Below are 55,162 nucleotides of genomic sequence, written 5' to 3'. Positions count from 1 at the left end.
GCCCGCCAGGCCGCCGTCTACGTGCTGGCGCTGCGCACGATGCTGGCGGAGCTGGGGCACGACCCGCTCACCGTCTCCCACGACGTGGTGCTGGTGTGCCCCGAGAACTTCGCCAACCGGCCGGTGGCGACCCTGGTCGACGTGCGCAGGCAGCTGGCCGTGCTGCGCCGTCAGCTCACCCGGATGACCGGCCTGGACCGGCTGCTCGCCGCGCTGCCCGAGGACCTCAGCTTCGACCTGCGGCCCGGCGAGGACGGCCGGCCCACCCGTCCGGCGGCCGAGCTGGCCGACGCGCTGCGCAGGACCACCGCCCGCTACGCGCCCGACTGCCTGTCGGCGTGCGACCTGTGCTTCTTCTGCCGCGACGAGGCCCGCCAGGAGGGCGCCTCCGACCTGCTCGGCCGCCAGGTGCGCGACGAGCTGGGCGGGGTCGCCTCGGTCGCCGAGGCGCTGGGCCTGGCCGACGGCCTGCGCGACCCGGCCGACGGCCAGGAGGAGATCGCCGGCCTGCTCCGCAACGCCGAACGCCTGCGCAGGGAGTGCCTCAGTTGAGCCTGCTCACCTCGCTCGCCCGGCTGCGCGCCCTGCGGGAGGGCATCGCCCAGCCCGTCGCCACGGTCCGCCACTGCCACGTGGGCGCGCGGCCGATGGTGTTCATCCCGCTCAAGCTGTCGGGCGAGGCCGCCGCGCCGCTGGCCGCCATGCTCGGCACCGACCGCGACCGGCCGCGCCTGCTCGTCGTCACCCAGCCGCGCAACCGCGAGCTGCGCTTCGCCTGGGCCGCCGAGCTGGCCGGGGTGCTGCTGCCGTACGTCGAGGGGTTCACCGCCGACACCGAGACGGTGGAGCGCAAGAACGCAGACCCCTACGAGCGGGCGCTCGACGCGCCGCAGCTCGTCCTGCCGAACCAGGCGGGCGTCGGCTTCACCAGGCTGCTCGGCCGCTCCACGCGCTTCCGCAGGCCCGACGGGCCCTACCCGGTGCCGCCCGAGGTGCCGCTGCTGGGGCGGTGGCTGACGTACTTCGCGGAGAGGGCGGCCTACCCGGGATCGTCGCTGACGCTGGCCGCCACGGAGGAGCTGGGCCGCCACTGGGCCAGCGGGCAGAGCGCGCTGGAGGACGCCAACCTGGCCGCGCTGCTGTCCTGGATCACCCAGGGACCTTCCGACGACGCCGAGGACCCGCTGATCTGGCCGCCCGCCGGGCCCGCGACCGATCCGGGCTTCGACGCCGAGGTGCTCGCACCGGCCATCGACAGCGAGTCGCCCGAGCGGGTCGCCGAGGCGCTGCGCACCCAGCTCGAACCCACCTGGCGGCTGATGTGGCAGGCGCTCGACCTGCTGGCCGGGCTGGAGCCGGGCGCGAGCGTGGCCCAGCGCTGGGAGCAGGACCGCGGCTCGTTCAGCGCCATGGCCGCCCACATCGCCGAGGGCGCGCCGCCGCAGGCCAGGCGCGACGGCGCGGTGGCGGCCGCGGCCAAGCTGGCCCGCATGGAACGTGCCCAGGCCGCCTACGACGTGCAGCGCGCCTACGACGACCCGCTGGTGATGGCCGAGTACCGGCTGACCGGCGAGGCGTTCGCCGGCGAGGTGGTCGAGACCGTCCCCGACAACGTCGAGGGCGAGGGCCGCTCGCGCAAGCTGCGTCCGCTGGTGGTGCTGAAGACCGACGACCCGGTACGCCTGCCGCCCGGGGCCGCGCTCGGCACCCCGCAGCGCCGCGGCCAGGGCGCCGAGCTGGTGGAGGCGCACGGCGGGCTGATCACCCTGAAGATCACCAAGGGCATGGGCCGGGGGAAGACGCCCGCCCCCGGCGCCGTGCCGGAGATCGGCGAGCGGGTCTGCTACACCTCGCTGACCGACGACTTCCAGGGCTCGCCGGCGCTGCCCGAGGCCGAGGCCACGCCTTGGACGCACGGCGGGCCGCCGCAGGAGTACATCCCCGACGACGAGGACGCCCAGGAGGAATGGTCGTGAGCGAGAGCCCGGAGCAGGTGATCGCGAACGTCCTGGCCGACCTGCCCAGGAACCGCGGCGTCGTGGTCGACTCCCCGCCGGGCGCCGGCAAGTCCACGCTGGTCGTGCGGGCCGCCGCGCACATCGCCGCCACCGGCGAGCCGCTGATGATCGTCGCCCAGACGAACGAGCAGGTCGACGACCTGGTGGCCCGCATCTCCGACAAACACCCGCACCTGAAGGTCGGACGGCTGTCGGCCGGCGGGTACGTGCCCCACCCGCGCATGCTGGAGCTGGCCGGCGTCACGATCGGCACCAGGATCCAGGACCTCGGCGACCCCGACATCGTCATCGCCACGGCCGACAAGTGGGCGTGGATCTCCGGCCGGGTGTGGCCGTGGGCGATCGTGGACGAGGCGTACCAGATGCGCTCGGACAAGCTGCTGCGCATCGCGGGGCTGTTCGAGCGGGCGCTGTTCGTCGGCGACCCCGGGCAGCTCGACCCCTTCTCGATCGTCGACGGCGACCGCTGGTCGGGGTTGTCGTGGGACCCGTTGCAGAGCGCGGTGGCGGTGCTGCTGCGGCACAACCCGGAGCTGCCGGTCCATCGGCTGCCGGTGTCCTGGCGGCTGCCCGCCTCGGCCGCGCCGGTGGTGTCGAAGGCGTTCTACCCGTTCACCGGGTTCCGGTCGGGCACCTCGGCGGGCGACCGGCGGCTCGAACTGACCGCGGGCGGCATGGGCACCGTGCACGACCGCGCGCTGGAGGAGGCCGCCCGGTCGGGGTGGGCGCTGCTGGAGCTGCCCGAACGGCACACCGTGCGCACCGACGGCGAGGCCGTGCAGGCCGTGGCGCTGCTGGCGGCGCGGCTGCTGCAGCGCGGCGCCGTGGCCGCCTCCGAGCAGGGCGAGCGGCCGGTGACCGCCGACCGGATCGCGGTCGGGGCGGCCCACCGCGACCAGGTGGCCGCGATCAGGAACGCCGGGCTGCCGCCGGAGATCACCGTGGACACCGCCAACCGCCTCCAGGGCCGCGAGTACGACGTGACGATCGTGCTGCACCCGCTGTCGGGCCGCCGCGACGCCACCGCCTTCCACCTGGAGTCGGGGCGGCTGTGCGTGCTGGCCTCCCGCCACCGGCACGCCTGCGTGATGGTGGCGCGGGCGGGCATCGCCGAGCTGCTGGACGCCCACCCGTCGGCCGAGCCGGTGCAGCTCGGGGTGCCGGTGAAGTTCCCCGACGGCTGGGAGGCCAACCAGTCGGTGCTGGAGCACCTGGCCCGCCACCGGGTCTAGCGGGAGCCGGTGACGGGACGGCGTCAGAGGCGGCGCCGCCAGACGTCGATGGCCAGCACGCGGCGCATGCCCGCCGACTCGTACAGGCCCAGGGCGGGGGTGGTGTTGTTGCTGTCCACGTGCAGGATCGTGCCCTTGCGGCCTCTGGAGGCGTCGGCGGCGAAGGCGTGCCGGAGCAGGAAGCGGCCCAGGCCCCGGCCGCGGAAGCGCGGGTGCACGGCGAGCGTGGCGACGTAGCCGCAGTCTTCGTCGGGGACGAACTGGTTGTTGCCGATCAGCACGCCGGCGGGCTCCCCGTCGATCCTGGCCAGGGTGAGCTGGCTCCAGTCGGTGACGCTCATGGCCTGGCGGCGCTCGTACCAGTGGTCGTAGTCGACCGAGATGAAGCCGAAGTGCTCGGCGAAGCCGATCTGGTGCACCTCGTGCGCGGCGCGGCGGGTCTCCTCGTCCTCGCCCGTGTGCAGGGTGAGGCCGGGCAGCGGGGCGGGCGCCTCGACGGGGGCCGTGTGGTCGGCGCGCATGCGGTGGAAGCTGGTGCCGGGCTCGAAGCCCTGCTCCTTGGCGTAGGACTGCTTGTCCTGGTCGGCGCGGTAGATGCCGATGTCGAGGGTGACGCCGTCGTGGCCGCGCTCGGCGCCGAGCTCGCGGGCGCGGGCGGTGACCGTGCGCCACAGCTCCTGCCGCAGGTCGTCCAGGCCGGGCAGGCCGGGGCGGGTGATGACCTCGATGTTGACCAGGTCGCTGTCGCCCACGCGGCAGGCCCAGGCCCAACCGGTCAGGCGGCCGGTCTCGTCGTGGGCCAGCCAGCCGTCCCTGTCGAGGTCGAAGCCCGGCTCGGCCAGCTCGTCGGCGATGTCGTCGAGCGTCATGTCGGGCGAGCCGATGACGTCGGTGTCGTAGGCCGCGACCAGCTCGTGGATGGCCGCGGCGTCGTCGACCCGGGGGCGGCGCAAGATGTGCATGGGGAGGATTGTGCACACTTCGCCCACCCCGGCGCCTCCCAATTTTCCCGGGGTGGCTAGGCTGGCCGGGTGGTCGACAGGAAGCCGCTACACATCGAGGTCGCCACCCCCGGCGCGACGACCGTCGCGCTCGCCCTGTCCGGCGACCTCGACTACGAGTCCGTCAGCCGGCTGGGCGACCTCCCCGTCCCCGCGGGCTGCACCGCGATCGACGTCGACCTGTCCCGGCTGACCTTCGTCGACTCCTCCGGCCTGGCCGGGCTCGTCCGCCTCCAGCTGCGGGCCGCGGACGCCGGCGCCGTGGTGCGGGTGGTGGCGCTGACGCCCTATCTGCGCAGCCTGTTCCAGCTGACGGCGATCGACCGGCTGTTCAGCCTGCCGCCGGGCTGACCGCCTCCTGCGGGGCCGCCTCCGCGGGAGCGCCGCCGCGCAGCGGGATCTCCTTGATGAAGGCCGCCAGCAGCGGCACCACGACGGCGAAGGCGATGGCCCACCAGAACACGCCGGAGATCGAGGTCGCCAGCGACTCCAGGATCCCGGTGCGCATCTGCACGGGGAGCTGTTCGAGCTGCTTGGGGTCCATCCTGGCGCCGCCGCCCGAGGTCATGCGCTCGGCCGCCTGGGCGCCGAACCGGCCGGTCAGCTCCGACAGGTAGTGGTTGTTGAAGATCGCGCCGAACAGCGAGACGCCGAACGAGCCGCCGATCGACCGGAAGAACGTGGTGGCGCTGCTGGAGACGCCGAGGTCCTTCTGCTCGACGCTGTTCTGCGCGATGAGCATGGTGGTCTGCATGAGGAAGCCCATGCCGAGGCCGAGCACGGCGATGTAGAGGCCGGTCTGCCAGGAGGCCGTGTCGACGCCCATCGTGGACAGCAGCCACATGCCGGCGGCCATGCCGACGCCGCCGACGATCGGGTAGATCTTGTACTTGCCGGTGCTGGTGATGGCCTTGCCGACGAACAGCGACACGACCATGGCCGCGGCCATCATGGGCAGCAGCAGCAGGCCGGAGTTCGTCGCCGTGGCGCCCTGGACGGTCTGCTGGAACAGCGGCAGGAAGTTGATCGCGCCGAACATGGCGAAGCCGAGCAGGAAGCCGATGCCCGAGATCAGGGTGAAGTTGCGGTTGCGGAACAGCTGCAGCGGCATGATGGGCTCGGCCACGCGGCGCTCGACCACGATGAAGCCGGCCAGGAAGACCACGGCGACCGCGATCAGGGTGAGGATCTGCCAGGAGCCCCAGGTGTACTCGTTGCCGCCCCAGGTGGTGATGAGCACCATCGCGGTGATGCTGACCGACAGCAGGACCGCGCCCGCCCAGTCGATGCGCACCTTGTTGTGCGTGCGCGGCAGGTGGAGGTTGAGCACGAGCAGGACCAGCGCGACCGCGCCGACCGGCAGGTTCACGTAGAAGGCCCAGCGCCAGTCGAGGTGGTCGGTGATGAAGCCGCCGACCAGCGGGCCGGCGATCATCGCCAGCGACATGACGCCGGCCATGATGCCCTGGTACTGGCCGCGCTCGCGGGGCGGCACCAGGTCGCCGATGATGGCCATGACGTTGACCATGAGACCGCCGGCGCCGAGGCCCTGGATCGCGCGGAAGGCGATCAGCTCGGTCATGCCGTCGGCCGGGCCGCCCAGCATGGAGGAGCCGGCCATGCCGCACAGCGCGGAGCCGATCATGAAGATGACGACCGAGGTGATGAAGATGGTCTTGCGGCCGTACAGGTCGCCGATCTTGCCCCAGATCGGCGTCGAGACCGTCGTGCCCAGGACGTAGGCGGTCACCACCCACGACAGATGGGTCAGGCCCCCTAACTCGCCCACGATGCGCGGCATGGCCGTGCCCACGATCATGTTGTCCAGCATGGCCAGCACCATGGCCAGCATCAGGCCCGGCAGGACGACCATGACCTCGCGGCGCCGTCCGACTGCCTCCGCCACTGCACACCCCCAGTTGTGATCTTGCTTACTTGCCGACCGGCAAGCTTAGAATAAGCTAGATACTTACTTGCCGACCGTCAAGTCGAAATCAAGGTGCAAAGTGCGGGAAGACACGCGGGCGCGGATCCAGGAGATCGCGCTGAAACTCTTCACGGAGCAGGGTTACGAGGCGACCTCGCTGCGCGAGATCGCGGAAGAGCTGGGCGTGACCAAGGCCGCGCTGTACTACCACTTCAAGACCAAGGAGGACATCATCGGCAGCCTGGTCGACCTCCGGGTCGCCGAGCTGCAGGAGCTGCTGGAGTGGGCCAGGAACGCGCAGAAGACCCCCGAGACCCGCCGCGAGCTGCTCGAACGCTACGCCGAACGGCTGCGCCAGCCCCGCTACCTGGCCGTCGCCCGCTTCCTGGAGAGCAACCAGACGGCGATGCGCAACCACCCCCAGCTCGCCAAGATGCGCGACACGATGATGGAGCTCACCGCCGAGATGAGCGACCCCGGCGCCACGCCCACCGAGCGCATCAGCCGCTCGCTGGCGCTGTTCGCGCTGCACGCGGGCAAGTGGCTGTCGATGGCCGGCGAGGGGCTGACCGAGGAGGAGATCGACAAGGCGTGCATGGAGGTGGCGCTGCGGCTCGTGGAGCAGTAGCGACCTCTGTGGCGCTTCGGCGGCGCGACGGACGATTGGCGCGCGGGATCCGGGGCAGAAGGCTCGCACGCATCCAGACGGGAGGAGACGCAGTGGAGGCGACGATAGCGCTCCGACTGCCCAGGGATGCGGCGAGCGTCCCGCTGATCAGGCAGATGCTGGACGGCACGCTGCGGTCGCTCGGCGTCGAGGCCCAGATTCGCGACGACATCGAGTTGATGCTGACCGAGGCGTGCGCGAACGTGGTCAAGCACGCGACGCCCAGCGACGACTACACCGTCAGCGCCTGCGTGCACGACGACCTGTGCGTCATCAAGGTCGTCGACACGGGGGGCGGTTTCGATCCGAACAAGGTGATCGAACCCGGCCCGGGGGCCGAGCACGGCCGCGGACTGCAGATCATGCGCGCGCTCGCCGACGACATCCGGTTCACCAACGTGCGCGAGAACGGGGCGATGGTCTGCCTGGAGAAGAAGCTGCGCTTCACCCCCGGGGCGGCGGGACAGCATCTCATCGCCAGGTGACCCGCACACCGGGGCCGGGCCGCCGCGTCAGCGGCGGCCCGGCCCTTTTCACTTCTCGTTTCTCAGTGTTCGTTGCCGGAGACGGCGGTCGTGGTGAGGCCGGAATGCCTGCGTAGGCGGGCGCTCCGGCCGGGACGGCTCACGTCGGGACGCCGGTCGCCCCCGCGGATCACGGGCGCCAGCCGGAGACGGCGGCTCACCAGGGGCGTGCCGCCGCTCAGCTTGGCCCGCAGCCGCGCGGGCGCCTCGGGGGCGCTGAGTTTCAGCGTCAACCGTGCCCCTCGGCGGGTCAGCCGCCGCCACAACGTGTGCCAATCGACCATCGTTCCGGCCAGCGCGCCCATCGCCAGCATCGCGACCACCGCGATGACCAGGACGGCCAGGACGATGAGGACGAAGACGATCACCAGGGAGCCGATCGTACCGAGGACTGTCAACATTGGGCGAAAAGTGCCCGCTCACCAGCGAATTATGCCAATTTTTTGGGATATATCGGCCTTACTCGGCGATCCCGGTGGACTGGTCCAGCCGTCCGGGCAGGAGGTCGAGCCGGCGCAGTATCACGCCCTCGCGCAGCGCCCACGGGCAGACCTCCAGCCGCTCCACCTCGAACAGGTCCATGGCCGCGTCGGCCACCAGCGCCCCGGCGGCCAGTTGCGCGGCCCGGCCCTCGGACACCCCGGACAGCTCGGCCCGCTCGGCGGAGCTCATGCCGGTCAGCCTGGCCGCCCAGGAGGCCATGTCGGCGCGGGAGAGCGCGCGCGAGACGTACGGGCCCTCGCTGGAGGCCGGCGCGCCGGCGATCCTGGCGAGCTGCTTGAAGGTCTTGGAGGTGGCCACGGCGCGGTCGGGCTCGCCGTACCTGGCCACGTCGCCGACCGTGCGGGCGATCTCCGTACGGACGTGCTTGCGCAGCTTGCGCACCTCCTCGGCGGAGGGCGGGTCGCCGGTGAACCAGTCGCGGGTCAGCCGCCCGGCGCCGAGCGGCAGCGACACCGCGACGTCGGGCTCCTCGTCCACCCCGGCGGCGATCTCCAGCGACCCGCCGCCGATGTCGAAGGCCAGCAGCCGCCCGGACGACCACCCGAACCACCGGCGCACCGCGAGGAACGTCAGCCGGGCCTCGTCGCGCCCGGACAGCACCGCGATGTGCACGCCGCAGCGCTCGTCGATCTCGGCGAGCACCTGCTCGCCGTTGGCCGACTCGCGCACGGCCGAGGTGGCGAAGGCCAGCAGGTCCTCCACCCCCTTGTCCTCGGCCAGGCGCACCGCCTCCTCGACGAACGCGCCGAGCCGTTCGATGCCCTCGGGCGCGAGCCGGTTGTCCGCGCCCAGGTACTGGGTGAGGCGCAGCTCTTCCTTGTGGGAGTAGGCGGGCATGGGCCGCGCGCCCCGGTGGGCGTCGACGACGAGTAAATGGACGGTGTTCGAGCCGATGTCCAGCACGCCTAGTCGCATGGGAAAACGCTACCGGTCTGCGGCTTTTCGGGCGAAGCCGGCTCTGCCCCCGGCCGAGCGGGGCGGCCCGGGCGGCCGTCGCCGGGCCGCCGCGCGCGCGTCGAACACGCCCGGCGGCCGGACCGGGCACACGGGCTTCCGCCGCGCGGCCATAGTCTGATCGCATGTCACGAACCCTGCGACTGCTGATCACCGGCGGCGGCACCGGCGGTCACACCTATCCGGCCCTGACGACCCTGTCGGCCGTCCAGCGACGTCAGGTGCCGCACGACGTGCTGTGGGTGGGCACGGAGAACGGCCTGGAGGCCCGGATCACGGCCGAGCACGGCATCCCGTTCAAGGCGATCACCACGGGCAAGCTGCGCCGCCGTCCGAACCTCAAGGAGCTCGGCACCAACATCGCCGACGTGTTCCGCATCCCCGTCGGGGTGTTCCAGGCGGTGGGGCACGCCGCCCGCTACCTGCCCGACGTGGTGCTGTCCACCGGCGGGTACGTGGCGGTGCCGATCGGCGTGGCGGCCAAGCTGATCCGCCGCCCGCTGGTCATGCACGAGCAGACGACCGTGGTGGGCCTGGCCAACCGCATCCTGGCCCGGCTGGCGACCCGGATCGCGCTGTCGCACGAGTCGTCGCTGGAGTACCTGCCGCCGTCGGCGCGGGCGAAGGCCGTGGTGACCGGCAACCCGGTGCGGCCGGAGCTGCTGCAGGGCAACCGGGCGGCGGCCTACGACCTGTTCGGGCTGACGTTCGAGGTGCCGCTGATCTACGTGACGGGCGGGGCGCAGGGCAGCAAGCAGATCAACACGCTGATCGCCGAGATCCTGCCGCGGTTGTTGCCGCACGCGCAGGTCGTCCACCAGTGCGGGCCGGCCTGGATCGACCAGATGCGGGCGGTGGAGGTGCCGCCCGGCCTGGCCGACCGTTACCACCCGGTGCCGTACGTGGGGACCGAGCTGCCCGACCTGTTCGCCGCGGCCGACGTGGTGATCTCGCGCAGCGGCGCGGGCACGGTGTCGGAGCTGACCGCGATCGGCAAGCCGTCGCTGCTGATCCCGCTGATCCCGACCGGGGGCGACGAGCAGCGCAAGAACGCCGGCTACCTGGTCTCGGCGGGGGCCGCGCGGGCGCTGCTGGAGCCGCGGCCGACGGCCGAGCAGCTGCTGGCCGAGCTGATGCCGATGCTGGCCGATCCAGGGCTGCGCGCGGCGATGGGGCAGGCGGCGGGCAAGCTGGGCCGCCTCGACGCCGCCGACGCCCTGTGCGACCTGCTCCTGGAGGCCGCCCACGGCGGCACCCACCCGCCGCACGCCGCCGGCTCCCCCGCGCCGCACGGCCAGGGCGGCCAGGCCGGTCAGGCCGGTCAGGGCTTCGGGGGGCAGGGCTTCGGAGTCCAGGGCGGTCAGGGTTCCGGGGGGCCCGGCTCCAGGTAGCGGAAGGCCTCGTGGGCGGAGCTGACGCTCCGCCTCAGCGCCTGGTCCAGGCGGTCGGCGTCCTCGGTCAGGCGGGTCAGCTCGTCCATCGCGCCGTCGCCCGCGCCGGTCTCGGCGACCAGCTCCTCGTACTCGTGCAGCCGCGCGCGCAGCTCGGCGATCTGCTGCCGGGCCCGGTAGGCGCGTTCGGCCTCGGCCACGTTGGCGGCGTACCGCTCCAGCGCCTCCACCCGGGCCACGACGGCCTGCTCGCTGCTGTCCAGCGCCCTGGTGAGGGGTTCGGCCACGGCCGCGACCTCGGGCGCGCTCTCCCCCGACAGGGTCTGCCGGTGCCGGGCGCGCAGGCCGGACAGCTTGGCCAGCAGGCGGGCGATCTCCCACTCCTGGGCGGGCAGCATCACCGCGTTGCGCACGTCGTCCAGCAGCCCTTCGAGGTTGACCCGCGACTGCGAGACCGTGGCGACCGCCCGCTGGGCCCGGCGCAGCAGCCTGCGGGAGGACTCGTCGAGGTCGTCCAGGAGCACGTACCGGCCCTCGTGCCGGACGGCCTGCGCGTGCACCCGGCGTTCGTGCTCGGCCTCCTCGCCCTCCGGCGTCTCGGTGCGGACGAACGTCACGATCATGAGCGGGATGGCGAGGAGCACGAGCAACAGCGGCCCCAGGGAGCGGCCGAGCCCTCCGGCGCCCAGCAGCAGGCCGAGGCAGACGGTCGCCCCGCAGACCGCGCCGAGCCGCCAGTACGGCGCGGCGGGCAGGCCGGGGCCGTCCGGGACCCAGCCCCTGCGCGTCCTGAGCAGCAGCCGCCGGTTGTCCCTGAGCAGCCGCGCGTCGGCCGGCGGCACGCCGGGATCGACGATGACGTCGGCCATGATGTCGGATCGGATGGGGATTCACCTCCTGCGAGGGCGGTTCCGCCCGGCCACCGGCATGTCAGCTCTCCAGGTACCGGAACGCCTCGTGGGCCGACCGCACGCTGCGCCGCAACACCTGCTCCAGGTGATCGGCGTCCTCGGCGAGCCGGTCGATCTCCGGGACGGCCAGCGCGTCGGCGCCGGTCTCGGCCAGCAGCTCCTCGTAGCGCGGCAGGCGGGCGCGCAGCTCCTCGATCTGGCCGCGGGCGTGGTAGGCGCGTTCGGCCTCGGCGACGTGCCCGGCGTAACGTTCCAGGGCCTCGACGCGGGCGATCATGGCGGCCTCGCTGGTGGCCAGGGCCCTGTCCAGCGGCTCGATCACGGCGGCCACCTCGGGGGCGACGCCCCTGGACACCAGGGCGGCGTGCTCGGCGCGTAAGGCCGACAGCTTGGCCAGCAGACGGGCGATCTCCCACTCCTGGGCGGGCAGCATGAGCGCGTTGCGGGCGCCGTCGAGCAGCCCCTCGGCGTTGACGTGCGAGCGCAGCACCGAACCGATGGCCCGCTGCGCCCTGGTCAGCACGTCCGCGGCGTCCCGGTCGAAGTCCTCGGGCAGCAGGTAGCGGTCCCGGTACGGGCGGGCCCGCTCGTACACCTCGCGGTCGCGCGACACGTCGTGCTCGGGCAGCTCGCTGATCGACGCGATCTTGACCAGGACGATGAAGACGAACGTGCCCAACAACGTGAACCCGGCGGCCGGGTGGGACAGGGCCAGCAGCACGGCCATGAGCGCGACCACCCCGGGCGTGGCGGCCAGCAGGGCGACGCTGGAGACGTTCCTGAACCGGCCCGGACGCGCGTCGGCCGGCGGCACCCAGCCCGACCGGATCCTGGACAGCAGCGCGGCGTTGGCCCGCAGCATCCCCGCGACCTCCGGAGGAACCTCCGGATCGACGACCACACCCACGCTCTGTCCCGGCACCTTGGCGCCCCCAACGCTCGCGATGCAGTGGATATTACGTATTTTTTCGCAAGGATGTCAGCCTCCGAAAGGTCAGGCCCGGAAACCGCCTGGTCCGTGCCCCCGTCGCTCTTCCCGTCGCTGGTCCCGTCACTGCCCCTGCGACGGTCAGAGCAGCGGACACGCAGGCGAAGGGGATGGCGGGCAGGACGTACCGGTGGTCGAAGTCGAGGGCCGCCACCGGGGCCAGCAGCAGGAAGGCCGCCGTCGCCCACGGCAGCAGGGCGGCCCGCCGGCGTCCGGCCGAGCCGAGGCCACCGGCCAGGAGCAGCACGCCGAAGACCGTGCCGTGCAGGAACCAGGGGTAGGGGTAGGCGGCCAGGATCGAGGCGTACGGCTCGACGGAGCTCATGCCGTGGATGCCGGGGTCGTACTCCGAGCGCACCTTCGCGACGAGGGCCTGCTGCTCGGGCAGCGGCCAGGAGCCGCGGGGGAAGGTGGTGGACGGGCTCATCCGCCGGGGGTGGGGCACCGGCGACCAGGTGAAGGCGAGTGAGGTGTCGCGGGCCACCTCGCGCAGGTAGTCCAGCGGCTGGGCGGCGATGGCGCGCAGGGCGAACGACCTGGCCAGGTCGTTGTGGGCGAACCGGTCGCCCGGGAGCCGGTTGAGCGAGGCGCCGGGGGCCCAGACGTACTCCGAGGCGGCGTCGGCGACGGTGCCGTTCGGGCAGAGCCGGGCCTCGGCGGGCGGCGGCTTGATGACTGAGCAGTCGGCGAAGGTCATGGTCCTGGCCCACAGGGCGACGCCGTCGGAGCCGCTGAGGGCGAAACGGCCGTGGTGCTGGGCGTACCAGCCGGCGTAGGCCGCCAGTGGCAGGGCGCCGGCCAGCAGCAGCGCGGCCACCCGCCGCCACGGCGCGCGGCGCAGCACCAGCCAGCCGGCCGCCAGGGCGAGCAGCGGCACGGCGGCCGTCCTGGTCAGCCCGGCCAGCGCGAGCAGCAGCCCCGCCACCGCCGCAGCCCGCGCCGACGGCACCCCGGGCCAGCCGCGCGGCGCGCCCGAGGGGGCGTGCCGCCACATCAGGACCACCAGCGCGGCGGTGATCAGGAAGATGACCTGGAGGTCCGACAGCACGGCGTGCTCCAGCCGGAGGAAGGCCGGGTCGAACAGCACCGGCACGGTCGCCAGGGCGGCCCCCCGGCCGGGCAGCGAACGGCGGCGCAGCAACGCGTAGATCATCACGCCGATCCCCAGGCCCATGGCGTGCTGCAGCCCGGCGACCAGCTCCACGCTGTGGAAGGGCCGCAGGGCCCACAGGAACCAGGAGTACCCGGCGGGGTGGAAGGCCGCCTGGGGCCGCAGGTGCACGGCGGTGTCCAGGTACGTGAAGGAGTCGTACCAGTAGAGCTGCGCCGTGTCGTACCCGAGCATGACCAGCACGCGCAGCGCGGCGGCGAGCGCCAGCACGCAGGCGAACAGCCCGTGGCCGCGCGGGCGGCGCGCGGCGGGCGCGAGCGGACGCGTCCCGGCCAGGGTGGCTGCCATGACCTTCTCCCCCGTAGCCGACCGGGCCGGCCCCGGTCGTAGGGGAGGCAGTCCAGCGGGACGCCGATAACCTGAGCGTCACCGGAATTGGTTACGCCCGCGTTATGCGGTCTGGTCCAGACTTGCGGCATTTATGATCTTCTTGGGGGCTACAAGTGCGGGTTTTGATCGCCGAGGACGAGCGCATGCTCGCCGACTCGATCGCCGAGGGGTTACGGGGCGAGGCGCTCGCCGTGGACGTCGCCTATGACGGGGAGGCGGCGCTGGAACGGCTCGGCGTGCACGACTACGACGTGCTCATCCTCGACAGGGACCTGCCGGGGGTGCACGGCGACGAGGTGTGCCGGACGGTGGTGGAGCAGGACCGGCTGGTCAGGGTGCTCATGCTGACGGCGTCCGGCGACGTGCGCTCGCGGGTGTCGGGGTTGTCGCTGGGGGCCGACGACTACCTGCCCAAGCCGTTCGCGTTCGAGGAGCTGGTGGCGCGGGTGCACGCGCTCGGGCGGCGCGCCCGCCGGGCCGACCCGCCGATGCTGGAGCGGGCGGGCGTGCGGCTGGACTGGGCGCACCGGCAGGTGTTCCGCGACGGCGTGTACGTCCCGCTGGCCCGCAAGGAGTTCGGCGTGCTGGCCGAGCTGCTGCGCGCCCAGGGCGCGGTGGTCTCGGCCGAGGACCTGCTGGAGAAGGTCTGGGACGAGCACATCGACCCGTTCACCAACACCGTGCGGACCACGATGATGAAGCTGCGCAAGAAGCTCGGCGAGCCGCAGGTGATCGAGACCGTCCCCGGATCGGGGTACCGCATCCCATGACCGTGCGCATGCGTTTCGCCCTGGCCTGCGCCGGGGTGTTCCTCTTCCTCGGCGCCCTGACGGTGACCGGGGTGTACTTCGTCGTCCGGTCGCAGCTGGAGTTCCGGGCGGACCTGATCAGGCCCGACTTCCCCCGGGAGTACTCCTACGGCGACTCCTACCAGTCCGCCTACCGCAACGCGATGCGGGTGCGCGCGGCCTACCAGCGCGAGACGCTGAGCGGCGTGCGCACGGTGGGCGGGCTCATCGTGCTGGCCGCCACGGCCGGGGCGTTCGGGGTCGGCTGGCGGGCGGCGGGCTGGGTGCTGCGGCCGGTCAAGGCGGTGACCGAGACCGCCCGCCGGGTCGCCCAGAGCCACGACCTGACCGAGCGCATCGCCTACGAGGGCCCGCGCGACGAGGTCAAGGAGCTCACCGAGATCTACGACACCATGCTCGGCCGGCTGGCCCGCTCGTTCGACGGGCAGCGCCGGTTCGTCGCCAACGCCTCGCACGAGCTGCGCACCCCGCTGACGATCAACCGCACCCTGGTGGACGTCGCCGTCCGCCGCCCCGACGCCACCGACGACGTCAAGCGGCTCGGCGAGTCGCTGCTGCTGGTCAACGCCCGGCACGAGCGCCTCATCGACGGCCTGCTGGCTCTGGCCGAGGGCGAGCAGGCGGTGCTGGACCGGCGGCCCTTCGACCTGACCGACGTCGCCGAGCACGTGCTCGACCAGGCCGGCGAGGAGGCGGCCGAGCGGGACGTGACGATCCACCGGCTGCTGGACTCGGCGCCGACGACGGGCGAGGCGGTGCTGGTCGAGCGGCTGGTGCAGAACCTGGTGGAGAACGCGATCCGGCACAACCAGCCCAAGGGCGAGGTGTGGGTGACGACGCGGCGGCGGGCCGAGCAGGTCGAGCTGGTGGTGGCCAACACCGGGCTGCACGTGCCGCCGTACGAGATCGAGACGATCTTCCAGCCGTTCCGGCGGCTGCACGGCGACCGGCTGCGCTCGGAGCGGGGCAGCGGGCTCGGCCTGTCGATCGTGCGGGTCATCGCCGAGGCCCACGAGGGCACGGTCACCGCCAGGCCGCGCGACGAGGGCGGCCTGACGATCACCGTGGAGCTGCCGGTGGACCGGTCCGCGCCCTGACGGCCCTCACGGGGCCGTGGGTGGACCGGTCCGCGCCCTGACATCCGGCGTGCCGCCGACGGTGGATCAGTCGCCGCCCTGGCGGATCTGCCAGAGTTCCTCCTCCGGCACGCCCGCCTTGACCAGTTGCTCCCAGGTCGCCACGCGCTCGGTCGGGTCGGCCAGCACCAGGCCGAGCAGCGGGCGCAGCTCGGCGTGGTCCGCGCCGTCCTCGCGCCACAACGCGCCCAGCGCCCGGTGCACCGCCGGGGACCGCACGGCCGCCGTCTCCACCAGCTCCCGCAGAACGGCCACCCGGTCGTGGAAGCGCAGCGCGCGCCCCTCCCCCACGGCCAGCATCAGCAGGTCGAGCAGCCTGCGGTGGCGGGGCGCGTGCCCGGTGGCGGCGGCGACGATCGCGTCGCCCATGGCGGTGCCCTCGCCGCCGCCGAGGATCACCTCCTCCTGGCCCCGCCCGACGACGCGGTGCGCCGACAGGGCGTTGACCAGGCCCGTCCAGCCCTCGTGCCCGAGCTGGCCCTTCCACAGGTGGCCGAAGGACGCCCAGCGGCCCAGCGGGTCGGGCCCGCCCAGGAGGTGCGAGACGGGCACGGGCTCCGGCGAGGCGGCCACGATGAGCAGCGCCAGGTTGGCCGAGTAGGCGGCCAGGCGGCGGGTGACGGGATGGCGCACCGGCTCGAAGCCGGTGAAGCAGCGGCGGCGGCGCTCGTACAGGGACCGGCGCAGCAGCCCGGCCAGGTGGGTCACGCACCGGGCGCGTACGGCCGCCGGCACCTCGTCCAGCAGCTCCAGGATGAACCCGACCGTCGGGCCGCGCTCGGCCAGGCAGGAGAACGACGTGACCGCGTACAGCAGGTCGTCGTCCACGCTTTGGGCCAGGGCCAGTGGCTCGTCCCCGGCCAGGCGGCGGCGCCGGTCGAGGTCGCGCAGCGCGTACACGGTCAGCCAGGCCGTCAGGAACTCGCCGAAGGTGGAGTGGAGGAAGGAGTGGCCGTCGCGGCGGATGAAGAAGAAGCGCTCGGTGGCCCGGCGGGCCCAGTCGACGGGCGGGCGCGGCTCGTCGGGCTCGTCCTCGCCGCCTTCGCACAGGGCGGGCAGGTCGCGGGCGAGGTCCTCCTCGGTGATGACCTGCCGGCCGCGGGCGAGCATGGAAAGGGCGACCGTGCCGAGCAGGACGAGCTCGCTGTCGATCACCACCCGCTGCGGGGTGGCGGTCTCGCGCTCGGTGAAGTCGCGCAGCAGCACCTCGTACAGGCGGGCGCGGCCGATCGGGCGGTGCTCGCGCTGCAGGGCGTTGCCGCCGGCGTCGTAGAGCGCGAGCAGCAGCAGGAGCAGCGGCTGCCGGGCCATCTCGCCCTGGGCCAGCGCGGTCGCCGCGGGCAGGGGCTTCAGGTCGCGCCGGGCCAGCAGGGCACGGTTGGCCTGGTCCCAGATGTCGAGCCACTGGCGCACCTGGTCGTCCTCGAACGGCTGGAGCTGCAGCGCCAGCAGCCCGTCGGGGAACCTGATGCGGTCGGCCACCACGGTCCGACTGGTCACGATCACCACGACGGGCCGCCCCAGCGCGGCCTCGCGGCGCTGGAACTCCTGCAGGTGCCCGAGGTAGTCGTAGCGGTTGACGCCGCCCTGCAGCAGCTCGTCGAAACCGTCGAGCAGGATCACCGGCAGCGCGCCGTCGCCCGCGGCGACCAGGTCGGCGTAGGCGACCTCCTCCTCCAGCACGGCGGCGACGGCCTGCTCGATCTGCTCGGCGACCGGCGCGCGCGGCGAGACGCGCGGCAGCTCCACCCTGATCGGCAGGAACTCCGACCTGGCCAGGCGGGCGCCGAGCACCTCGGTCAGCTTGGACTTGCCCGCGCCGGGCTCGCCGAGCACCAGCAGGGGCGCCTGGGTGGCGCGCAGCGAGGTGAGGTGGCCGACGAGGAACGCCTCGGCGTCGGGCAGCAGGCGCTGGTCCCGCCACCAGCCCACGGAGGAGGGGTCGGACTCGCGGGTCAGCTCGGCGACCCGGCAGCGCGGGCTGAGGTAGCCCTCGCCGAGCAGCGGGAGCGAGACGTCCTCGGGCAGCTTGCCGGCGGCCAGCAGGGGACGGTCGAGCGCGTTCGCCGCCATCCTGACCCGGTGGATCATGGGACGGTCGCCGACCCGCGGCGGGGCCAGCTCGGCCAGCAGCCAGGCCACCCGCGACAGGCCGGTGCCCGGCGTCTGGCGGTCGGTGACCAGGCTGCGCACGCCGAACTCGTGGCTGTCCAGGGACAGCGAGCGGAAGTCCTCGTCGTAGATGCGCAGGGCGTGCGCGGGCGGGCCCTCGGCCAGCATCCGGGGTAACAGGAGCTGGTCGTCGACGGGCAGCTCGTCCCACACGCTGAGGCCGCCGACGAACCCGGCCATCGCCTCCGACATGCGCAGGTGGGCGCGTTCGACGGCCTGGCGGGTCTCGGCGAAGGGCACGTGCGGCTCGGGAGTGGGCAGGCGTTCCATGAGCAGACCGGCCACCAGGCGGGCGAAGCGCTCGGGGGTGGGCACGCCGTGCGAGATCTTGTCGGCCCGGTCGAGCCGCTCCAGGGTGAAGGGCAGCTTGGCCTCGCCCAGCGCCTCGAACCAGGCCGAGACGACGATCACGGCGTGCGCGGCGGCCAGGCGCTGGGTGCGGGTGTAACGGTCCACGCCGCCCTTCAGCTCGGGCATCCTGCGGATGACCTCCTCGCCGTAGCGCACGACGTCGGAACGCAGGTCGGCCAGGCCCATGGTGAGCAGACCGCCCCCGGCCAGCGCCCACCCCGTGCGGGCGGCGGCCGCGGCGAAGCCGACCACCTTGACGAGCCTGCCCTCCTTGCAGCCGAGCACCCTCAGGGCGTCGGCGTAACTCGGGGTCTCGATCATCAGCCTTCTCTCCGGGACCGGGAGGTCCCATCATGCGCCGGGAGGCGCCCCCGGCGCTGCCCGGACGCCCGCTCCGCTATGGGCCTTTCACCGCGTCGGCGATCTCCGGCAGCACGCCGGGGTCCTCGATGGTGGACGGCGTGGCGTACGGCCGGCCGTCGGCGATGTCGCGCATCGTGGCGCGCAGGATCTTGCCCGAGCGCGTCTTGGGCAGCCGGGCGACCACCACGGCCCGGCGGAAGGCGGCGACCGGCCCGACGCGCTCGCGCACCAGGGCGGTCAGCTCGCGCTCGACGTCGGCCGGGTCGCGGTCGGAGCCGGACTTGAGCACCACGAACCCGACCGGGAGCTGCCCCTTCAGCGCGTCGGCCACCCCGATCACCGCGCACTCGGCGACGTCGGGATGGGCGGCGATCACCTCCTCCATCGCGCCCGTGGACAGGCGGTGGCCGGCCACGTTGATCACGTCGTCGATGCGGCCCATGACGTAGAGGTAGCCGTCGGCGTCGATGTGGCCGCCGTCGCCGGTCAGGTAGTGGCCGGGGTAGCGGGACAGGTAGGAGGCCCGGAAGCGCTCCTCGTCGCGGTAGAGGGTGGGCAGGCAGCCGGGCGGCAGCGGCAGCCGGACGGTGACCGCGCCCTCCACCCCGGGTGGGCACTCGCGGCCCTCGGCGTCGAGCACGCGCACGTCGTAGCCGGGGACGGGTTTCGTCGGCGAGCCCGGCTTGATCGGCAGGGTCTCGATGCCGACGCAGTTGGCCGCGACGGGCCAGCCGGTCTCGGTCTGCCACCAGTGGTCGATGACGGGGACGCCGAGCAGGTCGCTCGCCCAGTGGTAGGTGTCGGGGTCGAGGCGCTCACCGGCGAGGAAGAGATGCCGCAGCCCGGACAGGTCCCATTTTTTCGCGAAATTGCCGGTGGGATCTTCCTTCTTGATGGCCCTGATCGCGGTGGGCGCGGTGAACAGCGTGCGCACCCCGTGCTGGGCGGTCACCCGCCAGAACGCGCCGGGGTCGGGCGTGCCGACGGGCTTGCCCTCGTACAGGACGGTCGTGCAGCCGGTCAGCAGCGGCGCGTAGACGATGTAGGAGTGGCCGACGACCCAGCCGACGTCGGAGGCGGCCCAGAAGACCTCGCCGGGGGCGGCGCCGTAGACGTTGGTCATGCTCCAGCGCAGGGCGACCGCGTGGCCGCCGTTGTCGCGCACCACGCCCTTGGGCAGGCCGGTGGTGCCGGAGGTGTAGAGCACGTAGAGCGGGTCGGTGGCGGCCACGCTGACGCACCCGGCGGGCTCGGCGGCGCGCACGGACTCGTGCCAGTCGAGGTCGCGGCCCGGCGTCAGCTCGGCGGGGCCCTGCGGGCGCTGCAGGATCACGCAGTGGGCGGGCCGGTGGGCGGCCTGGTCGAGGGCGGCGTCGAGCAGCGGCTTGTAGGCCACGACCCGGGCCGGCTCGATGCCGCAGGAGGCCGCGAGCACCACCTTGGGCTCGGCGTGCTCGATGCGCAGGGCCAGCTCCCTGGCCGCGAAGCCGCCGAACACCACCGAGTGCACCGCGCCGAGCCGCGCGCAGGCCAGCATCGCGACGACCGCCTCGGGCACCATCGGCATGTAGATCACGACGGTGTCGCCGGCCGTCACGCCGAGCGCCTTCAGCATGCCCGCCGTCCGCGCCACCTCGTCGAGCAGCTCGGCGTAGGTGATCGTGCGGACGGCGCCGGTGACCGGGCTGTCGTGGATCAGCGCCGCCTGCTCGCCGCGGCCGGCCGCGACGTGCCGGTCGAGCGCGTTGTGGCAGGTGTTGAGCCGTCCGTCGGGGAACCACCGGCTCCCGTCGCTGACGACGGCGGGCGCGACGTCCCAGTCGATGTCGCGCGCCGCCTGCGCCCAGAACTCCTCCGGGCGCTGGATGCTCCGCCGGTAAGCCTCGTCATAGCCGCCCACTTTTCGATCAGACCAGCCGCCGGCCCCCGAACGCAAGCCCCGTGGGAGGGTGTCCGGATGAATGACGATCTCATCCTGTCCGTCGTGACCGGCTCGCGGGCGTACGGGCTGGAGACCGCGGCGTCCGACACCGACCGGCGCGGCGTGTTCGTGGCCCCCACCGCGGACTTCTGGCGGCTGTCCAAGCCGCCCACGCACCGCGACGGGCCGCTGCCCGAGCAGTTCTCGTGGGAGGTGGAGCGCTTCTGCGTGCTGGCGCTGGAGGCCAACCCGACGGTGCTGGAGTGCCTGTGGTCGCCGATCGTGGAGGTGGAGACCCCGGCCGGGCGGCGGCTGCGCGAGCTGCGCGGGGCGTTCGTGTCGCGGCGGGCGCGGCAGACGTTCGCCGGGTACGCCGTCGACCAGTTCCGGCGGCTCGACCCCGCGGCGCCCAAGTGGAAGCAGGCCATGCACATGCTGCGGCTGCTGCTCAGCGGCCTGCACCTGATGCGGCACGGCGAGCCGCTGGTCGATGTCGGGACGCACCGCGAACGGCTGCTGGCGGTCCGGCGCGGCGAGGTCCCGTGGGCCGAGGTGGACGCCTGGCGGGCCGCGCTGGCGGCGGAGCTGGCCGCCGCGCCCTGTGTCCTGCCGGAGCGGCCGGACCGCGAACGCGTGGAGGACTTCCTGGTGGGCGTGCGGAAGGAGCACCTGTGAACACGCTGCCGTCCGGGCTGCCGTCCGGGCTGCCGTCCGGGCTGCCGTCGTGGCTGCCTGAGGTCCCCGGCGAGCAGCCGTACCCGGTGGCGTTCGCCACGGTGAGCGGCGCCCATCTGTACGGGTTCCCGTCCGTGGACTCCGACGTGGACCTGCGCGGCGTGCACGTGCTGCCGGTCGAGGAGGTGGCCGGGCTGCGCACCGGGCCGCAGACGCTGGACCGGACGTGGACGCGCGAGGGCGTCGAGGTGGACCTGGTCACGCACGACCTGGTCAAGTTCTGCCGCCTGCTGCTCGGCCGCAACGGCTACGTGCTCGAACAGCTCCTGTCGCCGCTGGTGGTGACGTCCTCGCCGGTGCACGAGGAGCTGGTGGCGCTGGCGGCCGGGTGCGTGACGCGGCACCACGCCCACCACTACCTGGGGTTCGCGCGTACGCAGTGGCGGTTGTTCGGGCGTACGGGCGAGCTGAAGCCGCTGCTGTACACCTTCCGCGTGCTGGCGACGGGCACCCACCTCATGCGCACCGGGGAGCTGGAGGCCGACCTGACGCGGCTGCTGCCGTACGGGCCGCCGTACCTGCCGGAGCTGGTGGCGGCCAAGCGGGAGGCCGAGCACGGCGCGGCGCCGCAGGTGGCGGGCGTGGCCGAGGACGTGGCGCGGATGACGGCCGCGCTGGAGGCGGCGCGCGAGGGCTCGGCGCTGCCCGAGCGGGCCACCGCGGACGACGCCCTGCACGACCTGGCCGTGCGGGCGCGCCTGGCGTCCCGTCCCTGACGGGGTGCGGCCGGTCAGGGACGGGACAGGGCGTCAGGCGGCGCCGGGGTCGGCCGACAGGACGAGCCGGACCGAGACGTTCTCGTACCCGGCGCGTTCGAACGCCCGCGCCATCGGGACGTTGCCCGCGTCGGTGTCGGCCATGATGCCCGGCACGCCGCGCTCGGCGTGGAAGCGGGTGATCTCGCCGAGCAGCTCGTCGACGTAGCCGCGGCCGCGGTGCGCGGGCACCACGCCGAGGTAGCCGACCACGGGCCCGGCGTCGTTGGCGGAGGGCAGCGCGACGCCGACCAGGTCGCCGCTCTTGTCGTGGGCCAGCCGCCACCAGGACCGCTCGCCCCGCATCGAGCGGTTGTCGCGGACGTCCTCGCGGGCCTGTTCCACGGGGTCCATGGTCATCAGGGCCTGGCGGGTGTGGAAGTCGAGGGTGCCCTCGGCGACCTGGCGGAAGGCGTCCACGAACACCTCGTCGTCGTCATCGCCGCGGAAGACCAGCCGGTCGGACGGCTCGGGCACCGGCGAGCCGGGCGTCCAGGCGTAGCGCAGGCGTTCCAGCTCCTCGGTCAGCCCGGCACGGCCGGCGGCCTCCCAGCGCCAGGCGATGGCCGCCGACGCCTTCGGGTCCTCGCGCCAGCCGTTGGAGACGAAGACGTGGTACTCCGGCGTCCGGCCGAACGCGGCGTGCGCGTGGCGCAGCAGCTCGGCGGCCAGCCCCACACGGTCCTCGACCGAGGGGTGGACGTAGACGCAGTCGAGGGCGAGCGGTCGCTCCTCGCCGGCGAAGCCCCACCAGACGGCGCGGGCCAGGATCTCGCCGTTCTCCTCGGCGAGCCAGATGCGGTCGTAGCGGTAGTTGCGGCTCTCCAGGAAGGAGAGCAGCCGGTCGGGATGGGCCCAGCTGATGGATTCGTCGACGACGCAGCCGAGCAGGCGGTCGAGGTCAGCCTCGGCCGCGGGACGGAAAAGCACAGTTCCTCCGAGAAATGAAAATCACACTTACACTGCCAAACATCTCAGTGCCTCCCTTCTCCCGACATTTCGCAGCACTCTAGCCCAGCTTGCCGTCGCCTGCCCGCCGTTTTCCCGGACGTGATCTTCCCCTCGTGGCCGGAGGACGACGTGAGTACGCTGGACCGCGTCCAGTTTCCGGCGTTTCGCGATCCGGCGGGACGATTCCGATCCGGCCGACGATGAGGACAGGGATGAGGACAGGATGGGCTCCGTGAGGTCCTACGACGACGACACGCTGCCGCTGCAACCGCCGATCCGGCTCCCCGACGCCGCCACCCTGGCCTCCGCGGTCCGTGCCGCGCCGCTCGCGGGCGAGCTGAAGGCCCTGCTCGACCCGCCCGACGGCCCGCAGGCCGCCCTGTCCGACGCCTCGCAGGCCGAGGAAGGAGACGAGCGTGCCGGTGACGCGCGGGTGCTGGAGGCGTGGGCGCGGGTGTGCCGGACGCGGCTGGCCGCCGACGAGCGGCTGCTGCTGGAGCTCATCCGCATGTTCCTGTCCAGGGAGCCGGTCGCCGGGCGGGTGCCCCAGGCGCTGACCGACCTGGGGCTGGTGCGGCAGGCGGAGCCGTACACGCTGAGCTGGCTCGGGCTGTGGGTGGCGCGGCTGATCATCGCCGAGACCGCCGGGCAGGAGATCCCCGTCATGGGGACGCTGGCCGGCGCCGACGCCGCCACGCTGCTGCACGGCCTGCGCTCCTACCCCGAGGCCGAGCGGAGCGAGGAGCTTGCGGGCTGGCTGGCCGGCCGCGACCGCGAGCGGGCCGCCGCCGAGATCGCCGGGGCGCTGGCGGGGGTGAGCCCGCTGAGCCGGGCGGTCGGCGTGGAGCTGCTGGAGTCGGGCCTCGGCGAGGAGGGCCGCCGGGCGCTGCGCGGCCTGCTGGAGGAGCCCCGGCTGGGCGCGGTGGTCGCGGCCAGGGCGGGCCGCGAGGAACGGCGGCCCACCCCCGACGAGATCGCCTGGGTGCTGGTGGACATGGCGGCGGCGTTGCTGGAGTTCGGCGGCGGCGAGGCGGGAGAGGTGATCGACTCGATCGCCATGGGGATGGACGCGGAGGAGCAGGCGGGCACGATCGCGATCCTCGCCTTCGGCGACCACCCGTGGACGGGACGGGTCCTGCGGGTCGTCATCGACCACCACCCGGACGAGCGCGTCACGGCCGCGGCCCGCAAGGCCCTGCGCCGCCTGCGCGGCCTCGCCGACATCCGCACCTGACGGGACACGCCTGCGGGAGGCACGGCTCTGCGGGGACGGGACTGCGAGGACACGGCTCTGCGGGTGCGGAACTGCGGGGTCACGGCTCTGCGGGGACCGGACTGCCAGGCACGGCTGCGGGGACGCAGGCCCGCGGGTGCGGCGGGCGGGGCCGCAGGCGCGGCGGGCGGGGCCGGTAAAGTCGGCTTGATGACGAAGCATACGATCTCCCCGCAGAGCGGCATCCTGGGCGACGGCTTCGGCTGCGACTGCGGCGCGGTGCTGGCCGGGCGGATGGCGGCCGAGCTGCACGCCGCCGAGAACGGCCGGTGCTCGGCGTGTCTCGGCTCGGCGGTGGAGCAGCTGGCCCCCGACCTGACGCGCGGGTGCACGGTCTGCGCGGCGACCGGAGGCCGCAAGGAGCAGATCACCTGGCAGCTCGCCCACACCGAGGCCGAGGAGCTGATCACGATGACCGTGGTGCGCGGCATCGTGGCGGGGTTCGACGGGCCGTTCCATCTGTCGGAGATCGCCGACACGGTGCGGGCCGGGTTCGGGCTGCCCGCCGGGCGGCTGCCGGTGGGGCCGCGGGTGCGCGACCTGCTGCTCCAGCTCCAGGCGGCGGGCGAGGTCGCCATGCTGTCGGCCCCCGACGAGCTGCTGGGCACCGACCAGGTGCTCTACCGCGACCCCCAGTGGCAGCGCACCCGCACCCTCGGCCTCTGACCCACACCACCCGCCCGGCAGATCAGAAGCAGCCCGCCACCCGCCCGGCGGGCGTGGAGCGCCCCGCCACCCACCCGGTAGGTCAGAAGCGGCCCGCCACCCGCCCGGCGGGTCAGGGGCGGCAGAGGATCTCGCCGTGCAGGACGGAGAGCCAGGCGTCGTCTGCGGCGGCCCATTCCCGCCAGCCGGCGGCCATGCGCTCCAGGTCGGACTCGGTGGCCGCGCCCGTGGCGAGCGCCTGCTCGGCCAGCGCCGACCGCCGGACGCGGTCGGCCCACATGCCGCCCCACCACGCGCGGTCCTCGGGGGTGGCGAAGCACCAGGTGGAGGAGGTGGCGGTGACCTCCTGGAAGCCGGCGGCGCGGGCCCAGGACAGCAGGCGCCGCCCGGCGTCCGGCTCGCCGCCGTTCGCGCGGGCGAGGCGCTGGTAGAGGGCCATCCAGTCGTCCAGCGCGGGCAGGCGCGGGTACCAGGCGAAGGCCGAGTAGTCGCTGTCCCTGGCCGCGACGTACCCGCCGGGCTTGGTCACCCGGCGCATCTCGCGCAGCGCCCGCACCGGGTCGCCCACGTGCTGGAGCACCTGGTGGGCGTGGACCAGGCAGAAGGTGTCGTCGGGGAAGTCGAGCGCGTGCGCGTCGGCGACGGCGAAGTCCACGTTGCCCAGCCCGCGCGCGCCGATCTCGGCCCTGGCCAGCGCCAGCGCGTCCTCGGTCACCTCCGACGCCGTCACGTGGGCCACCAGCGCGGCCAGGTCCGCGGTGATCGTGCCGGGCCCGCTGCCCACGTCGAGGACCTTCATCGCGGGCCGCAGGTGCGGCAGCAGGTAGGCGGCCGAGTTCGCCGCCGTGCGCCACCGGTGCGAGCGCAGGACGGACTCGTGGTGCCCATGGGTGTAGACGGCGTCCATCGAAAGACTCCTTCACGACGATGTGTGCTCCGACCCTAGCGCGAGTCTCATCTATCGAGAGGATGCGTCTTTCTATTTGAGACGGCGTCGCGCGTCCGGCGTCGCTCGTAGACTGGTCGCGGCAATGTCCCGGCAAAAGGAAGGCGTGGTCGTGGGAGAGGTCCGGCCGATCGTGCACGTGGGCGATCCGGTGCTGCACAATCCGTGCGAGCCGGTCACCCGGTTCGACGGCGAGCTGGCGGCGCTGGTCGACGACATGTTCGCGAGCATGTACGCGGCCGAGGGCGTGGGCCTGGCCGCCAACCAGATCGGCGTGCCGCTGCGCGTGTTCGTCTACGACTGCCCCGACGCCGAGGGCGTCGGCCACAAGGGCGTCGTGGTCAACCCGGCCCTGGAGCTCCCCGGCCTCGGCGAGCGCCGCCTCGACCCCGATGACGAGGGCTGCCTGTCGGTGCCCGGCCAGTTCGCCCCGCTCCCCCGGCCCGACCACGCCACCGTCCACGGCTTCGACGCCGAGGGCAGGCCGGTCACGGTCGAGGGCACCGGCCTGCTGGCCCGCTGCCTCCAGCACGAGACCGACCACCTCGACGGCTACCTGTACATCGACCGCCTGCCGGCCAAACGCCGCAAGCAGGTGTTGGCAGCCTACGAGCAGACCATGGCCGCTAAAGCGGATATTTCTCCGCTATAGTGGAGGAATGCAAGGTGAAGGCGTACTGTCCAGCGGGCTGTCCCTGGCCGAGCTGGGCGGGCGCATCCGCGCCGAGCGGCGCGGGCGCGGGTTGTCCGTCGAGCGTCTGGCCGAGCTGAGCGGCATCAGCCGGAGCATGGTCTCCGACGTCGAGCGCGGCGCGAAGTCGCCGACCGTGCTGGTGCTCGACCGGCTGGCCACGGCCCTCGGCACGTCGATCTCCCGGCTGCTCGACGAACCGGCGCGCGAGGACGTGCGCGTGCTGCGGCACGACCGGCAGCGGGTGCTGCGCGACCCGTCCGGCTGGGAACGGCGGGTGTTGTCGCCGGTGCTGGCCGACGTGGAGTTCGAGTTCATGCGGACCACGATCGGCCCCGGCGTGGACGCGGGCGAGTTCGCCCCGCACGCCCCGGGCTCGCGCGAGTACCTGGCCGTCGAGCGCGGCACGCTGCGCCTGACGATCGACGACCGGCCGTACGAGCTGGCGGCCGGCGACTCGGCCGCCTACCCCGGCGACCACCGCCACGCCTTCGCCAACGACGGGGCCGCCGACTGCGTCTTCTACCTGGCCATGGAGCTGAGTGGCGGCGGCCACCACGAGACCTGGAGGGAATCCCCGCATGGATGAGCTGCGCCGCGCCGGCGTCAGGGCGGCCGAGATCGCGGCCGCCCATCTGGAGGGCGTCCCGGCCGGGCCGGTGTGGCGGCCGGTGCCCGCCGCCGAGCGCGCCTGGCTGGGCGAGCTGCCGCTGCCCGACACCGGGCGTCCGCTCGACGCGCTGCTCGACGACGTGGGCGCCCATGTGCTGCCGTACCCGATGGGCAACGGGCATCCGCGCTTCTTCGGCTGGGTGAACTCGCCGCCCTCCCCCGCCGGCGTGCTCGTCGAGCCGCTGGCCGCCGCGCTCAACCCGAGCTGCGCGGGCGGCGACCACGCGGGCCCGCTGCTGGAGCGTACGGTGGTGCGCTGGCTGGCCGAGCTGGTCGGCTTCCCCCACCCGCCCGGCGGCGGCCTGCTGACCAGCGGCGCGTCGATGGCCACGATCGTCTGCCTGGCCACGGCCCGGCAGCACGCCGCGCTCGCCGACGGCTGGGACGCCCGCGAGGAGGGCCTGCACGGCCGCCCGCCCATGATCATGTATGTCACCGAGGAGGGCCACAGCTGCCTGCACAAGGCGGCCCAGCTGCTCGGCCTCGGCGCCCGGAACGTCCGCAAGGTGCCGGTGGACGCCTCCTTCCGCATGGACGTCGGCGCGCTGCGCACGATGATCGCCGACGACCTGGCGGCGGGCCTGCGGCCGTTCTGCGTGGCGGGCAGCGCGGGCACCGTCAACTCCGGCGCGGTCGATCCGCTCGACGCCATCGCCGACGTGGCCGCCGAGCACGGACTGTGGTTCCACGTGGACGGCGCCTACGGCGCGCTCGGCGTGCTCGACGCGCGCTCGGCGCCCGCCTACGCGGGGCTGGACCGGGCCGACTCGCTGGCCCTGGACCCGCACAAGTGGCTCGGCGTCCCGGTCGGCTGCGGCTGCGCGCTGCTGCGCGACCCGGCCGCCGCGCGGGCCGCCTTCAGCCTGGTGCCGTCGTACCTGATCGACGACAACGCCGACGACCTGGGCTGGTTCGCCGAGTACGGGCCCGAGCAGACCCGTCCGTTCCGGGCGCTGAAGACCTGGGCGACGCTGTCGTACCTGGGCAGGGAGGGCGTCACGCGCCTGGTCGAGCACACCGGCGGCCTGGCGCGCACGCTGGCCGCCATGGTCGAGCAGGCCCCGGACTTCGAGCTGCTCGCGCCGGTCGCCACCTCCATCACGGCCTTCCGCCACACGCCCGCGACGGCCGGACCCGGCGGGCTCGACGCGCTCAACCGGGCCCTGCCGGACGCGGTCCAGGCTCGCGGCAACGCCTTCCTCACCGGCACCCGCCTGGGTGGCCGGGACGCGCTGCGGGCCTGCTTCCTGCATCCCGACACCACCGAGGACGACCTGGCGATCCTGCTGGAGGAGATCCGCCTGGCGGCGAAGACGCTCTGAGGCCCGGTAAAGGGCTTCTCCGCGGACGTACCGGACACGCATGGCCGGACGCCGGGATCCGACAAAGCCCTGTGAGCTCTCCCCCGGCCCGGGTAGTAAGCGGCCGGGACGTGAGCAATCAGGAGGATCCCATGGCAGAGACCGTGGCAGACGTGATGACTTCCCACCCGGCGACGGTCGAGTGCGACCAGCCGGTGTCGGCCGCCGCGGCGCTCATGCGCGACAACGACGCGGGCGCGGTGATCGTCAACGAGAACGGGCGCATGAAGGGCATCGTCACCGACCGGGACATCACGATCCGGGTGGTGGCCGCCGAGCGGGGGCCGGAGACGCCGGTCAGGGAGGCGTGCAGCCCGTCGGTCGAGGCGGTCGGGCCCGACACGAGCATCGACCAGGCCGTGCAGATCATGCGCTCGCACGCCGTGCGCCGCCTTCCGGTCGTCGAGGACGGCCGTCCCGTCGGCATCGTGAGCCTGGGCGACCTGGCGGTGGAGCGCGACCCGGACTCCGCGCTCGCCGACATCTCGTCCGCGGAGGGCAACCGCTAACGTGGCTGTGTGATCACCGTCGAGGACGTCCGGCGCTTCGCGCGCACCCTTCCGCGCTCGTCCGAGCACCTGATCCGGGACCGCGTCAAGTTCCGCGTCGGAAAGATCGTCTACGTGGCGTTCTCGCGGGACGAGACGCTGATGGGCTTCGGGTTCCCAAAGGAGGAACGCGAGGCCCTGGTGGCGGCCGAGCCGGACAAGTTCCTCATGCCCGGCGAGTCCGATCTGCGCTTCAACTGGGTGGTCGCCCGCATGGACGCCCTCGACGCGGCGGAGATGCGGGAGCTGGTGCTGGAGGCGTGGCGCATGTGCGTCCCCAAGAAGGTCCGCCTGGAACAGCAACTCCAGACCGGCCCCTGACCCGTTCCGCCGCGGCTACGACACCGAGCGATGGAGGGCCGCGGTCAGGTCGGTGACGCGTTTGACCGAGCCGCTCCACGCGCTGCCCGCCGGATGGGCGGTGAGCACCGCCATGACCAGGCGGTCGCCGGCGCCGGCCAGGCCCGTCGTGTGCAGCACGGGCCGGCCGTAGTCGGGCACGCCCGAGCCGGTGGCGCGCTGCGCGATCCACGAGACGGGCGCGGCCAGGGCCTTGGGGTCGCACCTGCCGGGCGGCGTCGCGCCGAACCCCGACCAGCCCTGCTTGACCGCCCACGGCCTCGGCACCGCGCGCGGGATGCCGAAGGTCTGGTCGAAGCCGTCGGTGCCGCACGGCGTGGAGGCGCGCAGGTGGCCGAGGACGAGGTCGCGCACCCGGGCGTCGGCGGTGTCGAGCAGGTAGCGGTAGGTGCGGACGACGTCGTACGCGCTGAGCGAGGTGTAGCCCCAGAAGCCGGGCTTGGACGCGGGCGGCGGGGTGGTGTCGGCCAGGCCGAGCCGGCGGGCGGTCCGGACGATGATCTGCCCCTTGCCGTCGCGGTCCCAGAACGCCGAGGCGGCGTCGTCGTCGCTGGAGCGCAGCATGATCTTCAGCAGCCGGGCGTCGGCCGGGGGCACGCTCTTGCGCCGCTCCAGGTAGTCGATCGCGATGAGGATCTTGACGACCGACGCCGAGCGGAACTTGCGGTGGGCGTTCCGGACGGCGACGATCTTGCCCGCCTTCCTGTCGAACACCACCCAGGCCGCCGTGGTGCCCGGGGGCACCTGGATCGGGCGGGCGACGGCGGCGTGGACGGGCGTGGCCAGGGCGACGACGGGGACGACCGCCGCCGCGGCGGCCAGAGGCTTCATTCGCACCCGCCTATAACTACCAGATTGTGGCGTCCACCCCTTGACCGTCCAACGAAAGCGGGTATAAACACAGGAGAAACCAAACAGAAACGGCGGTGAACCAACATCATGTACGCCGAGGAGCGGCAGCAGGAGATCCTCCGCAGAGCGCGGGACGCGGGCCGCGTCGACGTGGTGCGGCTGGCCGCCGAGCTCGACGTGACCACCGAGACGATCCGCCGCGACCTGACCGCGCTGGAGCGGGCGGGCGTGCTGCGCCGGGTGCACGGCGGCGCGATCCCCGTGGAGCGCCTGGGGTTCGAGCCCGCGCTGGCCGCCCGCGACGAGGTGATGACCGCGGAGAAGGAGCGCATCGCCAAGGCGGCCCTGGCCGAGCTGCCCGAGGACGGCTCGGTCATCATCGACGCCGGCACCACCACCGGCCGCCTGGTCCAGGCACTGCCCGCCGACCGCGAGCTCACTGTGATCGTCAACTCACCGCCGCTGGCCACCGTCCTGGCCTCGCGGGCCAACCTCCAGGTGATCGTGCTGGGCGGGCGGCTGCGCGGCAAGACGCTGGCCACGGTCGACGACTGGGCGCTGCGCCCGCTGGCGCACCTCAACGTCGACGTCGCGTTCATGGGCGCCAACGGCTGCTCGCCCGCCCGGGGCCTGACCACGCCCGACCCGGCCGAGGCGGCGATCAAGCGGGCCATGGTCCGGGCCGCGCAGCGCAGCGTGCTGCTGGCCGACCACACCAAGTTCGGCAACACCTACCTGGCCACGTTCGCCGAGCTGGGCGAGATCGACGTGGTGATCACCGATGCCGGGATCGACCCGGCGCTGGCCGCCGACGTCGCCGCGGCCGGGCCGGAGGTGATCCGCGCGTGATCCTCACGTTGACGCTCAACCCGAGCCTCGACCGCACGATCGAGATCGCCGCCCTGGCCAGGGGCGCGGTGATCCGGGCCGCGCGGGCCCGGCTCGACCCGGGCGGCAAGGGCGTCAACGTCTCGCGGGCGCTGCTGGCCAACGGCGTCGCCGCCCGCGCCGTGCTGCCCTTCGCCGGGGACGAGGGCGCGCAGCTCGTCCGCCTGCTGGCCGCCGAGGGCCTGGACATGGTCACCGTCCCCGTGGCGGGCACGACCCGGTCCAACGTCACGCTCGCCGAGCCCGACGGCACGGTCACCAAGATCAACGAGCCGGGGCCCGCGTTGTCGGCGGCCGAGCTGGACACGATCGCCGAGACCGTGCTGGCCGCGGCGCGGGAGGCGGACTGGGTGGTGGCCTCGGGCAGCCTGCCGCCCGGCGTGCCCGCCGACGTCTACGCCCGGCTGTGCCGCCGCTTCGCCGCCGCGGGCCTGCACGTCGCCGTGGACACCAGCGGCCCGGCTCTCGCCCGTGCGCTGGAGGCCGGTCCGGCGCTGGTCAAGCCCAACCTCGACGAGCTGGCCGCGGTGACCGGCCGGCCGTTGCGCCGGGTCGGCGACGTGGTCGAGGCGGCGGCCGGGCTGCGCGCCGCGGGCGCCCGCACGGTGCTGGCCAGCCTCGGGGCCGACGGCGCCGTCCTCGTCCAGGACGACGGCGTCTGGTACGGCGAGGCCGCGGTCACCGGGCCGCGCAGCTCCGTCGGCGCCGGCGACGCCATGCTGGCCGGGTTCCTGGCCGCGGGCGGGCACGGCGTCCCCGCCCTGGCCGAGGCGCTGGCCTGGGGCGCGGCGGCGGTCCGGCTGCCCGGCAGCAGGATGCCCGGCCCCGCCGACATCGACCGCGCCGGGGTGCGCACGGGAGCCCCCGACCCGGCCCGCCCGCTCACCGTCCCGCACGCGCCGCCCGTCCCGGAGCCGGTCGCCCCCTCACCGCACGGCTGATCCACTGCTCATCCCCCCGAAGGAGCACGTCCATGGCCGACAGTTACACCCCTCCGGTCTACGGCACCGGAGTCAAGGCCACCATCCAGCGCCTAGGCGGCCATCTGGCCGGGATGATCATGCCGAACATCGGCGCGTTCATCGCCTGGGGCCTGATCACCGCGCTGTTCATCCCCACCGGCTGGCTGCCGGACAAGGAGCTGGCCGCGCTGGTCGACCCGGTCATCAAGGCCCTGCTGCCGATCCTCATCGCCTACACCGGCGGCCGCATGGTCCATGGGCAGCGCGGCGCGGTCGTCGGCGCGGTGGCGGCGATGGGCGTGGTCGTGGGCTCGGACATCCCGATGTTCCTGGGCGCGATGATCGTCGGCCCGCTCGCCGCCGTGATCCTGAAATATGTGGACAAGTTCACTGAGCAGCGGACCCGGGCCGGGTTCGAGATGCTGGTGGACAACTTCACCGCCGGCATCGTGGGCGCCGCGATGGCCGTGGCCGGGGTGCTGGGCATCGGGCCGGTCGTCCGGGTGGTCACCGACGCGGCGGGCCAGGCGGTCGAGTGGCTGATCACCAACAACCTGCTGCCGGTGGCCTCGGTGCTGATCGAGCCGGCCAAGGTGCTGTTCCTGAACAACGCGGTCAACCACGGCGTGCTGGGGCCGCTGGGGGTGGCCGAGGCGGTGCGGCAGGGCAAGTCGATCCTGTTCATGCTGGAGTCGAACCCCGGCCCAGGGCTCGGGCTGCTGGTGGCGTACCTGCTGTTCGGGCCGCGTCCGCTGCGGCCGAGCACGCCCGCCGCGATGATCATCCACTTCTTCGGCGGCATCCACGAGATCTACTTCCCGTACGTGCTGATGAAGCCGCGGCTCATCCTGGCCGTCATCGCGGGCGGCGCGGCCGGCGTGTTCACCTTCATGATCACCGGCGCGGGCCTGGTCGCCACGCCCTCCCCCGGCAGCATCTTCGCCTACCTCGCGGTGACGCCGCGCGGCGGCTGGCTCGGCTCGATCGCCGGGATCGCGGTGGCCACGGCCGTGTCGTTCGCCGTCGCCGCCGTGCTGCTGGGCTTCGGCCGGGGCGAGAAGGAGCCGGCGCCGGACGTCCCCGGCCCGCAGGACGCCGTCGCGGACCCGCCGGCGCCCGAACCCGCGAGCCCCGAGCCTGTCAGCACCGAACCCGCGAGCCCCGAGCCCGCGAACACCCGACCCGTCAGGACCGAACCCGTCAGCAAGGAGGCGTGAGCCGTGGCCGGCATCGACAGCAAGGACATCCACAAGATCGTCGTGGCCTGCGACGCGGGCATGGGCAGCAGCGTCATGCTCGCCTCACAGCTCCGCAAGCAGCTCAAGGAGAGCGGCGTCACCGTCGAGCACACTCCGGTGAACTCCATCCCCGCCGACGCCGACGTCGTCGTGTGCCACTCCGGGCTGGCGGCCCGGGCCAGGGCCGCCGCGCCGGGCAAGGCGCTGGTGTCCTTCCAGGTCTTCCTCGGCGACCCGGCGGTGACCGCGCTGGTGAACACCATCAGGAACGGCGGCGCCGTCGATGCGTGAGGACCTGCTCGACGCGCGGGCGATCCTGCTGCACGAGAGCGCGGCCTCGCGGGAGGAGGCCGTCCGCCGGTGCGGGCGGGTGCTGGTGGAGGTGGGAGCGGTGGCGGAGCCGTACGTCGAGGCGATGCTCGAACGCGAGCGCACGATCTCCACCTACGTCGGCGAGGGGGTGGCCGTCCCGCACGGCACGGCCGCCTCCAAGCGGGACGTCACGCGCGACGCGATCTGCGTCGTGCGCTTCCCCGGCGGGATCGACTGGGACGGCGAGCGCGTCACGCTGTGCGTGGGCATCGCCGCCGCCGGCGACGGGCACGTGCCGCTGCTGGCGGCGCTGGCCGAGATCCTGCTCGACCCCGACCGGGCCAGGGCGTTGCGCGAGGCGACGGAGCCGGGCCAGGTGCTGAAGGAGCTGACGTGAAGGTAGCCAGGTTCCACGCCCCGGGCGACATCAGGATCGAGGACGCGCCGGAGCCGCAGGCCGGGCCGGGCGAGCTGAAGATCCGGGTGCGCAACTGCTCGACCTGCGGCACCGACGCCAAGATCTTCCGGTACGGCCACCACCACATCAGGCCGCCGCGCGTGATGGGCCACGAGATCGCCGGCGAGGTCGTGGGCACCGGGGCGCGGGTGCAGGTGATCGCCGCCATCCCGTGCGGGACGTGCGCGGAGTGCCGCCGAGGCCGCCTGACCGTCTGCCCGCGCCAGGAGTCGATGGGCTACCACTACGACGGCGGCTTCGCCGAGTACGTGGTCGTCCCGGCCAAGGTGCTGGCGGTGAACGGCGTCAACCCCGTTCCGGACGGCGTCGGGTTCGCCGAGGCGTCGGTGGCCGAGCCGCTGGCCTGCGTGCTCAACGGCCAGTCGCTGGCCGGGGTGGGCGCGGGCGACGACGTCGTGGTGATGGGCGCCGGCCCGATCGGCTGCCTGCACGTACGGCTGGCGCGGGCGCGCGGCGCGTCCCGGGTCTTCCTGGTGGACGTCAACGCCGACCGGCTGGCGATGGCGGCCGAGCTGGTGCGTCCCGACGCGGTGATCGACTCCGACGCCGTCGGGCAGGTGCTCAAGCTGACCGGTGGCCGCGGCGCCGACGTCGTGATCACCGCGGCGGCCTCCGGCGCGGCCCAGGAGCAGGCGGTCCGGATGGCCGCCCGGCAGGGCCGCGTGAGCTTCTTCGGCGGGCTGCCGAAGGACGACCCGGTCATCGCGCTCGACGCCAACCTGGTCCACTACCGGGAGCTGACCATCGTGGGCGCGAACGGCTCCAGCCCCGCGCACAACGCCGAGGCCCTGCGCCTGGTGGCCGAGGGCGCCGTCGTGGTGTCCGACCTGATCACCCACCGGCTGCCGCTGCCCCGGGTGCTCGACGGGATCGACCTCGTCAGCACGGGCAAGGCGATCAAGGTGACGATAGAACCCTGAAGGAGGTTGGCGATGGCGAGTCGAACGGTGGCCGTGGCCTGCGCCGGCGGCCTGCACGCGCGTCCGGCGAAGGTGTTCGTGCGGGAGGCGGCCCGGCTCGGGGTGCCGGTGCGGGTGCGGCTCGGCGAGCGGTCGGTGCCGGCCGGCAGCATGCTGGGGGTGTTGTCGCTGGGCGCGGCGCAGGGCACGGTGGTGACGCTGGAGGCCGAGGGCGCGGGCGCCGAGGAGGCGCTCGACGCGCTGGCCGCCCTGCTGTCCCGCGACCTCGACGCCGTCCCCGCGTCCGGCGCGGCGGAAGCGGCGGCTGAGACGGCAAGCGGGGCGGCGGCCGGGGCCGGTGAGACGCTCGATGGCTGAGGCGACGCTGAAGGGGGTGGGGGTCAGCCAGGGCCGCACCGCCGGGCCCGTGGTGCGGATGGCGGCCCCGCCGGTGCTGCCCGCCCCCCGCCGGGTCACCGACCCGGGCGCCGAGACGGCCGCCGCCGCGAAGGCGCTCGACGCCCTCGCCGCCGACCTGGAACGCCGGGCCGCCCACGCCGGCGCCGAAGGGGCCGAGATCCTGGAGGCGCTGGCCATGATGGCCGCCGACCCGGAGCTGCGCGAGCAGGCCGAGGCGCACGTGCGCGACGACGGCCTGGACGCCCCCCACGCCCTGGACGCCGCCTTCTCCGCGCACCAGGAGGCCCTGGCCGCACTCGGCGGCTACCTCGCCGAGCGGGCCGCCGACCTCGACGACCTCAGGTCCCGCGCGGTGGCCGCCGCCCTGGGCCTGCCCATGCCGGGCGTGCCCGACCCCGGCCATCCGTTCGTGCTGGTGGCCGCGGACCTGTCGCCCGCCGACACCGTCGGCCTGGGCCCGCGGGTGCTGGCGCTGGTGACCGAGCGCGGCGGGCCCACCAGCCACACCGCCATCCTGGCCCGCGGCCGCGGCCTGCCCGCCGTGGTGGCCTGCGCGGGCGTCACGGACGTCCCCGACGGGACGCTGGTCGGCGTGGACGGCGTCACCGGCGAGGTCACGGTCGGCCTCACCGGCGAGGAGGCCGATCGCGTACGCGAGTCCGACCGGCGCGACCGCGAGCGGCTGGCGGCCAGCGCCGGGCCGGGCAGGACGGCCGACGGCCACCCGGTGAGGCTGCTGCACAACATCGGCTCGGCCGCGGACCTGCGGCCGGGCGCGGAGGGCGTGGGCCTGTTCCGCACCGAGTTCCTGTTCCTCGACCGCAGGCGGCCGCCGTCCCACGAGGAGCAGGTCACCGCGTACGCGGAGGTGTTCGCGCAGGTGTGCGCCACGGGCGGGCCGGTGACCGTGCGCACGCTCGACGCCGGCACCGACAAGCCGCTGCCCTTCCTCGGCCTGCCGGCCGAGCCCAACCCGGCGCTGGGCGTGCGCGGCCTGCGCGTCGACCGGGTGCTGCCCGGCGTCCTGGACGCCCAGCTCGACGCCATCGCCGAGGCCGCCCGCGCCACGGGCGCCGACGTGCGGGTGATGGCCCCGATGGTGACCACGGCGCGCGAGGCCGCCGACTTCGCCCGCCGCGTGCGCGCCCGCGGCCTCGCCCGCGCGGGCGTGATGGTCGAGGTGCCCGCCGCCGCCCTCCAGGCCGACGAGCTGCTGGCCGAGGTGGACTTCCTCAGCGTCGGCACCAACGATCTGGCCCAGTACACCTTCGCCGCCGACCGGCAGCATCCCGGCCTGTCCGACCTGCTCGACCCGGCTCAGCCCGCCCTGCTGCGGCTGGTCGGCATGTGCGCCGAGGCCGGGCTGCGGGCGGGCAAGCCGGTCGGGGTGTGCGGCGAGGCCGCCGGCGACCCGGCGGTCGCGCCGCTGCTGGTGGGGCTCGGGGTGTCCAGCCTGTCGATGGCCCCGGTGTGCGTGCCCGTCGTCCGCGAGGCGCTGGCGGCCCTCACCCTGGAGGAGTGCCGGGAGCGCGCCCGCCTGCCGCGGCGATGACCGGTCAGCCGACCGGCTCGGGGTTGTGGGCCCTGAGCCGGAGCCGGTCGTCCTCGACGTCCACGGTGACCTTGCCGCCCTCGGCCACCTCGCCGGTCAGCAGCATCGTGGACAGGCGGTTGTCCAGTTCCCGCTGCACGGTCCGGCGCAGCGGGCGGGCGCCGAACTCGGGCTGGTAGCCGCGCCGGGCCAGCCAGTCCTTGGCCTCGTCGGTGACCTCCAGGGTGACGTTCTGGCCGCGCAGCCGCTGCCGGGTGCGCTCCAGCAGCAGGTCCACGATCTGGCGCAGCTGCTCGCGTTCCAGCCGCTTGAAGACGATCACCTCGTCGATGCGGTTGAGCAGCTCGGGGCGCAGGGAGTGGCGCAGCAGGTCCATGAGCTCGTCCTGCAGGCGCGGGGTGTCGCCCTCGGCGTCCAGGATGAGCTGGGCGCCGATGTTGCTGGTCATGATGACGATGGTGTTGGTGAAGTCGACCGTGCGACCCTGGCCGTCGGTCAGGCGTCCGTCGTCGAGCATCTGGAGCAGGATGTTCATGACGTCGGGGTGGGCCTTCTCGATCTCGTCGAGCAGGATGACGCCGTGCGGGCGGCGGCGGACGGCCTCGGTGAGCTGGCCGGCCTCCTCGTAGCCGACGTACCCGGGGGGCGCGCCGATCAGGCGGGAGACGGTGTGCCGCTCCTGGAACTCGCTCATGTCGATGCGCACCATGTGGTCCTCGCCGCCGAACAGCGCGGCGGCCAGCGCCCTGGCCAGCTCGGTCTTGCCGACGCCGGTCGGGCCGAGGAACAGGAAGCTGCCGATGGGCCGGTTGGGGTCCGACAGGCCCGCCCTGGCCCTGCGTACCGCCTCGGCGATGGCGGTGACGGCCTCGTCCTGGCCGATGACCCGCTCGTGCAGGTGCTCCTCCAGCCGCATCAGCCGCTCGCGCTCCTGCTCGGTGAGCTGGGTGACGGGGATGCCGGTACGCCGGGAGACGACCTCGGCGATGTCCTCCACCATGACCTGCGGGACGGTGTCGTGGCCCTGCCGGGCGCGGTCCAGCTCGGGACGGAGCTTGTCGATCTGGACGGTGAGCTCCTTGGCCCGGTCGAAGTCGTCGGAGGTGACCGCCTGGTCCTTGTCGCGGCGCAGCGACTCCAGGCGTTCCTCCAGCTCGCGCACGTCGCTGCCGGGGGTGCGCGAGCGCAGCCGGACCCGGGCCGAGGCCTGGTCCATCAGGTCGATGGCCTTGTCGGGCAGGAAACGGTCGGAGATGTAGCGGGCCGAGAGGTTGGCGGCGGCGTCCAGGGCCTCGTCGGTGATGCGAACCTGGTGGTGGGCCTCGTAGGCGTCGCGCAGCCCGGCCAGGATCTCGACCGTCTGCTCGACGGTGGGCTCGCTGACCAGGATGGGCTGGAAACGGCGTTCGAGCGCGGCGTCCTTCTCGATGTTCTTGCGGTACTCGTCGATCGTGGTGGCGGCGATGACGTGCAGCTCGCCGCGGGCCAGGGCGGGCTTGAGGATGTTGGCCGCGTCCATGCCGCCCTCGGCCGAGCCGGCGCCGACCAGGGTGTGCACCTCGTCGATGAAGACGATGGTCTCGTCGGCGTGCGCGCGCACCTCGTCGATGACCTTCTTGATGCGCTCCTCGAACTCGCCCCGGTACTTCGACCCGGCGACCATGCCGGTCAGGTCGAGCGCGACGACGCGGCGGTCCTTGAGCGTGTCGGGCACGCTGCCGTTGACGATGCGCTGGGCGATGCCCTCGACGATGGCGGTCTTGCCGACGCCGGGCTCGCCGATCAGGCACGGGTTGTTCTTGGTGCGCCGCGAGAGCACCTCGATGGCCTGCTCGATCTCGTCCTCGCGGCCGACGACCGGGTCGATCCTGCCCTGCCTGGCCTCCTCGGTCAGGTCGCGGCCGTACTCGTCGAGCGCGGGGGTGTCCGTGGGCCGCCGCCCGTCGCCGTGCTGCTGGCGGGACGCACCGGACATGATGGCCTGCTGCAGCTCGTTGGCCGAGACGCCCTGCTCCTGGAGCAGCCGGGCGGCCGCGGAGTCGGGGTTGGCGGCCAGGGCGAGCAGCAGGTGCTCGGGGCCGATGTAGGAGGACTGGAGGGCGCGGGAGATGCGCTGGGCGTCCAGGACTGCGCGTTTGGCCGCCGGGGTGAGCGTGGTGGGCGGCTCGGCGCCGGTGCCGGGTCCGGCCAGGGCGTCGATGCGGTCGCGCAGCCTGCCGAGGTCGACGCCCGCCGCCTGCATCAGCGGGCGGGTGGCGTCGGACTCGGTCAGCGCGTCGAGGACGTCGAGGACGTCCATGTCCTGGGCGCCGCGCTGCCCGGCGACCTCCAGGGCCCGGCTGAGCACCTCCCTGGCCGAGGCGCTGAGCAGCTTGCCCACGTCGACCCGCTGCACGCTGGGACGGGACGGCGGCCAGCCTTCCATCCCGCCGAACACCCGCCCTGTGAGCTCCTCGAACCCCCTGAACGGATCTCCCCCGAAGAACGACCTGAACGGCATGTCGGACATTTGATCTCCCCCTAGTGCATCAGGGGGACATCTAGCCGAAGAAGCCGCAAGTCATAGCCAGCAATCGGCAAAGGGACGCATGACTCAGCGGCTGTTCACTGCGTGGCGATGAGGTCGATGACAGGGGTGTCGCCCGAGACGAGCTCCAGCGTGCGATGCGCGGTGCCCGGGTTCTCCAGCAGCGCCATGACGACGGCGGCCACGTCGTCGCGCGGCACCGAGCCGGGCGGCACCTCCGGGGCCAGCCGGACCAGGCCCGTGCCGGGCTCGTCGGTCAGGCGGCCGGGGCGCAGGATCGTCCAGGCCAGGCCGTCGCGGGCGCGCAGGTCGTCCTCGGCGGCGGTCTTGGCCTCGATGTAGGCGGCCCAGACCGCGTCGCTGCCCGGCGCGGGCGGGCGGCCGGCGCCCATGGAGGAGATCTGGATGAACCGCCGCACACCGGCCCGCTCGGCGGCGTCGGCCGTCAGGACGGACGCGGCCCGGTCGACGGTGTCCTTGCGGGCCGCGCCGCTGCCCGGGCCGGCGCCGGCCGCGAAGATCACGGCGTCGGCGCCGCGCAGGATCTCCGTCACCTCGTCGGCGGTGGCCTGCTCCAGGTCGCACAGCACGGCCTCGGCCCCGGTGGCCTCGACGTCGGCCACGTGCGCGGGGTTGCGCACCAGGCCGACCGCGCCGGACCTGAGCCGCTCGGCCAGCCGCAGCGCGATCTTGCCGTGGCCACCCGCGATGATGATCCGCATGCCCCCCATGGTGTCATGGACGTCATGAACGACTTCCCGCAGGCCCCCACGCCCGCGTTCCTGTTCGACCTGGACGGCACCCTCATCGACAGCGTCTACCAGCACGTCGTCGCCTGGCGGCAGGCGCTGTCCGGGATGGGGATCGACCTGTCGGTGTGGCGCATCCACCGGCGCATCGGCATGAGCGGCGGCCTGTTCGTCAGCGCGCTGCTGCGCGAGACCGGGCTGAAGCTGACCCAGGAGCAGATCGACGAGCTCCAGGTGCACCACGCCGAGGCGTACGAGCAGCAGGTGGACTCGGTCAAGCCGCTGCCCGGCGCGGCCGAGCTGCTCGGCGAGCTGACCGCGCGCGGCGTGCCGTGGGCCATCGCGACCAGCGGCTACGCCCGTACGGCCCGGCTCGCGCTGGGCATGCTGGGCCTGCCGGAGGACACCCCGATGGTCACCCGCGACCAGGTGCGGCGGGCCAAGCCGGACCCGGATCTGTTCCTGGCCGGTGCGGCGCTCGTCCAGGTGGACCCGCTGCATGCGATGGTGGTGGGCGACAGCGTCTGGGATCTGCTGGCCGCCCGCCGGGCGGGCGCGCTCGGCATCGGGCTGCTGTCCGGTGGATATGGCAGGGACGAGCTCGAACGCGCCGGGGCCTTCCGCGTGTACGCCGATCCGGCGGACATGCTCGCCAGGCTGGACGAGCTCGGCGTGCGCTCCCCGTCCTGAGCGAAGGGGGAATATCTCGCCGAACCTCCCAGCTTGATCGTGCGTATCCCCCACAGAGGAGCATTGAAGATGGACTTGGCAGACATCGGCGTCACCGGCCTGGCCACCATGGGGCGCAACCTGGCCAGGAACCTGGCCAGGCACGGGTACGCCGTCGCCGTGCACAACCGCACGACGGCCCGCACCCAGCAGCTGGTCAGGGAGTTCGGCGGGGAGGGCACGTTCGTGCCGGCCGAGGAGCTGGCCGCCTTCGTGGCGTCGTTGAAGCGGCCGCGCCGGGCGATCATCATGGTGAAGGCCGGTCCGGGCACCGACGCGGTGATCGACCAGCTCGCCGAGCTGATGGAGCCGGGCGACATGATCGTCGACGGTGGCAACGCGCATTTCCAGGACACCCGGCGGCGTGAGGCGGCGCTGCGCGAGCGCGGCATCCATTTCGTCGGCACCGGCATCTCCGGCGGCGAGGAGGGCGCGCTGCTCGGCCCGAGCATCATGCCGGGCGGCTCGAAGGAGTCGTGGGAGGCGCTGGGCCCGATCCTGCAGGACATCTCCGCCAAGGTGGACGGGGTGCCGTGCGCCGTGCACGTCGGCCCCGACGGCGCCGGGCACTTCGTGAAGATGGTGCACAACGGCATCGAGTACTCGGACATGCAGCTCATCGCCGAGTCCTACGACCTGCTGCGCCAGGCCCTGGGGGCGACGCCGGCCGAGCTGGCCGAGGTGTTCAGGGAGTGGAACCGGGGCGACCTGGACTCGTACCTGATCGAGATCACCGCCGAGGTGCTGGAGCAGGTCGACGCGGCCACGGGCAAGCCGTTCGTGGACGTCGTGGTGGACCAGGCCGAGCAGAAGGGCACCGGCCGCTGGACCGTGCAGAGCGCGCTCGACCTGGGCGTGCCGGTGACCGGCATCGCCGAGGCGGTCTTCGCCCGCGCGTTGTCGGGCCATCCGGAGCAGCGCGCCGCCGCCGCGTCGCTGGAGGGCCCGCGGCTGTCCGGCGTCGGCGGCCGCGAGCTGATCGAGGACGTGCGCCAGGCCCTGTACGCGTCCAAGATCGTCGCCTACGCGCAGGGCTTCGACCAGATCGCCGCCGCCTCCGAGGAGTACGGCTGGGACGTCGACCCGGGCGCCATGGCCACCATCTGGCGCGGCGGCTGCATCATCAGGGCCAAGTTCCTCGACCGCATCCGCGCCGCCTACGACGCCGACCGGCGGCTTCCGACGCTGCTGGCCGACCCGACCTTCGCCGCCGCGCTGAACGCCGCGCAGGACGCGTGGCGGCGCGTGGTGACCACGGCCGTGCGCATCGGCGTGCCGACGCCGGGCTTCTCCTCCGCGCTGGCCTACTACGACGGGCTGCGCCGCGACCGCCTGCCGGCCGCGCTGGTGCAGGGGCTGCGCGACTACTTCGGCGCGCACACCTACCACCGGGTGGACCGGGAGGGCGCCTTCCACACCGACTGGTCGGGCGACCGCGACGAGCACCCCGCCTGACCGCCTCCGGGGCTCGGCGGACGGTCAGCCGCCGGCCAGGGCGACCGGGTTGGCCACCGCCGTGACCACGCAGAACCCGATCGGCCCGGCCGTGTCGTGCAGGGTGACCTGGCCGGTCGCGACACCGCCGGCGCTGAGGTGGCCGGTGGCCTCGACGCCGATCAGCTCGCCCTCGGGCAGCCGGGCGAGCGTCAGCGTGTAGTCGGCGTTGATGAAGCTGACGCCCGCCGAGCCGACGTTGGCCAGCGGGCTGGCGAAGTCGGCGGCCAGGGCGGCACGGGTGAGCGGCGTCAGCGGCTCGTCGTCCACCAGCGGGTGGGTCTCGCGCAGCCACACCCGGTCGCGCCCGCCCTGCCCCCATTCGGTCAGCTGCCACAGGTCGAACGGCGGCTTCCAGCCCTGCCCCTCGGCCGGGTCGCCGGCGGGCGGCGGCTCGTCCCAGGCGGGTGTGTGCGGCAGCCGGCCGCCGGGCTGCTCGCCCTGCCGGAGCAGCACGGCCGAGGCCCGGCCGATCACGCCCTGTCCGGTGGAGAGCACGGCGTCGGCGACCCGGATCCGCCGTCCGTCCCTGACCAGGGTGGTCTCCACCGTGACCGGCAGCATGGGGCTGTTGCGGAACAGGTCGACGGTGAGCCTGGCGAAGTGCAGGCCGGGCTCGCCGTGCCGCTCCTCCAGGGCGCTCGCCGCCAGGCCGCCGAGCAGGCGGCCGTGGAGCATGTCAGGGGACCAGGGGCTGCGCGCGTGCGGGGCGGGTACGAACTCGCCCTCCTTGCGCGTGAAGAACGCTGACGTGGCCATCACCGAATCATATTCTGGAAGAGAGCAGCCGCCGTCCCAGGGCGTGCAGACGTTCCTTCAGCTCGGCCGGTTCGAGCACCTCGAAGTCGAGGTCGAGGAAGGCCACGGCCACGGCCATCAGGTGCAGGTCGTCGCCGCGCATGGTGAGCACGCAGGTGGCCTCGTCCACCGGCTCGACCTCGCCGCCGACGCGGCCGGCCAGCCGTCCGGCCGGGGCGTGGATCAGGAAGCGGGCCTGGACCGGCCACATCTGGTGGCCGAGGCGGTGCCGCACCCACGCGGCGACGTCGGCCTCCGGCGGCTCGCGGGGGGCGAAGCACGGGCCGTTGGGCGTGCGCACCTCGATCCGGTCGGCCCGGTACGTGCGCCAGTCGTGGCGGTCGACGTCCCAGCCGACCAGGTACCAGCGGCTGCCCTTGCTGACCAGGCTGTGCGGCTCGGCCTTCCGCAGCGTGACGGCGCCCTCGTGGTCGGTGTAGTCGAAGCGCAGCTGCTCGTGGTCGCGGCAGGCGGCGGTGATGCGGGTCAGCAGCTCGGGGTCGACCGTCGGGCCCTGCCCGCCTACGCGCACGGTGTGCGTCTGCAGGGCGTTGACGCGCTGCCGCAGGCGGGCGGGCAGCACCTGTTCGAGCTTGGCCAGGGCGCGCAGCGAGGTCTCCTCGATGCCGGTCACCGTGCCGCCGGCGGCCGTGCGCAGGCCGACCGCGACCGCGACGGCCTCCTCGTCGTCGAGCAGCAGCGGCGGCAGCTCCGCGCCGGGACCGAGCCGGTAACCGCCCGCCACCCCCGGCGTGGAGCCCACCGGGTAGCCGAGGCTGCGCAGCCGGTCGATGTCGCGGCGCAGCGTGCGCGGGGCCACGCCGAGCCGTTGCGACAGTTCCGCGCCGGGCCACTCGCGCCGGGTCTGCAGGAGGGAGAGCAGGCGCAGAAGCCGCGCCGAGGTGTCGAGCACGGGTCCATTGTGGCCCGATCCTGGCCGCAATGCTGCCTAGCGTGGGCGGCATGAACCGATTCGTCATCGACATCCCGCAGTCCGCGATCGACGACCTGCGGGCGCGGCTGGCCCGTACGCGCCGGCCGGACGCCCTGGAGGGGGTCGGCTGGTCCTACGGCGTGCCGCCCGAGGCCGTGCACGAGCTGGCCGCGTACTGGCTGGACGGCTACGACTGGCGGGCGCACGAGGCGCGGCTCAACGAGCTGCCGCAGTACACGACCGAGATCGACGGCCAGCGCGTGCACTTCGCCCACGTGCGCTCGCCGCGTCCCGGCGCGCTGCCGCTGCTGCTGACGCACGGCTGGCCGAGCACGTTCGCCGACTTCTCCCGCGTGGCCGAGGCGCTCAGCCGCGACTTCCACCTCGTCATCCCGTCCGTGCCCGGGTTCGCCTTCTCCGGCCCCACCACCGAGACCGGCTGGGGCGTGCGCCGGGTCGCCGCCGCCTGGATCGAGCTCATGGACCGCCTCGGCTACGACCGGTACGGCCTCCAGGGCGGCGACTTCGGCTCGCTCGTCTCGCCCGCCCTGGCCCGGATGGTCCCCGAGCGGGTGGCGGGCGTGCACCTGAACGCGCTCACGGCGTTCGTCTCCGACGACCTGTCCGGGCTGACCGAGGCCGAGACCGAGCGCGCGCGGCGGATCGAGCGCTGGCACCGCGAGTTCTCGGGGTACGCCGCCATCCAGAGCACCAGGCCGCAGACCCTCGCCTACGCCCTGGCCGACTCGCCGTCCGGCCAGCTCGCCTGGCACCTGGACGCGTTCGCGAGCTGGGGCCAGGACGCCGGCGGGGTCGCCCCCGACGACGTCCTGACCAACGTCACCATCACCTGGCTGACCGGCACCGCCGGCTCCGCCGCACGCCTGTACCGGGAGAGCGGCGGCGACTGGGCGCCGCCCGCCGAGCCCGGCACGACGCCGACGGCCGTGGCCGTCTTCCCCGGCGACAGCACGGTCCGCCGCTACGCCGAGCGCTCCCACAACGTGGTGCGCTGGTCGGAGCCGGCGCGCGGCGGCCACTACGCCGCCCTGCAGGCCCCCGACCTGCTGGCCGAGGACGTCAGCTCGTTCTTCGCCGAGCTCTAGCAGTTCTGTCGGGCGCTTCGTTCTTCGCCGGGCTCTAGCCGGGCATCACGCAGAACGGGTGGCCCTCGGGGTCGAGCAGCACCGTCCAGTCGTCGCCGCCCGGCTGGTGGCCGGGCAGGGAGGCGCCCAGGGCGACCAGCGCCCGCCTGGCCTCCTCGACGTCGGGGACGGTGAGGTCGAGGTGCACGTGCTTGCCGTCGTTGGGCCAGCCCGGGCCCTGGTAGCCGTCGATCCGCTGGAAGGCCAGCGGCACGGGGCCGCCGGTGACGGTGGCGTAGCCGGGGTCGGAGTCGCCGACCTGCCAGCCGGTCGCCTTGGCATAGAAGCCCGCCAGGGCGACGGGGTCGGCGCAGTCGAAAACAATGGAGGAAATCACTGTCGTCATGCCCTCACCCTTGCCGGTGCCACCCCCAAGGTCTTGAACATCCTTGCACCCCCGCACACACCGCCACCCCTCCGCCGCGCCCTCGCCCTCCGCCCGCGACACACCGCGACCCTCCCGCCGCGCACCTCATCGCCCCGCCTCATGTCTCCGCGCCCATGTCTCCGCGCCCATGTCTCCGCCGCGCCCCATGTCTCCGCCGCGTCCCCGCCGACGCCGCACCCCCAAAGGGGCCGGACGGGGTCGTCGGGCCCCAGGCCCTGGCGGGGGAGATTGTCGGTGGTGGGGCGTAGCGTTCGGCGGGTGCGATCCTCCAAGCCGCTGGCCCGTGGGAAGGGCTTCACCCTCGACCTGGTGACCTGCGCCGACGACCACCGCGGCTGGTCGCGGCCCGAGGTGGGCCGGGCCCACCGCATGGTGCTGGTCCACCGCGGCGCGTTCCGCCGCATGGCCGACGGCCGCAAGGCCGCCGTCGACCCGACGATGGCCTACCTCGGCGCCCCCGGCGAGGAGGAACGCTTCGCCCACCCGGCGGGCGGCGACGTCTGCACCTCCCTCTCCCTGTCCCCCGCCCTCTGGCGCACGCTCGCGGGCGACGCCACCCGCCTCGCCCGCTCCACGGTCTACGTCGACGCCCGCCTCGAACTCGCGCACCGCCGCCTGCTGGCCACCGCCCGCGCGGGAGACCCCGACTTCGCCCTGGTCGAATCCCTGCTGTCGCTGACCGGCGCCACCCTCACCCAGCTGGCCGGCCCCACCACCCCGGCCGCCGCAGAGGGGGCGGCCGCGGCACGCCGGCCCGCCCCGTCCCCCGCCCGCTCCACCGCGGCCATCGCCGACGCCGCCCGCGAGGCGATCTCGGCCGATCATCCGGCGGCCGCCGGGCTGTTGCCGCTGGCGGAGCTGCTGGCCGTCTCCCCCTACCGGCTCAGCCGGGCCTTCACCCGCGAGCTGGGCGTCTCGCTGACCCACTACCGCAACCGGGTGCGCGTGAGCCGGGCGCTCGACCGGCTGGAGAGCGGCGAGACCGGCCTGGCCGCGCTCGCCGCCGACCTCGGGTTCGCCGACCAGGCCCACCTGACCCGTACGATCCGCCGCCACGTCGGCCACACCCCGACGGTCCTGCGCCGCCTGCTGACCTCCCCCGCTCCCCTCGGGCGGGTGGATTTCGGGTCGCCTGCCACCGTAAGCTCCCCCAATGCGTGATGCAGGTGAGGACCCCCGGCCCGCCCGGGGCGTCGTACGCGAGGTCCACTCGCTCAACGGTCCCGTCACTCTGGCCTACTCCCCCGACCTCGACGGTCTGGCCGATCCGGGGGAGATCGTGTGGGCGTGGGTGCCGTACGAGGAGGATCCGTCGCGGGGCAAGGACCGGCCGCTGCTGGTCGTGGGCCGTACCGGGCGCAGGCTGCTCGGCATGATGTTGTCGAGCAAGGGCGACGACGGCTCCGACTGGCTGGAGATCGGCGCGTGGGGCCGCGACGGGCGGGTGTCGTACCTGCGGCTCGACCGGGTCTTCGTGCTGGACGAGGGCGACATCCGCCGCGAGGGCGCGGTGCTCGACGGCGACCGGTTCGCCCGGGTGGCCTCCGTCCTGATGCAGACGCACGGGTGGGGCGTGGGCTGACCCGCGTGCGGCCCGGTCATCCCCGCACCGGTGCGCTCCCGCAGCGGTGGGTGGTCCTGTAGCCCCCGGGGATGGGCGTGAGGGAGTATCCGGATGGTAAGCGCACGATCCGGTCATCGTCCGAGATCGCCCGCGCCTGCGATCATGGGTGCATGCGTGTTGTGGTGATCGGCAGCGGGATCGTCGGGGCGAGCGCGGCCTACTACCTGAGCGGCCGCGGCGTGGCCGTGACCGTGGTGGACCGCGGCTCCCAGGGCCAGGCGACCCAGGCGGGCGCGGGCATCGTGTGCCCCTGGGTGGACCATCCGGAGGACGACGCCTGGTACCGGCTGACCAGCGAGGGCGCCCGCCACTACCCGAGGCTGGTCGAGGCCCTGGGCGAGGACATCGGCTACGCCAAGGTCGGGGCCCTGCTGGTGGCGGAGGACCCGGTCGATCTAGAACCGGTGCGGGCCCTGCTGCGCCGCCGCTACGCCGACGCGCCCGAGATGGGCGAGGTCACCGACGTGCTGACGCCGTCCGACCTGTTCCCGCCGCTGTCCGACGACCTCAGCGCGCTCCTCGTGCCGGGCGCCGCCCGGGTGGACGGCAGCGCCGTACGCGACGCGCTGCTGCGCGCCGCCGTCGCCCGGGGCGCCGAGGTGCTGCACGGCAGCGCCGTCCTCACCGCCGACGGGCAGGTGCGCCTGCACGCCGCCGACGAGGACATCCCGGCGGGGAACGGGCCGCGGCGGGCCCAGCCGGGGCCGGGAGCCGGCGCGGTGAGCGGCCGGACCACCTCCTGGCGTCAGGCCGCTCCGCTCGCGCCGGACTACCCGCCGTCCGTCACCGGCGACCTGACCGAGAGCCCTCTTGAGGCGTCCGCCGAGGGACCGGTCGGCGCAGCGGGCGACGCTCCCTTCGGCGGCCCTCCGGACGGCTCTCCCGGAGGCCCCGCCCCGGCCTCCGAGCCCGTCCCGCCCGTGGTGGAACCGATCGTCCCCGTGCCGCCGGCCGAACCCGTCGCCCCTTCCGCGGCCGAACGCGTGCCCGCCGGCGAGGGCGTCCCGCTGGAGGCGGACGTCGTGATCGTGGCGGCCGGGGCGTGGACGGGCGAGGTGTGCCGTCCGCTCGGGGTGGAGCTGCCGGTGTTCCCCCGGCGCGGGCAGATCCTGCACGCCACCCTCGACGGCGTGGACACCGCCTTCTGGCCCATCGTGCTGCCCAGGAGCGGGCCGTACCTGCTGGGGTTCCCCGGCTCGCGGGTGGTGATCGGCGCGACCGTGGAGGACGTCGGGTTCGCGCCCCGGGTCACGATGGGCGGGCTCGAAGAGGTGATCGCAGCGGGATTGCGGGTGGCGCCCGGCCTGTTCGGGGCGACGGTGTCCGAGACGAGGGTCGGCCTGCGGCCGGTCAACGCCCCCGGCCCCGCGCTCATCGGGCGGCTCACGCCGCGGGTGGTCGTGGCGACGGGGCTGAGCGCGTACGGGCTGACGGCGGGTCCGTTCACCGGCGAACTCGTCGCCAAGCTGGCCCTCGACGAACAACCCCCCATCGACCTCACCCCCTACGCACCCCGCACCGCCTGACCCTCGGCCGGGCCGGGGCACGACCGGGCGAACGTCCCGCGCGGCAGGAAAGGCGTCCATCGGCCTCCGCCCCAGAGCGTTCCAGCGGGACGACGCCACACCCGGACGGCAGGCCGGCCCAGGAACAACGGCGACCGCCGCAGACCTGCCGCATCCAGACAGCGGGCCGGCCCAGCACGAGCCACTCCCCGTCCGAACGGCAGGCCGACCCACGACGGGAGCCGTGCCGCGTCCGGATGGCGGGCCAACCAGGACGAGAGCGGACCGTGCCGCGTCCAGACAGCGGGCCGGACGAGAACAAGGGCCGCCGGCGGGGGCCATGCCGCGTCCGGATGGCGGGTCTTAGCGGTAAGTAGGCGTTAGTCAGACCCCGGCATGATCCAGACGGCACTGCACGGATATGGTGGATTTCTCCCCGCCGTGATCTCGTGGGGAGGCCGCGTTGCCGCTGTTCGCGCTGCTGATCGTCCTGCTGCTGGCCGCCGGATGCGCCTCCGCCCCGGAACGCACGGAAGGGCCCGAGCGCCCCTCAGAACGGGCCGTTCCCGCCGTCCCCCCTCCGCCGCGCCCCTCGATCCCCGCGCCGATCCCCCTTCCCGCCGAGCACGTCAAGGTTCCGTACGCCGCCTCGGGCTCGTACGCCGTGGTGCCCGGCGGCGCGCCCGCCCGAGCCGGAGAGGGCGAGGTGGTGCGGTACCTGGTGGAGGTCGAACGCGGCCTGCCGATCGACGGGACCGTGTTCGCGGCGGCCGTGCACCGCACCCTCAACGACCCGCGCGGATGGGCCCGCTTCCAGCGCGTCGACCACGGCCCGGTACGGGTGCGGGTGGCGCTGTCCAGCCCGGGGCTGACCGTCCGCCAGTGCCTGCCGTTGCGTACCGGCGGCACGTTGTCGTGCTGGAACGGGACGCGCTCGGTCATCAACGCGCTCCGCTGGGCCGACGGCGTCCCGCAGTACGAGGGCGACCTGGCCGCCTACCGCGACTACCTCATCAGCCACGAGGTCGGCCACAGCCTGGGACACGGCCACCGCGCCTGCCCCGGACCGGGTCTGCCGGCTCCGGTGATGGTCCAGCAGTCGAAGTCGCTGGGCCGCTGCCGTCCGAACCCGTGGCCCCACCCGGAACGCCGCCCGGACGAGCGCCGCGACGCCCTGGTTCGCAACCCCTGACGGATGGCCGGCCCCCGGAAGCCGCGAACCTCCTACCCGGAAGGGCTCGCGGGGGCGGGAGGAGGGCTCGCGGGGGCGGGCGCGGCAGGAGGGCTCGGAGCGGCAGGAGGGCTCGGGACGGCAGGAGGGCTCGGGACGGCAGGAGGGCTCGGGACGGCAAGCGGAGTGGAGGGAAGTCCGGCGCCTGGGCCGACGCCGCGCAGCAGGGTGTCCACCAGCCGCCCCGCCAGCGCCTCCGGCTCGCCGTCGCGGCTCTGCGCCGCCTCGTGGATCAGCGCGTAGTACACCCGGCGGGCCCACTCCGGCTCCACGTCCTCCCGCAGCACCCCGGCCGCCCGCGCCTGCTGGAACAGCCGGTCGCACCTGGCCTCGACCTCGGAGTGCACCCGGGCCACCTCGGCCCCCGCCGACGGCCCGCGGCTCATCGCGAACCCCCAGTCGATCTTCACCCGCAGCACGTTGGCCGTCACCTGGTAGAGCGCGACCAGCGGCGGCGCCTGCTCGGGACGCGCGGCGTCCACGGCGGCGGCGAACTGCCGGGTGGCCCACTCGGCCATCGCCTCCACCAGCGACTCCCTGGAGGTGAAGCGCCGGTGGACGGTCGTGCGCGCCACCCCGGCCGCCTCGGCGATCTGCTCCATGCTGGCCGCCGGATTCCTGCTGAGCACCCGTTCGGCCGCCTCCAGGATCGTCCGGACGGTCCGCTCAGCGTCGGACCGCAGGGCCCGTGTCGTCCCACTCACACCTCAGAGGGTACAGGACGGTTCCCCTTCGATTCGAAGTTGCGTCATCACTGTTGCAGGTCCTAGAGTGATCGCATCACCACTGATGCAAGAAGGGCGATTCCACATGGACATGCGACTCACCGGCAAGACCGCCGTCGTCACCGGGGCGAGCAGAGGGCTGGGGCTGGCGATCGTCAAGGCCCTGGCGGCTGAGGGCATGCGGGTCGTGGCCGCGGCCCGCACGATCTCGCCCGAGCTGGAGCGCACCGGCGCGATCACCGTGACGGCCGACCTGTCCACCGCGGCGGGCCCGGCCGAGCTGGTCGAACGCGCGCTGGCCGAGCTTGACGAGATCGACCTCCTGGTCAACAACGTGGGCGGCGGCGACGGCGGCCAGGGGCAGCTCAACGGCTTCCTCGGCTTCGACGACGACGCCTGGCGGCAGTCGTACGACCTGAACTTCCTCAGCGCCGTGCGGGCCACCAGGGCCGCGATGCCCAGCCTGTTGCGGCGGGGCGGCACTGTGATCAACATCTCGTCCAACGGCGCCCGCGTGCCGCACATGGGGCCGGTCGTGTACACCACCGCCAAGGCCGCGCTGACGGCGTTCGGCAAGGCCCTGGCCGAGGAGTTCGGCCCGCGTGGCGTGCGGGTCGCCACCATCTCCCCCGGCGCCTCGCGCACCTCGATGTGGGAGGCCCCCGACGGGTACGGCGCCGCCCTGGCGGCCTCGCTCGGCATGGAGCACGAGCAGTTGCTCGCGGGGCTGCCGTCGGTCACCGGAATGACGACCGGTAGGTTCGTCGAACCGAAAGAAGTCGCCTCCTTGGTGACGTACCTGGCCTCGCCGCACGCCGGGAGCGTGAACGGCGCCGACTACGTCATCGACGGCGGAGCGATCAAGACGGTATGAACTATCGCGATATATCGTAGAACGGGAACACCGGGGAATCCCGCCCGGTTGGGCGGGATGGACATCATCTCCAGGGGAGTGTGGGCAATGGCAGGAATGCGGACCGCACGGCGGATCCTCGCGGGCGGCGCGCTCGCCGCCGCGGCCGGGTGGGCGTTGCGCGGGATACCGGCCGAGCTGGGCGTGCGGCCTTTGACGTCGGGGCCGGACCGGGTGAGCAGGATGCGGCGCTCGCCGCAGTTCAGGGGTGACACGTTCGTCAACCCCATGTCCGAGCCGACCGCCCTGATGACCACGCCCCCGGTGGGCCTGTTGGCCGAGCTGGCCAGGAACAAGGAGCAGCGGCATCCCGCCGGTCCCATCCCGCTGCGCCTGCCGCCGTCCGGCCCGCCGCCGGCCGACGGCCTGCGCGCGGTCTGGTACGGCCACGCCTCCACGCTGGTGGAGATCGAGGGCAGGCGGGTGCTGTTCGACCCGGTGTGGAGCAACCGGGTTTCGCCGTCCCAGCTCGTCGGCCCCAAGCGGCACCACCCGCTGCCGGTGGACATCGGCGACCTGCCGCAGGTCGACGCGATCGCGATCTCGCACGACCACTACGACCACCTCGACATGGCCACCGTGCGCTCGCTCACGCGCACCCAGAAGGCGCCGTTCCTGGTCCCGCTGGGCATCGGGGCGCACCTGGAGCGGTGGGGCGTGCCGCTGTACCGGATCATCGAGCTCGACTGGGACGAGGAGGCCGAGGTGGCGGGCCTGCGCTTCGTCGCCACCGCCGCCCGGCACTTCTCGGGGCGCGCCTTCACCAGGAACGACACCCTGTGGGGCTCGTGGGTGGTGGCCGGGCCGAGCAAGCGGGTGTTCTATGCCGGCGACTCGGGATATTTCCAGGGCTACCGGGGCATCGGGGCCGCGCACGGGCCGTTCGACCTGACGCTGATGCCGATCGGCGCCTACAGCCCGGCCTGGCCCGACATCCACATGAACCCGGAGGAGGCCGTCAACGCCCACCTCGACCTCGGCGGCAAGCTGCTGCTGCCGGTCCACTGGGCGACGTTCACGCTGGCGCTGCACCCGTGGGCCGAACCGGTGGACCGCCTGTGGCGGGAGGCGAAGGCACGCGACGTCGAGATCGTGGTGCCCCGCCCGGGCGAGGGCGTCGACGTGACCGCCGTCCCCTCCGTGGACGGCTGGTGGGAGACCCTGGGATAGCCGTCCCATCCCTGGACGGCTGATGGAAGACCCTGGGCCAGCCGTCCCATCCCTGGACGGCTGATGGGAGACCTTGGGACAGCCGTCCCGTCCGGGGGACGCCGACTGTAGGAGGCCGTGCGGCCCCCTACAGTCGTGGGGTGAGCAACATGGAACGTGACCCCCGCGAACTCCGCTGCGCCGCCGACGGCGGCGACCGGAGCGAGGTGCTGACCGGACGCGAGGTGCCGCTGGGCGGCCCGCGCGCGATGCGGGTGAGCAGGACGCTGCCCGGCGTGCACCGGCGGATGATCGGCGCCTGGTGCTTCGTCGACGCCTACGGCCCCGAGCCGGCGTTGATGCGCGTGCCGCCCCACCCCCACACCGGCCTGCAGACAGTGACGTGGCTGCTCGCGGGCGAGGTGCTCCACCGTGACAGCGTCGGCAGCCTGAGCGAGGTGCGTCCCGGCCGGCTCAACCTGATGACGGCCGGGCGCGGCATCTCCCATTCGGAGGAGTCGCCTGGCACGACGCTGCACGGCGTGCAGCTCTGGGTGGCCCTGCCGGAGGCCCACCGGCGCACGGTCCCCGCCTTCGAGCACCACGCCACCCTGCCCGTGTTGTCCGGCCCCGGCTTCGACGCCACCGTGATCATGGGCACGCTCGGCGGCGTGACCTCGCCCGCGACCACCTACACCCCGCTGGTGGGCGCCGAGGTGACGGTCGACGGCACGGGCGAGGTGCCGCTCGACCCCGCCTTCGAGCACGGGCTGCTGCTGCTCGACGGCGAGGTCGAGCAGGCCGTGCCGGGGGCGCTGCGCTACCTGCCGCCGGGTCCCGGCACGTTGCGGCTGTCGGGCCGCGGGCGGGTGCTGCTGATCGGCGGCGAGCCGTTCGGCGAGGAGATCGTCATGTGGTGGAACTTCGTGGGGCGCTCCCACGAGGAGATCGCCGCCTTCCGGAAGGAGTGGGCGGAGGGCGAGGGCTTCGGCGCGGTCGAGGGCTTCGACGGCGAGCCGCTGCCCGCCCCGGCGCTGCCCTCCATCCGCCTGAAGCCGCGCGGACGGGTACGTCCCGAGGCGCGCTAGTAGACCGAGATGTGCGGATGGTCGAAGTGGTTGGCCGTCGTGCCGCCGCGGTTGGACATCGTCCGCCAGGCGCCCGTCCTGGCGTGCCAGATGCGCTGGCGGTAGATGATGTACATGATCCCCAGGCGCCGGGAGTTCTTGATGGCCCAGTTCGCGATCTCGTAGCCGCGCTTGACCTCGGCCGCCGACGGCATCGCGCCGCCGTGGCTGAGCATGAAGTCGCAGGCGCGGCCGAGCGGGTGCTCGCCGCCGTCCTGGATCGTCCGGTAGCAGCCGATCCCGTACGGCACCGTGAACCGTTCCTTGATCAGCGTCTTGACCAGGCGCATGCGGGGCGTGATGTTCTCGGAGCCGTCCGGGAGCTGCGGCACCCACGTGCCGTCCGGGCGGCGCACGCCCGGGGCCGTGTAGAGCTTGTCGATCCGGTCCCTGATCTTCTCGATCAGCTTCTCCGCCTTCTTCTTGCGCCCCTCCAGGTCGGCCACCGCGGTGCCGAGCTCCTCGGCGCGGGCGGCGGCCTCCTGCTCGGCCTTGCGGCGCTCGTCCCTGACCTTGGCGTAGCCGCGCAGCCGGGCGTCCTGGACGTCGATGAGGTGGCGGCTCAGGGCCAGGCGGCTCAGCAGCGCGTCCGGGTTCTGGCTACCGGTGAACAGGGCGATCTGGTTGGGTTCGCCGCCGATGTACTGGGCCACGGCCAGCGTCCTGAGCTGGAGGGACTCCCGGTCGTAGACCTCCTGGGCGGCGGCCAGCCGCTCGCGCGCGCTCTTCTCCGTCTTCTCGGCCTGCTGCTGGGCGCGGCGGCTGTTGTAGTACTCCTCGATGAGCCGGTCCGACTCCTTGCTCAGCGCGGCCAGCTCCTTCTTGAGCTGCTTCACCGAGGGTTTGGGGGCCGCGCGCCCGGCTGAGGCGTTGCCCGCCGTCAGCGTCAGCCCGACGAGTACGGCGACCACGGCCCGCGCCACGTGGCCCACGGCGGAGGAGGCGACCGCCACTGTCCTCCTTAGCCTGAGCCGCAGGGCAGGTTCCGGTCAGGAGCTAATCAGAGTCCGGGACGCCCTCTTTCCGACGCTGATAGTAGGGGATCAAGCATCATTCCCCGCAACTCATGACTTTTCCTGACTACGTGATTTTCGTGCGCGTCTGACCGCGATGCGGCCTCCGAGCAGGGCCGATCCCGGCACCACGAGCATGCCGAGCAGGCTGGAGCCCAACCCGACGTCGAGGTCGGCGTCCA

General features: G+C 73.6%; 56 protein-coding genes (2 of these 56 running past the window's edge). 36 read left to right on the top strand and 20 right to left on the bottom strand.

Features of this window, described 5'->3' with window-relative positions; genetic code table 11:
* The 3 genes in view from AB0C33_RS12150 to AB0C33_RS12140 are tightly spaced (each overlapping or abutting the next) and all read left to right on the top strand, a layout consistent with a single transcriptional unit that may run on beyond the window.
* Positions 1-552 carry the 3' end of a hypothetical protein gene (locus AB0C33_RS12150; protein ID WP_358286457.1) on the top strand. 579 nt of this gene lie to the left of the window's left edge, so the window shows 552 of its 1,131 coding nt (coding positions 580-1,131); its start codon lies off the left edge, out of view; the stop codon is at positions 550-552.
* Complete coding sequence (locus tag AB0C33_RS12145) at positions 549-1,976, top strand: hypothetical protein (RefSeq protein WP_358286456.1); 1,428 nt, start codon at positions 549-551, stop codon at positions 1,974-1,976. The genes AB0C33_RS12150 and AB0C33_RS12145 overlap by 4 nt, the downstream gene beginning before the upstream one ends.
* Positions 1,967-3,250, top strand: coding sequence for an AAA family ATPase (locus tag AB0C33_RS12140; RefSeq protein ID WP_358286454.1), 1,284 nt, complete (start codon positions 1,967-1,969; stop codon positions 3,248-3,250). Before AB0C33_RS12145 ends, AB0C33_RS12140 begins: the two co-directional genes overlap by 10 nt.
* 23 nt (positions 3,251-3,273) lie before the next feature.
* Here AB0C33_RS12140 and AB0C33_RS12135 read toward each other — a convergent pair whose 3' ends face one another.
* Positions 3,274-4,212, bottom strand: a complete 939-nt coding sequence (locus tag AB0C33_RS12135; protein WP_358286453.1) for a GNAT family N-acetyltransferase — start codon at positions 4,210-4,212, stop codon at positions 3,274-3,276.
* Between the two features lie 69 nt (positions 4,213-4,281).
* Between AB0C33_RS12135 and AB0C33_RS12130 the strand changes: the two genes are divergently transcribed.
* Entirely contained in the window at positions 4,282-4,602 is a 321-nt protein-coding gene (locus tag AB0C33_RS12130) for an STAS domain-containing protein (protein ID WP_358286451.1), read from the top strand.
* On the opposite strand, the gene AB0C33_RS12125 is transcribed toward AB0C33_RS12130, so the two are convergent.
* Positions 4,583-6,157 carry an MDR family MFS transporter gene (locus tag AB0C33_RS12125; RefSeq protein WP_358286449.1) on the bottom strand — a complete coding sequence of 525 codons (1,575 nt, stop codon included), beginning with the start codon at positions 6,155-6,157 and terminating at the stop codon, positions 4,583-4,585. The two genes, AB0C33_RS12130 and AB0C33_RS12125, sit on opposite strands and share 20 nt — an antisense overlap.
* Before the next feature lie 100 nt (positions 6,158-6,257).
* Between AB0C33_RS12125 and AB0C33_RS12120 the strand changes: the two genes are divergently transcribed.
* Positions 6,258-6,806 (top strand): helix-turn-helix domain-containing protein, encoded by a 549-nt coding sequence (locus tag AB0C33_RS12120; protein WP_358286447.1) that lies wholly within the window; start codon positions 6,258-6,260, stop codon positions 6,804-6,806.
* Between the two features lie 92 nt (positions 6,807-6,898).
* Complete coding sequence (locus AB0C33_RS12115) at positions 6,899-7,330, top strand: ATP-binding protein (protein WP_352350930.1); 432 nt, start codon at positions 6,899-6,901, stop codon at positions 7,328-7,330.
* A 62-nt stretch (positions 7,331-7,392) separates the two neighbouring features.
* On the opposite strand, the gene AB0C33_RS12110 is transcribed toward AB0C33_RS12115, so the two are convergent.
* On the bottom strand, positions 7,393-7,770 hold the full coding sequence (locus AB0C33_RS12110; RefSeq protein WP_358286445.1) for a hypothetical protein: 378 nt from the start codon (positions 7,768-7,770) through the stop codon (positions 7,393-7,395).
* Positions 7,771-7,828: 58 nt separating this feature from the next.
* A complete protein-coding gene (locus tag AB0C33_RS12105) occupies positions 7,829-8,788 on the bottom strand; it encodes a Ppx/GppA phosphatase family protein (protein WP_358286443.1) in 960 nt (319 codons plus the stop codon).
* A gap of 164 nt (positions 8,789-8,952) precedes the next feature.
* Here AB0C33_RS12105 and AB0C33_RS12100 point away from each other — a divergent pair, with 164 nt between their 5' ends.
* Positions 8,953-10,218: a UDP-N-acetylglucosamine--N-acetylmuramyl-(pentapeptide) pyrophosphoryl-undecaprenol N-acetylglucosamine transferase gene (locus tag AB0C33_RS12100; RefSeq protein WP_358286441.1), complete on the top strand. Its 1,266-nt coding sequence runs from the start codon at positions 8,953-8,955 to the stop codon at positions 10,216-10,218.
* Here the strand turns inward: AB0C33_RS12100 and AB0C33_RS12095 are convergent.
* The 3 genes from AB0C33_RS12095 to AB0C33_RS12085 form a co-directional block, all read right to left on the bottom strand.
* Complete coding sequence (locus AB0C33_RS12095; protein WP_358286439.1) at positions 10,188-11,087, bottom strand: hypothetical protein; 900 nt, start codon at positions 11,085-11,087, stop codon at positions 10,188-10,190. The two genes, AB0C33_RS12100 and AB0C33_RS12095, sit on opposite strands and share 31 nt — an antisense overlap.
* A gap of 61 nt (positions 11,088-11,148) precedes the next feature.
* The gene (locus AB0C33_RS12090; RefSeq protein ID WP_358286437.1) at positions 11,149-12,036 is read right to left on the bottom strand and encodes a hypothetical protein; all 888 of its coding nucleotides are present in this window, start codon (positions 12,034-12,036) and stop codon (positions 11,149-11,151) included.
* Positions 12,037-12,085: 49 nt separating this feature from the next.
* Entirely contained in the window at positions 12,086-13,576 is a 1,491-nt protein-coding gene (locus AB0C33_RS12085; RefSeq protein ID WP_358286435.1) for a hypothetical protein, read from the bottom strand.
* Between the two features lie 155 nt (positions 13,577-13,731).
* Here AB0C33_RS12085 and AB0C33_RS12080 point away from each other — a divergent pair, with 155 nt between their 5' ends.
* Entirely contained in the window at positions 13,732-14,388 is a 657-nt protein-coding gene (locus AB0C33_RS12080; RefSeq protein ID WP_352325242.1) for a response regulator transcription factor, read from the top strand.
* The gene (locus AB0C33_RS12075; RefSeq protein ID WP_358286433.1) at positions 14,385-15,524 is read left to right on the top strand and encodes a HAMP domain-containing sensor histidine kinase; all 1,140 of its coding nucleotides are present in this window, start codon (positions 14,385-14,387) and stop codon (positions 15,522-15,524) included. The genes AB0C33_RS12080 and AB0C33_RS12075 overlap by 4 nt, the downstream gene beginning before the upstream one ends.
* A 66-nt stretch (positions 15,525-15,590) precedes the next feature.
* Here the strand turns inward: AB0C33_RS12075 and AB0C33_RS12070 are convergent, their stop codons facing one another.
* Both AB0C33_RS12070 and AB0C33_RS12065 read right to left on the bottom strand, forming a co-directional pair.
* Positions 15,591-18,407 carry a hypothetical protein gene (locus AB0C33_RS12070; protein ID WP_358286432.1) on the bottom strand — a complete coding sequence of 939 codons (2,817 nt, stop codon included), beginning with the start codon at positions 18,405-18,407 and terminating at the stop codon, positions 15,591-15,593.
* A gap of 76 nt (positions 18,408-18,483) precedes the next feature.
* A complete protein-coding gene (locus AB0C33_RS12065) occupies positions 18,484-20,349 on the bottom strand; it encodes a propionyl-CoA synthetase (RefSeq protein ID WP_358286430.1) in 1,866 nt (621 codons plus the stop codon).
* Between the two features lie 57 nt (positions 20,350-20,406).
* Here AB0C33_RS12065 and AB0C33_RS12060 point away from each other — a divergent pair, with 57 nt between their 5' ends.
* Together AB0C33_RS12060 and AB0C33_RS12055 are read left to right on the top strand one after the other, a co-directional pair.
* On the top strand, positions 20,407-21,045 hold the full coding sequence (locus AB0C33_RS12060) for a nucleotidyltransferase domain-containing protein (protein ID WP_358286428.1): 639 nt from the start codon (positions 20,407-20,409) through the stop codon (positions 21,043-21,045).
* Positions 21,042-21,821, top strand: coding sequence for a nucleotidyltransferase domain-containing protein (locus AB0C33_RS12055; RefSeq protein ID WP_358286426.1), 780 nt, complete (start codon positions 21,042-21,044; stop codon positions 21,819-21,821). Before AB0C33_RS12060 ends, AB0C33_RS12055 begins: the two co-directional genes overlap by 4 nt.
* 33 nt (positions 21,822-21,854) lie before the next feature.
* Here the strand turns inward: AB0C33_RS12055 and AB0C33_RS12050 are convergent, their stop codons facing one another.
* Complete coding sequence (locus AB0C33_RS12050; RefSeq protein WP_358286424.1) at positions 21,855-22,790, bottom strand: GNAT family N-acetyltransferase; 936 nt, start codon at positions 22,788-22,790, stop codon at positions 21,855-21,857.
* Positions 22,791-23,043: 253 nt separating this feature from the next.
* Between AB0C33_RS12050 and AB0C33_RS12045 the strand changes: the two genes are divergently transcribed.
* Both AB0C33_RS12045 and AB0C33_RS12040 read left to right on the top strand, forming a co-directional pair.
* On the top strand, positions 23,044-24,045 hold the full coding sequence (locus AB0C33_RS12045; protein ID WP_358286422.1) for a hypothetical protein: 1,002 nt from the start codon (positions 23,044-23,046) through the stop codon (positions 24,043-24,045).
* Between the two features lie 189 nt (positions 24,046-24,234).
* Complete coding sequence (locus AB0C33_RS12040) at positions 24,235-24,750, top strand: hypothetical protein (RefSeq protein ID WP_358286420.1); 516 nt, start codon at positions 24,235-24,237, stop codon at positions 24,748-24,750.
* Between the two features lie 112 nt (positions 24,751-24,862).
* Here AB0C33_RS12040 and AB0C33_RS12035 read toward each other — a convergent pair whose 3' ends face one another.
* On the bottom strand, positions 24,863-25,657 hold the full coding sequence (locus AB0C33_RS12035; RefSeq protein ID WP_358286418.1) for a methyltransferase domain-containing protein: 795 nt from the start codon (positions 25,655-25,657) through the stop codon (positions 24,863-24,865).
* Between the two features lie 124 nt (positions 25,658-25,781).
* Between AB0C33_RS12035 and def the strand changes: the two genes are divergently transcribed.
* The 5 genes from def (at position 25,782) to AB0C33_RS12010 (ending at position 29,289) form a co-directional block, all read left to right on the top strand.
* A complete protein-coding gene (gene def, locus AB0C33_RS12030) occupies positions 25,782-26,348 on the top strand; it encodes a peptide deformylase (RefSeq protein WP_358286416.1) in 567 nt (188 codons plus the stop codon).
* A gap of 7 nt (positions 26,349-26,355) precedes the next feature.
* Positions 26,356-26,976, top strand: a complete 621-nt coding sequence (locus tag AB0C33_RS12025; RefSeq protein ID WP_358286414.1) for an XRE family transcriptional regulator — start codon at positions 26,356-26,358, stop codon at positions 26,974-26,976.
* Positions 26,969-28,381: an aminotransferase class V-fold PLP-dependent enzyme gene (locus tag AB0C33_RS12020; protein ID WP_358286412.1), complete on the top strand. Its 1,413-nt coding sequence runs from the start codon at positions 26,969-26,971 to the stop codon at positions 28,379-28,381. Before AB0C33_RS12025 ends, AB0C33_RS12020 begins: the two co-directional genes overlap by 8 nt.
* 131 nt (positions 28,382-28,512) lie before the next feature.
* Positions 28,513-28,929: a CBS domain-containing protein gene (locus AB0C33_RS12015; RefSeq protein ID WP_358286410.1), complete on the top strand. Its 417-nt coding sequence runs from the start codon at positions 28,513-28,515 to the stop codon at positions 28,927-28,929.
* Positions 28,930-28,938: 9 nt separating this feature from the next.
* A complete protein-coding gene (locus tag AB0C33_RS12010) occupies positions 28,939-29,289 on the top strand; it encodes an MmcQ/YjbR family DNA-binding protein (RefSeq protein ID WP_352350971.1) in 351 nt (116 codons plus the stop codon).
* A 15-nt stretch (positions 29,290-29,304) separates the two neighbouring features.
* Here AB0C33_RS12010 and AB0C33_RS12005 read toward each other — a convergent pair whose 3' ends face one another.
* Positions 29,305-30,159, bottom strand: a complete 855-nt coding sequence (locus AB0C33_RS12005; protein ID WP_358286408.1) for a hypothetical protein — start codon at positions 30,157-30,159, stop codon at positions 29,305-29,307.
* Positions 30,160-30,267: 108 nt separating this feature from the next.
* Between AB0C33_RS12005 and AB0C33_RS12000 the strand changes: the two genes are divergently transcribed.
* From AB0C33_RS12000 to ptsP, 8 genes are read left to right on the top strand one after another with little or no spacing between them, the layout of a single operon-like run.
* Positions 30,268-31,029 (top strand): DeoR/GlpR family DNA-binding transcription regulator, encoded by a 762-nt coding sequence (locus AB0C33_RS12000; protein ID WP_352350975.1) that lies wholly within the window; start codon positions 30,268-30,270, stop codon positions 31,027-31,029.
* Complete coding sequence (gene pfkB, locus AB0C33_RS11995) at positions 31,026-32,009, top strand: 1-phosphofructokinase (RefSeq protein ID WP_358286406.1); 984 nt, start codon at positions 31,026-31,028, stop codon at positions 32,007-32,009. The genes AB0C33_RS12000 and pfkB overlap by 4 nt, the downstream gene beginning before the upstream one ends.
* Before the next feature lie 32 nt (positions 32,010-32,041).
* Positions 32,042-33,247 (top strand): PTS mannitol transporter subunit IICB, encoded by a 1,206-nt coding sequence (locus AB0C33_RS11990; protein ID WP_358286404.1) that lies wholly within the window; start codon positions 32,042-32,044, stop codon positions 33,245-33,247.
* Positions 33,248-33,250: 3 nt separating this feature from the next.
* Complete coding sequence (locus AB0C33_RS11985; protein ID WP_358286402.1) at positions 33,251-33,559, top strand: PTS lactose transporter subunit IIB; 309 nt, start codon at positions 33,251-33,253, stop codon at positions 33,557-33,559.
* Positions 33,552-33,977, top strand: a complete 426-nt coding sequence (locus tag AB0C33_RS11980; protein WP_358011434.1) for a PTS sugar transporter subunit IIA — start codon at positions 33,552-33,554, stop codon at positions 33,975-33,977. Before AB0C33_RS11985 ends, AB0C33_RS11980 begins: the two co-directional genes overlap by 8 nt.
* Positions 33,974-34,978: a zinc-dependent dehydrogenase gene (locus AB0C33_RS11975; protein WP_358286400.1), complete on the top strand. Its 1,005-nt coding sequence runs from the start codon at positions 33,974-33,976 to the stop codon at positions 34,976-34,978. The genes AB0C33_RS11980 and AB0C33_RS11975 overlap by 4 nt, the downstream gene beginning before the upstream one ends.
* A gap of 12 nt (positions 34,979-34,990) precedes the next feature.
* The gene (locus tag AB0C33_RS11970; RefSeq protein WP_358286398.1) at positions 34,991-35,335 is read left to right on the top strand and encodes an HPr family phosphocarrier protein; all 345 of its coding nucleotides are present in this window, start codon (positions 34,991-34,993) and stop codon (positions 35,333-35,335) included.
* Positions 35,328-36,929, top strand: a complete 1,602-nt coding sequence (gene ptsP, locus AB0C33_RS11965) for a phosphoenolpyruvate--protein phosphotransferase (protein WP_358286396.1) — start codon at positions 35,328-35,330, stop codon at positions 36,927-36,929. Before AB0C33_RS11970 ends, ptsP begins: the two co-directional genes overlap by 8 nt.
* Positions 36,930-36,933: 4 nt before the next feature.
* Here ptsP and AB0C33_RS11960 read toward each other — a convergent pair whose 3' ends face one another.
* Together AB0C33_RS11960 and AB0C33_RS11955 are read right to left on the bottom strand one after the other, a co-directional pair.
* Entirely contained in the window at positions 36,934-39,438 is a 2,505-nt protein-coding gene (locus AB0C33_RS11960; RefSeq protein ID WP_358286394.1) for an ATP-dependent Clp protease ATP-binding subunit, read from the bottom strand.
* 95 nt (positions 39,439-39,533) lie between these two features.
* On the bottom strand, positions 39,534-40,178 hold the full coding sequence (locus AB0C33_RS11955; RefSeq protein WP_358286392.1) for an SDR family oxidoreductase: 645 nt from the start codon (positions 40,176-40,178) through the stop codon (positions 39,534-39,536).
* A gap of 24 nt (positions 40,179-40,202) precedes the next feature.
* On the opposite strand from AB0C33_RS11955, the gene AB0C33_RS11950 reads away from it, so the two are divergent.
* Both AB0C33_RS11950 and gndA read left to right on the top strand, forming a co-directional pair.
* Positions 40,203-40,895: an HAD family hydrolase gene (locus tag AB0C33_RS11950; RefSeq protein ID WP_358287554.1), complete on the top strand. Its 693-nt coding sequence runs from the start codon at positions 40,203-40,205 to the stop codon at positions 40,893-40,895.
* A gap of 69 nt (positions 40,896-40,964) precedes the next feature.
* Positions 40,965-42,389 carry an NADP-dependent phosphogluconate dehydrogenase gene (gene gndA, locus AB0C33_RS11945; RefSeq protein ID WP_358286390.1) on the top strand — a complete coding sequence of 475 codons (1,425 nt, stop codon included), beginning with the start codon at positions 40,965-40,967 and terminating at the stop codon, positions 42,387-42,389.
* A gap of 24 nt (positions 42,390-42,413) precedes the next feature.
* Here the strand turns inward: gndA and AB0C33_RS11940 are convergent, their stop codons facing one another.
* Both AB0C33_RS11940 and AB0C33_RS11935 read right to left on the bottom strand, forming a co-directional pair.
* Positions 42,414-43,187 carry a thioesterase family protein gene (locus AB0C33_RS11940; RefSeq protein WP_358286388.1) on the bottom strand — a complete coding sequence of 258 codons (774 nt, stop codon included), beginning with the start codon at positions 43,185-43,187 and terminating at the stop codon, positions 42,414-42,416.
* A 7-nt stretch (positions 43,188-43,194) separates the two neighbouring features.
* A complete protein-coding gene (locus tag AB0C33_RS11935) occupies positions 43,195-44,139 on the bottom strand; it encodes a YafY family protein (RefSeq protein WP_358286386.1) in 945 nt (314 codons plus the stop codon).
* A gap of 50 nt (positions 44,140-44,189) precedes the next feature.
* On the opposite strand from AB0C33_RS11935, the gene AB0C33_RS11930 reads away from it, so the two are divergent.
* Positions 44,190-45,266: an epoxide hydrolase family protein gene (locus AB0C33_RS11930; RefSeq protein ID WP_358286384.1), complete on the top strand. Its 1,077-nt coding sequence runs from the start codon at positions 44,190-44,192 to the stop codon at positions 45,264-45,266.
* Positions 45,267-45,300: 34 nt separating this feature from the next.
* On the opposite strand, the gene AB0C33_RS11925 is transcribed toward AB0C33_RS11930, so the two are convergent.
* Entirely contained in the window at positions 45,301-45,651 is a 351-nt protein-coding gene (locus AB0C33_RS11925; RefSeq protein ID WP_358286382.1) for a VOC family protein, read from the bottom strand.
* Between the two features lie 300 nt (positions 45,652-45,951).
* Between AB0C33_RS11925 and AB0C33_RS11920 the strand changes: the two genes are divergently transcribed.
* The 4 genes from AB0C33_RS11920 (at position 45,952) to AB0C33_RS11905 (ending at position 50,014) form a co-directional block, all read left to right on the top strand.
* Positions 45,952-46,854, top strand: coding sequence for a helix-turn-helix domain-containing protein (locus AB0C33_RS11920; RefSeq protein ID WP_358286381.1), 903 nt, complete (start codon positions 45,952-45,954; stop codon positions 46,852-46,854).
* Entirely contained in the window at positions 46,847-47,275 is a 429-nt protein-coding gene (locus AB0C33_RS11915; protein WP_358286380.1) for a type II toxin-antitoxin system PemK/MazF family toxin, read from the top strand. The genes AB0C33_RS11920 and AB0C33_RS11915 overlap by 8 nt, the downstream gene beginning before the upstream one ends.
* Before the next feature lie 152 nt (positions 47,276-47,427).
* Complete coding sequence (locus AB0C33_RS11910) at positions 47,428-48,843, top strand: FAD-dependent oxidoreductase (protein ID WP_358286378.1); 1,416 nt, start codon at positions 47,428-47,430, stop codon at positions 48,841-48,843.
* A gap of 442 nt (positions 48,844-49,285) precedes the next feature.
* Positions 49,286-50,014, top strand: coding sequence for a DUF3152 domain-containing protein (locus AB0C33_RS11905; RefSeq protein ID WP_358286376.1), 729 nt, complete (start codon positions 49,286-49,288; stop codon positions 50,012-50,014).
* Between the two features lie 32 nt (positions 50,015-50,046).
* Here AB0C33_RS11905 and AB0C33_RS11900 read toward each other — a convergent pair whose 3' ends face one another.
* A complete protein-coding gene (locus AB0C33_RS11900) occupies positions 50,047-50,757 on the bottom strand; it encodes a helix-turn-helix domain-containing protein (protein WP_358286374.1) in 711 nt (236 codons plus the stop codon).
* 106 nt (positions 50,758-50,863) lie between these two features.
* On the opposite strand from AB0C33_RS11900, the gene AB0C33_RS11895 reads away from it, so the two are divergent.
* The 3 genes from AB0C33_RS11895 (at position 50,864) to AB0C33_RS11885 (ending at position 53,928) form a co-directional block, all read left to right on the top strand.
* Complete coding sequence (locus AB0C33_RS11895) at positions 50,864-51,652, top strand: SDR family NAD(P)-dependent oxidoreductase (RefSeq protein WP_358286373.1); 789 nt, start codon at positions 50,864-50,866, stop codon at positions 51,650-51,652.
* 87 nt (positions 51,653-51,739) lie between these two features.
* Positions 51,740-52,861, top strand: coding sequence for an MBL fold metallo-hydrolase (locus AB0C33_RS11890; RefSeq protein ID WP_358286371.1), 1,122 nt, complete (start codon positions 51,740-51,742; stop codon positions 52,859-52,861).
* Between the two features lie 149 nt (positions 52,862-53,010).
* Positions 53,011-53,928, top strand: coding sequence for a pirin family protein (locus AB0C33_RS11885; RefSeq protein WP_358286369.1), 918 nt, complete (start codon positions 53,011-53,013; stop codon positions 53,926-53,928).
* Here AB0C33_RS11885 and AB0C33_RS11880 read toward each other — a convergent pair.
* A complete protein-coding gene (locus AB0C33_RS11880) occupies positions 53,925-54,920 on the bottom strand; it encodes a hypothetical protein (protein WP_358286367.1) in 996 nt (331 codons plus the stop codon). The two genes, AB0C33_RS11885 and AB0C33_RS11880, sit on opposite strands and share 4 nt — an antisense overlap.
* Before the next feature lie 111 nt (positions 54,921-55,031).
* On the bottom strand, positions 55,032-55,162 hold the 3' portion of the coding sequence (locus AB0C33_RS11875) for a protein kinase (RefSeq protein ID WP_358286365.1). 1,573 nt of this gene lie beyond the right edge of the window; 131 of the gene's 1,704 nt are visible here — the last part of the coding sequence; its start codon lies off the right edge, out of view; the stop codon is at positions 55,032-55,034.

The organism is Nonomuraea sp. NPDC048881, from assembly GCF_040649795.1.
In the GTDB taxonomy this organism is placed as follows: domain Bacteria; phylum Actinomycetota; class Actinomycetes; order Streptosporangiales; family Streptosporangiaceae; genus Nonomuraea.
The sequence above is the reverse complement of the archived record's forward strand: the minus strand, read 5'-3'. Positions and strand labels throughout refer to the sequence as shown.

Bases quoted from the DNA above. Each gene is read 5' to 3' on its own strand.
- AB0C33_RS12015 (WP_358286410.1), top strand. From the start codon at position 28,513: ATGGCAGAGACCGTGGCAGACGTGATGACTTCCCACCCGGCGACGGTC.
- AB0C33_RS12035 (WP_358286418.1), bottom strand. From the start codon at position 25,657: ATGGACGCCGTCTACACCCATGGGCACCACGAGTCCGTCCTGCGCTCG.
- AB0C33_RS12075 (WP_358286433.1), top strand. From the start codon at position 14,385: ATGACCGTGCGCATGCGTTTCGCCCTGGCCTGCGCCGGGGTGTTCCTC.
- AB0C33_RS11885 (WP_358286369.1), top strand. From the start codon at position 53,011: ATGGAACGTGACCCCCGCGAACTCCGCTGCGCCGCCGACGGCGGCGAC.
- ptsP (WP_358286396.1), top strand. From the start codon at position 35,328: ATGGCTGAGGCGACGCTGAAGGGGGTGGGGGTCAGCCAGGGCCGCACC.
- AB0C33_RS12105 (WP_358286443.1), bottom strand. From the start codon at position 8,788: ATGCGACTAGGCGTGCTGGACATCGGCTCGAACACCGTCCATTTACTC.
- AB0C33_RS11940 (WP_358286388.1), bottom strand. From the start codon at position 43,187: ATGGCCACGTCAGCGTTCTTCACGCGCAAGGAGGGCGAGTTCGTACCC.
- AB0C33_RS12135 (WP_358286453.1), bottom strand. From the start codon at position 4,212: ATGCACATCTTGCGCCGCCCCCGGGTCGACGACGCCGCGGCCATCCAC.
- AB0C33_RS11890 (WP_358286371.1), top strand. From the start codon at position 51,740: ATGGCAGGAATGCGGACCGCACGGCGGATCCTCGCGGGCGGCGCGCTC.
- AB0C33_RS11970 (WP_358286398.1), top strand. From the start codon at position 34,991: ATGGCGAGTCGAACGGTGGCCGTGGCCTGCGCCGGCGGCCTGCACGCG.
- AB0C33_RS11930 (WP_358286384.1), top strand. From the start codon at position 44,190: ATGAACCGATTCGTCATCGACATCCCGCAGTCCGCGATCGACGACCTG.
- AB0C33_RS12005 (WP_358286408.1), bottom strand. From the start codon at position 30,159: ATGAAGCCTCTGGCCGCCGCGGCGGCGGTCGTCCCCGTCGTCGCCCTG.
- AB0C33_RS11910 (WP_358286378.1), top strand. From the start codon at position 47,428: ATGCGTGTTGTGGTGATCGGCAGCGGGATCGTCGGGGCGAGCGCGGCC.
- AB0C33_RS11915 (WP_358286380.1), top strand. From the start codon at position 46,847: ATGCGTGATGCAGGTGAGGACCCCCGGCCCGCCCGGGGCGTCGTACGC.
- AB0C33_RS12020 (WP_358286412.1), top strand. From the start codon at position 26,969: ATGGATGAGCTGCGCCGCGCCGGCGTCAGGGCGGCCGAGATCGCGGCC.
- AB0C33_RS11980 (WP_358011434.1), top strand. From the start codon at position 33,552: ATGCGTGAGGACCTGCTCGACGCGCGGGCGATCCTGCTGCACGAGAGC.
- AB0C33_RS11990 (WP_358286404.1), top strand. From the start codon at position 32,042: ATGGCCGACAGTTACACCCCTCCGGTCTACGGCACCGGAGTCAAGGCC.
- AB0C33_RS12060 (WP_358286428.1), top strand. From the start codon at position 20,407: ATGAATGACGATCTCATCCTGTCCGTCGTGACCGGCTCGCGGGCGTAC.
- AB0C33_RS11960 (WP_358286394.1), bottom strand. From the start codon at position 39,438: ATGTCCGACATGCCGTTCAGGTCGTTCTTCGGGGGAGATCCGTTCAGG.
- AB0C33_RS12085 (WP_358286435.1), bottom strand. From the start codon at position 13,576: ATGGCAGCCACCCTGGCCGGGACGCGTCCGCTCGCGCCCGCCGCGCGC.
- AB0C33_RS12095 (WP_358286439.1), bottom strand. From the start codon at position 11,087: ATGGCCGACGTCATCGTCGATCCCGGCGTGCCGCCGGCCGACGCGCGG.
- gndA (WP_358286390.1), top strand. From the start codon at position 40,965: ATGGACTTGGCAGACATCGGCGTCACCGGCCTGGCCACCATGGGGCGC.
- AB0C33_RS12100 (WP_358286441.1), top strand. From the start codon at position 8,953: ATGTCACGAACCCTGCGACTGCTGATCACCGGCGGCGGCACCGGCGGT.
- AB0C33_RS11925 (WP_358286382.1), bottom strand. From the start codon at position 45,651: ATGACGACAGTGATTTCCTCCATTGTTTTCGACTGCGCCGACCCCGTC.
- AB0C33_RS11895 (WP_358286373.1), top strand. From the start codon at position 50,864: ATGGACATGCGACTCACCGGCAAGACCGCCGTCGTCACCGGGGCGAGC.
- AB0C33_RS12070 (WP_358286432.1), bottom strand. From the start codon at position 18,407: ATGATCGAGACCCCGAGTTACGCCGACGCCCTGAGGGTGCTCGGCTGC.
- AB0C33_RS12140 (WP_358286454.1), top strand. From the start codon at position 1,967: ATGGTCGTGAGCGAGAGCCCGGAGCAGGTGATCGCGAACGTCCTGGCC.
- AB0C33_RS12110 (WP_358286445.1), bottom strand. From the start codon at position 7,770: ATGTTGACAGTCCTCGGTACGATCGGCTCCCTGGTGATCGTCTTCGTC.
- AB0C33_RS12025 (WP_358286414.1), top strand. From the start codon at position 26,356: ATGCAAGGTGAAGGCGTACTGTCCAGCGGGCTGTCCCTGGCCGAGCTG.
- AB0C33_RS11955 (WP_358286392.1), bottom strand. From the start codon at position 40,178: ATGCGGATCATCATCGCGGGTGGCCACGGCAAGATCGCGCTGCGGCTG.
- def (WP_358286416.1), top strand. From the start codon at position 25,782: ATGTCCCGGCAAAAGGAAGGCGTGGTCGTGGGAGAGGTCCGGCCGATC.
- AB0C33_RS12000 (WP_352350975.1), top strand. From the start codon at position 30,268: ATGTACGCCGAGGAGCGGCAGCAGGAGATCCTCCGCAGAGCGCGGGAC.
- AB0C33_RS12040 (WP_358286420.1), top strand. From the start codon at position 24,235: ATGACGAAGCATACGATCTCCCCGCAGAGCGGCATCCTGGGCGACGGC.
- AB0C33_RS11950 (WP_358287554.1), top strand. From the start codon at position 40,203: ATGAACGACTTCCCGCAGGCCCCCACGCCCGCGTTCCTGTTCGACCTG.